This is a genomic window from Paracoccus panacisoli, from assembly GCF_042435015.1.
Lineage (GTDB): Bacteria > Pseudomonadota > Alphaproteobacteria > Rhodobacterales > Rhodobacteraceae > Paracoccus > Paracoccus panacisoli.
Genome location: NZ_JBHMQU010000047.1, coordinates 34387 through 90409, shown reverse-complemented (window position 1 = coordinate 90409; position 56023 = coordinate 34387). Strand labels below are relative to the sequence as shown.

Genomic DNA, 56023 nt, shown 5'->3' with positions numbered 1-56023 from the left:
GCGGCTGGGCGACGTGGTGGCGCGGCTGCGCGAGGGGGTGGGGCGGCTGCCGCTGCCGGGCGGGCTGCCCGGGGGCGCGATGGCCGACCCCGAGCACCCCGAAGGCGGGCGCTGGCAGCGGCTGCACTGGGCCTCGGCCGAGGGGGCGCGGGACTATCGGCTGTATCTGCCGGCGAACCCCGCCCCGCCTTCCGGGCTGGTCCTGCTGCTGCACGGCTGCACCCAGAACCCCGAGGATTTCGTCACCGGCACGCGGATGATCGCCGAGGCCGAGCGCGCCGGGCTGATCCTTCTCGTCCCCGAGCAGGGGCGCGGCGATAATCCGCAGCTCTGCTGGAACTGGTTCCGCCCGGGCGACCAGCAGGGGGGCGAGGCGGCGCTGCTGGCGGCGCTGGCGTCCCGCGTGGCGCGCGAGCACGGCGTGCCCGAGGGCCGGGTGTTCGCCGCGGGGCTCTCGGCCGGGGGCGCGATGGCGGCGATCCTGGGGGCGGCGCATCCCGAGGTCTTTGCGGCGGTCGGCGTCCACTCGGGCCTGCCCGCCGGGGCGGCGCAGGACATGGCCGGGGCGTTCGCCGCGATGAAGGGGGCGCGCGGGGCGGCCCGGCCGATCCGGGCGCGGACCATCGCCTTTCACGGCAGCGCCGACGCGACCGTGGCGCCGGCGAACGGCGAGGCGGTGCTCGCCGCTGCCCGCGCCGGGCTGCGCGGCGCGACCGAGACGGCCGCGCACGGGCTGACCGGGCGGCCCTGGCGGGTCACGCGGCTCGGCGATGCCGGGGGGCGGGTGCTGGCCGAGCACTGGGTCGTCGACGGCCTCGGCCACGCCTGGTCGGGCGGCGATCCGCGCGGCAGCTATGCCGACCCCAGGGGGCCGGACGCCAGCGCCGAGATGGTGCGGTTCTTCCTGTCCTGACGCCGGCGTGCGGCGGGCTGTCGGGCGGGCCTCAGATGGTCCGCCCGCCGTCCACCTCGAGCACGACGCCGGTGATGAAATCCGCCTCGTCGGACGCGAGATAGAGCGCCGCGTTGGCGATGTCGCGGGGCGTGGACATCCTCCCCAGCGGGATCGTGGCCACGAACTTCGCCCGGTTCTCGGGCGTGTCGGGCACCCCCATGAACTGTTCGAGCAGTGCGGTCGCGCCCATCACCGGGGCGATGCAGTTGACCCGGATGTTGTCGGGCGCAAGCTCGGCGGCGAGGCTGCGGCTCATCAGGTTCACCGCGCCCTTGGACGAGTTGTACCACGTCAGCCCCGGCCGCGGCCGGATGCCGGCGGTCGAGCCGATGTTGATCATCACGCCCCCGCCCGTCGCCCGCCAGTGCGGTACCATCGCCTTCACCATGTGGAAGATCGACAGCACGTTGATGTCGTAGATCTTGCGGAAGGTGGCCTCGTCCGTCTCCATCAGCGGACGGTTGGGGTTGGTCCAGCCGGCGTTGTTCACCACGATGTCGAGCCCGCCGAAGGCCGCCCGGGTGTCCTCGACCGCGCGGTTCACGTCCTCGGCCTTCGAGACGTCGCAGGTCAGCGCGATGGCGGCGCCGCCGATGGCACCCGCGACCTCGCGCGCGCCCTCGGCGTTCAGGTCCACGATGGCGACGCGGGCGCCCTCGCGCGCGAAGGTCTCGGCGATGCCGCGGCCGAAGCCGGATGCCGCGCCGGTCACCAGCGCTGTCTTGCCCTGCAGTCTCATGGCGTCTCCCCCTTCAGCCGTGATGGTTCACGATCGTCTTGATCGTGGAAAACTCGTAGAGCGCCTCGAACCCCTTTTCGCGGCCGTGGCCGGACTTGCGGATGCCGCCGAAGGGCAGTTCCACCCCGCCGCCGGCCCCGTAGCCGTTGATGAACACCTGCCCGCAGCGCATCGCGTTGGCGACGCGCGCCTGGCGGGCGCCGTCCCGGGTCCAGATCCCGGCGACGAGGCCGTAGTCGGTGCCGTTGGCGATGGCGATCGCCTCGGCCTCGGTGTCGAAGGGGATGGCGCAGAGCACCGGGCCGAAGATTTCCTCTTGCGCGAGGGGGCTATCGGGGTCGACCGGGCCGAAGAGGACGGGGGGGACGTAGAACCCCTCGGACGGCGCGTTGCCGGCGACCCGGCCGCGGGCGAGTTCCGGCGCGCCGGCCTCGGCGATGTAGCGTTCCACCCGCGCCTTCTGGCGGGCCGAGATCAGCGGGCCGAGGATCGCGTCGGGGGCGTCGGACGCCTCGACGCTGCGGAACCGCTCGGCGAGGCGGGCGGTGAGATCGTCCCAGATCGGGCGCTCGATCAGCACCCGCGAGCCGGCCGAGCAGGTCTGCCCGCCGTTCTGGATGATGGCGTTGGCGAGCACCGGCAGGGCGGCGTCCAGATCGGCGTCGGCAAAGACGATCTGCGGCGACTTGCCACCCAGTTCCAGCGTGCAGCCGATGAAGTTCCTGGCCGCGGCGATCTGGATCATCTGGCCCACCTCGGGCGAGCCGGTGAAGCTGAGGAAATCGACGCCGGGATGTTCGGAGAGCGCGCGGCCCGCCACCTCGCCGCGCCCGGTGACGACGTTGAGCGCGCCGGGGGGCAGGATGCCCTGCGCGATCTCGGTCAGCCGCAGGATCGAGAGGCAGGCATCCTCGGCCGGTTTCAGGACGCAGGCGTTGCCCATCGCCAGCGCCGCCCCGACCGAGCGGCCATAGATCTGCGCGGGGTAGTTCCAGGGCACGATATGGCCGGTGACGCCATGCGGGCCGCGGGTGACGGCGACCGAGGTGCCGGGCTGGAACGGGATCACCTCGCCGTGCACCTTGTCGGCGGCGCCGCCGTAATATTCGAAATACCGCGCCGTCAGCACCATGTCGGCGCGCGCCTGCGCCAGCGGCTTGCCGTTGTCGCGCGTCTCGATCGCGGCGAGCGCGTCGGCGTCGGCCAGGATCGCGGCGGCGTATCGCATGAGCAGCCGGCCCCGCTCGGCCGCGCTGAGGCGGCCCCATTCGCCGGTGTCGAGCGCCGCGCGGGCCGCGGCCACGGCGGCGTCGATGTCGGCCGCGTCCGAGTCCGCGATCTCGGCGAAGCCCTGCCCGTCGCGGGGTGAGACGACCGCCATGCGCGCCCCCGACCGCGCCGGAACCCATTCGCCCGCGATGAGGTTCAGCGGCCGGGGCAGGGTCGGGGTCGGGGCGGTCATGGCACGGGCCTCTCGGGGGAAACGGCGGGTCGCGGCCAGATTGGCCAAACCGGCGACCGGGCGCAAGGGCTGGTATACCACGCCCGACAACCGCCCGACCTGCCGCCGCCGCACCGCCCGCCCGGGCGGTTGCAACCCCGGCCGGGCTTGCGTAGCAGATGCACTGGCCCGCACGTCGCGCCTGCGTCAGGAGCATTGCATGACCCCCGCCGACCAGCAGACCGCCCGCCAGTCCCCCCTGCTCGCCCGGCTCGGTCCGCCGGTGCAGGACAAGCTTCTGGACGGCGCGGTGGTGCTGGCCGCCGAGACGGGGCAGACGCTGTTCCTGCAGGACGATCCGGCAGCGGCGGTGTTCATCCTGCTCGAGGGCTGGGTGAAGCTCTACCGCGTGGCGCCCTCGGGGGCCGAGGCGGTGGTGAGCGTGATGACCCGCGGCCGCAGCTTCGGCGAGGCGGTGGCGCTCAAGGGCGGCATCTACCCGGTCTCGGCCGAGGCGATCACCCCGGTGCGGCTCTTGCGGCTGGACGGGGTACGGCTGCGCCACCTGCTCGAGAGCGATGCGACGCTGGCGACCTCGATGCTGGCGGCGACCTATGTCCACCTGCAGCAGCTCGTCGAGCAGGTCGAGCACCTGAAGGCGCGCTCGGGCGTGCAGCGGGTGGCCGAGTTCCTGCTGGACCTCGCCGCGGGCGACGGGGCCTGCACCGTGGCGCTGCCCTACAACAAGACGCTGATCGCCGGGCGCCTGGGGATGAAGCCCGAAAGCCTGTCGCGCGCCTTTGCCCGGCTGCGCCAGCACGGCGTGCGGATCGAGGCCGCCGTCGCCCATATCGACGACATCGAGGCGCTGCGCGAGCTGGCGGCCGAGGACCCGGCGAAGCCGTGGCTGCGCTAGGTCCCTGGCCTTTGCTCGCCTGAGGCTCAGCGCACCGACAGCCCGCCTGCGGCGATGGCCGCCATGTGCAGGATGTCGTTGACCGTCGAGCTGGTGGACAGGATCTGGATCGGCTTCGGCACGCCGGTCAGGATCGGCCCGATCACCATCGCGCCCGCCATTTCCTGCAAGAGCTTGACCGAGATCGACGCCGAGTGCCGCGCCGGCACCACCAGCACGTTGGCCGGGCCGGTCAGCCGCGAGAACGGGTATTTCGCCGCCTGCTCGGGGTTGAGCGCGACGTCCACCGTCATCTCGCCCTCATACTCGAAGTCCACGCCCATGCGGTCGAGCACCTTGGGCGCCTCGGCCATCTTGATGGCGCGTTCCGACAGCGGATAGCCGAAGTTCGAGAACGAGAGGAACGCGACCCGCGGCTCCATCCCCAGGCCGCGGGCGACCTGGGCGCCGCGGGTAGCGATCAGGGCGAGGTCCTCGGCCTCGGGCCATTCGTGGACCAGCGTGTCCCCGATCAGCACGATCCGGCCCTTGTGCAGCACCGCGGTGATGCCCACCGCCCCGTCCTGCGGGCGGACGTCGAAGACATGGCCGATCTGCGCCAGAACATGGGCGTTCTTGCGCGTGGCCCCGGTCACCAGCCCGTCGCCGTGCCCGTGCGCCAGCATCAGCGCGGCGAAGATGTGGCGGTCGCGGTTGGCGAGCTTGAAGGCGTCCTCGCGGTCCACCCCCTTGCGCTGCAGGCGGGCATAGAGCGTCTCGTGATAGGCGCGCAGATGCGGGGTCTTGGCAGCGCTCACCACCTCGATCTCGGCCACCGCGTCGGCGAGGCCGGCGGCGGTCAGCTTCTCGGCCACGTCGCCGTCGCGGCCGACGACCAGCGCCCGGCCGAAGCCGCCGCGCTGCCAGGCCACGGCGGCGCGCAGGACGCGCGGGTCGTCGCCCTCGGCGAAGATCATCCGCGACTGGCTGCGCCGGGCGCGGGCGTGGATCGACTGCACCATCGCCGCCGTGGGGTCCATGCGCTGGCGCAGCGTCTGCTCATAGGCCTCCATGTCGATGATCGGGCGGCGGGCGACGCCGGTGTCCATCCCGGCCTTGGCGACGGCGGGCGGGATGACGTGGATCAGCCGCGGGTCGAAGGGCGTCGGGATGATGTAGTCGCGCCCGAAGGTCAGCTTGCGGCCATAGGCCATCGCCACCTCGTCGGGCACGTCCTCGCGCGCGAGCCGGGCCAGCGCCTCGGCGCAGGCGATCTTCATCTCGTCGTTGATCGCGCGGGCGTGGATGTCCAGCGCCCCGCGGAAGAGATAGGGGAACCCCAGCACGTTGTTGACCTGGTTGGGGTAATCCGACCGCCCGGTGGCCACGATGGCGTCCTGGCGGACGGCGTGCGCCTCTTCGGGGGTGATCTCGGGGTCGGGGTTGGCCATGGCGAAGATGACCGGGTTCGGGGCCATCGAGCGCACCATCTCGGGCGTCACCGCCCCCTTGGCCGAGACGCCCAGGAACACGTCGCAGCCGACCATCGCATCGGCCAGCGTCCGCGCCTCGGTCACCGCGGCGTGGGCGGATTTCCACTGGTTCATGCCCTCGGTGCGGCCCTGGTAGACCACGCCCTTGGTGTCGGCCATGATGCAGTTCTCGGGCCGCGCGCCCATCGCCTTGATCAGCTCGAGGCAGGCGATCCCGGCCGCGCCCGCGCCGTTGAGCACGATCTTGCAGTCCTCGATCCGCTTGCCCGAGATTTCCAGCGCGTTGATCAGCCCCGCCGCACAGATCACCGCCGTCCCGTGCTGGTCGTCATGGAAGACGGGGATGTCCATCAGCTCCTTGAGGCGGCTTTCGATGATGAAGCACTCGGGCGCCTTGATGTCCTCGAGGTTGATGCCGCCGAAGGTGGGGCCCATCAGCCGCACCGCCTGGATGATCTCGTCGGGGTCCTCGGTGTCCAGTTCGATGTCGATGGCGTTCACGTCGGCGAAGCGCTTGAAGAGCACCGCCTTGCCCTCCATCACCGGTTTCGAGGCGAGCGCGCCGAGGTTGCCGAGGCCGAGGATCGCCGTGCCGTTCGAGACGACGGCCACGAGGTTGCCCTTGGTGGTGTAGTCATAGGCGGTCTCGGGGCGCGCCGCGATCGCCTCGACCGGGACGGCGACGCCGGGGGAATAGGCCAGCGACAGGTCGCGCTGGGTCGCCATGGGCGTCGAGGGCACCACGTCGAACTTTCCCGGCCGCGGCTCGAGGTGATAGGCGAGCGCCTCCTCGGGCGTGATGCGGGCGCGCGTGCTGCCGTGGCTTTCGGTCATGGTGGTCCCCCCTGATGCTGGCTTCCGCTTACTGCGGCGGCGGGGGCGTCGGCAAATGCTATCCGGTCCTCTCGAACGCCGACGGCGCGGAAGGCCTGTCGCTGCCTGACAGTTTGCGGTAACAGACAGGCAACGCAAGAGACTGCGCGGCCGGCCGCGCGAGACAGAGGACCACAGCATGATCAAATCCCTGAAAGCGGCCACGGCGATCCTGGTGCTGCTGGCTGGCACGGCCTCGGCCGAGACGATCCGCGTGGGGATGTCGGGCCAGTATTTCCCCTTCACCTTCACCCGCAACAACCAGCTTCAGGGGTTCGAGGTGGACGTGCTGAACGCCGTCGGCGCGCGCACCGGCGACACGGTCGAGTTCGTGACGATGGGGTTCTCGGGGCTGGTCGGGGCGCTCGATTCGGGGCGGATCGACACGATCGCCAACCAGATCACCATCACCCCCGAGCGCGAGGCGCGGTTCACCTTCACCCGGCCCTATGTCTATGACGGCGCGCAGGTCGTGACCCGCAAGGGCAACGACGCGGTCACCGGGGTCGAGAGTCTTTCGGGCAAGACCGTCGCGGTCGACCTCGGCTCGAACTACGAGCAGCTGATGCGCGAGCGGCCCGACGCGGCCGACATCCAAATCAAGACCTACGAGGGCAACATCGCGCAGGAAACCGCGCTGGGCCGGGTCGATGCGTTCGTGATGGACCGGGTCAGCTCGGTCCAGCTGATCCGCGAAAGCGGGCTGCCGCTGCAGCTCGCCGGCGCCCCCTTCAGCGAGATCCGCAACGCCCTGCCGTTCCGCAGCGACGAGGCCGGGCGGGCGATGCGCGACAAGGTGGACGGCGCGCTCGAGGCGCTGGCGGCGGACGGGACGCTGACCGAAATCAGCGAAAAATGGTTCGGCACCGACATCACCCGCCCCGCGACCGGCGCCGACAACGCCGTGGTCCCGGCCGAGGGCGACGCGGTGGCGCCCGCCGCCGAGGCCGCCCCGGCTGCCGCGCCCGCTGCCAACCCGGCCCCGGCCCCGGCGGCGGGCACCGCTCCGGCGGCGACCAACTGACGGACCGGACCGGGTGATCGACCTCGGCTACATGGCAGGGCTGTTCCCGGTCATCCTCGGCTATGTGCCGCTGACCGTGGCGATGGCGGCGGGATCGATGGCGGGGGCGCTGGTCCTGTCGTCGATCCTCGCGGTGATCCGGGTGCTGCGCGTCCCCGTGGCGCATCAGCTCGCGGGGGTGTTCATCAGCTTCTTCCGCGGCACCCCGCTGCTCGTGCAGCTGTTCCTGTTCTACTATGGGCTGCCGCAGGCGGTGGCGTTCTTCACCCGCATCGACGGAATCACCGCGGCGATGCTGGGCCTGACGCTGCATTTCTCGGCCTACATGGCCGAGAGCCTGCGCGGCGCGATCCTCGGCGTCGCCCGCGACCAGTGGGAGGCCGCGCGCTCGGTGGGCATGACCGAGGTGCAGACCATGCGCCGGATCATCCTGCCGCAGGCGGCCCGGGTCGCGGCCCCGACGCTGATCAACTATTTCGTGGACATCCTGAAATCGACCTCGCTCGCCTTCACTCTCGGCGTGACCGAGATGATGGGCGCGGCGCAGAAAGAGGCCGCGGGCAGCTTTCGCTATCTCGAGGCGTTCCTGACCGTCGCGGTGATCTATTGGGTCATCGTCGAGGCGCTGAGCCGGGTGCAGAAGGCGCTCGAGGTGCGGCTGGGCCGCGGGGTCCGGGCATGAGCGGGGCGCCGCAGCCCGCCGCCGCCGTCACCGGGCTGGTCAAGCATTTCGGCGCAGGCCCGGTGCTCAATGGCATCACGCTGAGCGTGGCGCCCGGCGAATGCGTGGCGGTGATCGGGCCGTCGGGCACCGGCAAGTCCACGCTCTTGCGCTGCTGGAACTTTCTCGAGCGCGCGACCGCCGGGCAGGTGTCGGTCGGCGGGCTGACCCTCGACGCGGCCACCGCGCGCCGTCCCGAGATCCTCGCCCTGCGCCGCCGCACCTCGTTCGTGTTCCAGAGCTATGCGCTGTTTGCCAACCGCACCGCGCGCCAGAACATCGCCGAGGGGCTGGTCGTGGTCCGTGGCGTCCCGCGCGACGAGGCCGAGGCGCGCGCCGACGCGATCCTGCGCGACATCGGCCTGGGCGACCGCGGCGACGCCTATCCCTCGGCGCTGTCGGGCGGCCAGCAGCAGCGCGTGGGCATCGCCCGTGCCATGGCGCTGGAAGCCGACCTGATGCTCTTGGACGAGCCGACCTCGGCGCTCGATCCCGAGTGGGTGGGCGAGGTGCTGGCCCTGATGCGGCGCGTGGCCGAGGGCGGGCAGACGATGGTGGTCGTCACCCACGAGATGCAGTTCGCGCGCGAGATCGCCGACCGGGTGGTGTTCATGGACGGCGGCCGCATCGTCGAGGAAGGGCCGCCGGAGCTGATCTTTTCCGCGCCGCGCGATCCGCGCACGCAGGCGTTCCTGCAGCGGGTGCTCTAGTCCGCCGCCGTCAGTCCGCCACCGTCACTCCGTCAGCGTCGCCGCGACGTGCATGGTCTTGCCGCCGACGCTGTAATCGGCGCTGAGCGACTGCCCCGGCTTCGCCGGCGTCAGCGCCGAAAGCGACCCGAGCGAGATCGCGTCGCCGGGCGCCAGCGTCACCCCCTGGCCGACCAGCCACAGCACCACGTCGAGCGGGTGGCCGAGCAGCATCTCGCCCTTGCCCTGGGCCACGGTATTGCCGCCTTCCTTGAGGTCGACGGTCAGCGCCGCGAGGTCGGCGACCGGGTCCGCGAGATCGGCGATCTTGACGCCCGTCCCCTCGACCCCGCGCCACGGCATCACCCCATAGGCCGCCATCAGCAGGCCGGTGGGCGCGAGCCCCTTGGTCAGCGCCATGTCGGGGATCTCGATGAACGGCACCACCTCGTCCAGCGCGGCCGCGGCCTCCTCGCGCGTCTTGGCGCTGTTGATCGCGGCGTCCTTGACGGTCACGATCAGGTCGGCCTCGAAGAACGGCGCGCGCGAGCCCTTCATCGAGACCGCGGCGCCGTCCGTCTTGATCATGTCGGCGAACAGCTGGCCCGCGACCGGGGCGGTGACGCCGAACTTCTCTTGCGCGGGTTTCGAGGTGAAGCCGACCTTCCAGCCGACCGGCTTGCCCATCGCGCCCGCCAGCGTGGCGCGGTAGGTGGCATAGGCGCAGGCGGCGTCGGCCATGCTGTTCAGATGCAGGTCGCCCACCCGCTGGCCGTTCAGCCAGCCGTGCGCCGCGTCCGCGACCACGGGGGGCGGCGGGCAGACGGCGAGGGCGGGGCCGGCGGCGAGCACGGCCGCCAGCGTCAGGGCGAGTTTCGTCGGGGTCATCGGGAAGCCTCCTCACTTCGCGGATGGTGGGTGAGTGGTGGCAGGGCGGGGCGCCTCTGTCTACAGCGCCGCGCGGCGGGCGGGTGCTGCCGGGTATTTGGGCCGGAACGACGCCACTCGGTTTCCCTTGCCCCGGCGCGGCACTAGAAGCGGTGAAAGCCCCTCCCAGCCGCCCCGGACCCTGCGATGACCGACCAGCCGACCCCGATGATGGCGCAGTATCTGGCGATCCGCGCCCAGCATCCGGGCGCGCTCTTGTTCTATCGCATGGGCGATTTCTACGAGATGTTCTTCGACGACGCGGTGGCGGCGGCGGCGGCGCTGGACATCGCGCTGACCGCGCGGGGCACGCATGAGGGCAAGCCCATCCCGATGTGCGGGGTGCCGGTCCACGCCGCCGAAAGCTATCTGCTGACGCTGATCCGCAAGGGCTTCCGCGTCGCCATCGCCGAGCAGATGGAGGACCCGGCCGAGGCGAAGAAGCGCGGCTCGAAGTCGGTGGTGGCGCGCGACGTGGTGCGGCTGGTCACGCCCGGCACGCTGACCGAGGATTCCCTGCTCGAGGCGCGGCGGCACAACTTCCTCGCCGCCTTTGCCGTGGTCCGCGACGAGGCGGCGCTGGCCTGGGCCGACATCTCGACCGGCGCGCTGCGGGTGGCGCCCTGCGCGCCCGCGCGGCTGGGGCCGGAGCTTGCCCGCCATGCCCCGCGCGAGCTGCTGGCGGTCGAGGGCTCGGGGCTGGACGAGATCGCCCGCGAGGCCGGGGCGGCGCTGACCGAGCTTTCCCCCGGCAGCTTCGATTCGACCGCCGCCGTGCGGCGGCTGACGGCGCTGTACGGGGTCGAGACGCTGGACGGCTTCGGCCAGTTCACCCGGGCCGAGCTGGCGGCGCTGGGGGCGATCGCGGATTACCTTGACCTCACGCAGCGCGGGCGGATGCCGCGGCTGGCCCCGCCGGTGCGCGAAAGCGGCGCCGGGACGATGGCCATCGACGCCGCCACCCGCCGCAACCTCGAGCTGACGCAGGCGCTGTCGGGCGGGCGCGAGGGCTCGCTTCTGGCCGCGGTGGACCGGACCGTGACGGCCGCCGGTGCGCGGCTGCTCGAGCGGCGGCTGTCCGCGCCCTCGCGCGATCTGGCCGAGATCCGGCGCCGCCACGCGGCCGTGGCGACGCTGGCCGACGATCCCGCCCGCGCCGAGGCGTTGCGGGCGGCGCTGGCTTCGGTGCCCGACCTCGACCGGGCGCTCTCGCGGCTGGCGCTGGACCGCGGCGGGCCGCGCGATCTCGGCGCGATCCGGGCCGGGCTGGCGGCGGCGGCGCGGATCGCCGACATCCCCGGCGCGGCGGACCCCGCGCTCGACGCCGCGGCGGGCGATCTGGGCGGACACGAGGCGCTGGTGGCGCTGCTCGACGCGGCGCTGGTGGCCGAGCCGCCGCTGCTCGCCCGCGACGGCGGCTTCGTGGCGGCGGGGTTCGACGCCGATCTGGACGAGACGCGCGCCCTGCGCGACGAGGGCCGCGGTGTGATCGGCCGGATGCAGGCCGACTATGCCGCCGACACCGGCATCGCCAGCCTGAAGATCAAGCACAACAACGTGCTGGGCTATTTCATCGAGACCACCACCACCCATGCCGAGCGGATGCTGGCCCCGCCGCTCAACGCCCGCTTCATTCACCGCCAGACCACCGCGAACCAGATCCGGTTCACCACGGTCGAACTGTCCGAGTTGGAAACCCGCATCCTCAACGCCCGCGACCGGGCGCTCGAGATCGAGCGCGGCATCTTCGCCCGGCTGGTCGGCGCGGTGCTGGGCGAGGCGGGGCGGATCGGGGTGACGGCGCGGGCGCTGGCCGAGATCGACGTGACCGCCGCCTGGGCCGATCTGGCGACGGGCGAGGGCTGGACCCGGCCGGTGGTCGAGGACAGCCGCGCCTTCGAGGTCGAGGCGGGGCGGCATCCGGTGGTCGAACGCGCGCTCCGCCGCAAGGGCGAGCCCTTCGTGGCCAACGACTGCGCGCTGACCGCGGGCGAGACCCCGGCGATCTGGCTGCTGACCGGGCCGAACATGGCGGGGAAATCGACCTTCCTGCGGCAGAACGCGCTGATCGCGGTGCTGGCGCAGGCGGGCGCCTTCGTCCCCGCGGCGCGGGCGCGGATCGGGCTGGTGACGCAGCTTTTTAGCCGCGTGGGGGCGGCGGATGACCTCGCGCGCGGACGCTCGACCTTCATGGTCGAGATGGTCGAGACGGCGGCGATCCTCAATCAGGCCGACGCCGGCGCGCTGGTGATCCTGGACGAGATCGGCCGCGGCACGGCGACGTGGGACGGGCTCTCGATCGCCTGGGCGGTGCTCGAGCATCTGCACGCCCAGAACCGCTGCCGGGCGCTGTTCGCCACCCACTACCACGAGCTGACGCAGGCGGCGGCGCGGCTGCCCGGCGTCGAGAACGCTACCGTGGCGGTGCGCGAGTGGGACGGCGAGGTGGTGTTCCTGCACGAGGTCGTGCGCGGGGCCGCCGACCGCAGCTACGGGGTGCAGGTGGCGCGGCTGGCGGGGCTGCCCGCCTCGGTGGTGGAGCGGGCGCGGGCGATCCTCGCGGCGCTCGAATCAGGCGCGCGTGAGGGGAAGGGACGGCCCGCCGCGCTGATCGACGACCTGCCGCTGTTCGCCGCGGCCCCGCCGCCGGTCGCCGCGCCGGTGCGGGCGGCGCCCTCGGCGGTCGAGGCGCGGCTACGCGAAGTCAGCCCCGACGCGCTCTCGCCGCGCGAGGCGCTGGACCTCGTCTATGCGCTGGTGGCCGAGCTGCCGCCGGAGGGGTGAGCCCCGCGCGGCCGCGACCTCAGCGGCGGGTGTCCTCGTCCTCGTCGTCCTCGCCCGCGTCGTCACCCTCGGGCAGGTTGAAGAAGCTGTCGGCATCGACCGACGGCTCGGGCTTGTCGTCGCGGGTGAGGGTGAAGTTCTCGAGCCCGGCGATGGACGAGGGCAGGCGCGGCTCTTCGGTCATCCCGAGGCTCGATTCGGTCGAGACGAGCTTGCGCCGCTCGTCGTCGGACATGACCTCGGGCTTGGACTTCGCGGCCTTCTGCACCGCCGCGTCGAGTTCCGACTGCCGGCAGAGGCCGAGCGCGACCGGGTCGATCGGCTGGATGTTCTGGATGTTCCAGTGGCTGCGGTCGCGGATCGCGGCGATGGTCGGCTTGGTGGTGCCGACGAGGCGGCTGATCTGCGCGTCGGTCAGTTCCGGGTGGAACTTGACCAGCCACAGGATCGCGGCCGGGCGGTCCTGACGCTTCGAGAGCGGCGTGTAGCGCGGGCCGCGGCGCTTTTCCTCGCCTTCGGCGGCGGGGTTGTGCTTGAGCTTGAGCTTGTAGGCCGGGTCCTTCTGGCCCTTCTCGATCTCGCCCTCGTCAAGCTGGTTCGAGGCGACCGGGTCGAAGCCCTTGACGCCCGCCGCCACGTCGCCGTCGGCGATGCCCTGGACCTCGAGCTCGTGCATCCCGCAGAAATCCGCGATCTGCTTGAAGCTGAGGGTGGTGTTGTCGACCAGCCAGACGGCGGTGGCCTTGGCCATCAGCGGCTTGTTCATCGGTTGCTCCTTCGCAATAACCATCGACCGGGAAACCGGGGCGGCCCGCCCGGGTGCCGGGGTCGCGGCCATTCCTCAATCTCGGGGGAATTGCCGTCCCATATAGGATTTCGCGGCGGCGGATTGAACCCCCTTTTTCAACGCCCCCGCCCCGCCTAGGCTGACGGGATGAATGCCCGTTTCCCCCTCGCCGCAGCAGCCTTTGCCGCTGTTGCCGCCCTGACCGCGCCCTTTCTGACCGCGCCCGCCGCGCACGCGGGCGATGTGGCAGGGCAGTTCGACTATTATGTCCTTGCGCTCAGCTGGTCGCCCTCGTGGTGCGCGACCGAAGGCCAGGGCCGGAACGAGCCGCAATGCGACCCGCGCCGCCGGACCGGCTTCGTCGTCCACGGGCTCTGGCCGCAATACGAGCGCGGCTGGCCCGCCAACTGCGCCACGCCCGAGCGCGACCCCTCGCGCCGCGAAAGCCAGGCGATGGCGGATGTGATGGGGTCGGGCGGGCTCGCCTGGTACCAGTGGCAGAAGCACGGGCGCTGCTCGGGCCTGTCGGCGCAGGGCTATTATCAGGCGGTGCGGGATGCGGCGGCGGCGGTGGCGATCCCGCCGGTGTTCCGGATGCTGCCCCGCGACGTGCGCCTGCCCGCGCCGGTGGTCGAGGATGCGTTCATCGCCGTGAACCCCGCGATGGGGCGCGACGGGATCACCGTGACCTGCGACGGCGGGCGGGTGGGCGAGGTCCGCATCTGCCTGACCCGCGACCTTCAACCCCGCGCCTGCGCCCCCGATTCGCGGCGCGACTGCCGCGCCCCGATGCTGATGGAGGCGCCCGGCTGAGCGGGCGGGAGCCTCCGGCGGGGATATTTAAGTCCAGCCCGAGGGGGGCACGGCAGCGCCTGAGGACGGCCGCCGTGCCGCAGGCTTATCCGGCCACCTTGAGCACGATCTTGCCGATGTGGTCGCCGCCCTCCATCCGGCGGTGGGCGGCCTCGGCATCGGCGAGCGGGAACTCGCGGTCCATCACCGGGCGGAGTTGCCCTGCGGCAACCATCGGCCAGACGTGGCTGGCCAGCTCGGCCGCGATCCCCGCCTTGGCGAGGTCGGACTGGGGCCTGAGCGTCGAGCCGGTGATGGTCAGCCGCCGGGTCATCAGCGGGGCGAAGTTGATCTCGGCCTTGGGGCCGCCGAGGAAGGCGATGAACACCAGCCGCCCGTCGTCGGCCAGCGCCTTGAGGTCGCGGGCGATGTAGTCGCCGCCCACCATGTCGAGGATCAGGTCGGCGCCGCCCTCGGCCGCGAGGACCTGGACGAAATCCGCCTCGCGGTAGTTGATGGCCGTGGCGCCGAGCGCTGCGCAGGCGGCGCATTTCTCGGCCGATCCGGCGGTGGCCCAGACGCGGGCGCCTAGCGCGCGGGCGATCTGGATCGCGGTGGTGCCGATCCCCGATGAGCCGCCGTGGACGAGGAACCGCTCGCCCGCCCGCAGCCCGCCGCGCATGACGACGTTGGACCAGACGGTGAAGCAGGTCTCGGGCAGGCAGGCGGCCTCGGCCAGGCCCAGCCCCTCGGGCACCGGCAGGGCGTGGTCGGCGGCGGTCAGCGCGTATTCGGCGTAGCCGCCCCCCGGCAGCAGCGCGCAGACGGCGTCCCCCACCGCCCAGCGGGTCACGCCGGGACCGATCGCCGCGACATGGCCCGAACATTCGAGCCCCGGCAGGTCCGAGGCGCCGGGCGGCGGGGCATAGGCGCCCATGCGCTGCAGCACGTCGGGCCGGTTCACCCCGGCATAGGCCACGCGGATCAGGATCTGGCCCTGCCCCGGCGCCGGCACCGGCCGGCGGCGCAGGTCCAGCACCCCCGGCCCGCCCGGCTGGGCGATGGCCACCACGTCCATCTCGTGCGGGAGGCTCATGCGTCACCCCGCGGGCTCTCGGGGCGGTAGCCGGGCGCGGGTTGCGGTGCGGGTTTCCTGATCCAGCCGGTGGCGAGGTCGGTCATCGCCCCCACCCCCGGCAGCTTGCGGACCCCGGCCTTGAGCTTCTCGAACCGCATCACCCCGTCGATGCGGCGGTCGATGAAGGCTGCGGTGTCGAGGTTTCCCTCGGAGCTGTCGCCCAGCCAGTAGAGCACCACCGCCCCCCAGACCGAGGCGAGCGTGGCGCGCTTGGTCCACCAGTTCACGTCCTCGGACGGATCGCCGAGCCCGGTCCAGATCGTGTCCGCCGTCTCCCACACCAGCCGGGCGCCGAGCGGCGCGTTCGGCGGCAGCGACAGGACCGCGGCCCCGGCGCGCACCAGCTCGGGGTCGGCAAGCTCGAGGCGCTGGCGCATCGCCGCCGTGATCCGGTCGCGGATGCGCCCCTGCGGCGGGTGCGCGGCCAGCGCTGCGGCCAGTGCCGCGTCCGCGCGGCGGTGATAGGCCGCGGCCAGCGCCGCCCCGCCGCCGGGGAAATGCACGCGGGCGAGTTCCGGCGCCATGCCGATGTCGCGGGCGCCGGCGATCAGCGCGCGGTCGTTCATCCCCTCGAACGGGACATGGGTCAGCGCCGCGTCGAGCAGCCGGTCGCGGTCGTCTTGCATGGGCAAGGCTCCTCAGGGTGGACAAGGGCGACCGGCTGCGCTAAGGCGCCCCGGTCCTGCAATTCGATCAACTCTAACCTAGGAAGGTGGTGACAACCACATGCAGGTGAGCGTTCGCGACAACAACGTCGAACAGGCGCTTCGTGCCCTGAAGAAGAAACTTCAGCGCGAAGGGGTCTTCCGCGAAATGAAGCTGAAGCAGCATTTCGAGAAGCCGTCGGTCAAGAAGGCCCGTGAAAAGGCCGAGGCCGTGCGCCGTGCCCGCAAGCTGGCCCGTAAAAAGGCCCAGCGCGAAGGCGCGCTGTAAGGGCGCGTCCGGCGGGCCGCGAGGTCTCCCGACCATTCGGGGACACGCCGGTCCGGCGACAGCGAAAGCCGAAGGATCAGAAAGACCCCCGTGGCCCCGCCGCGGGGGTCTTTCATCACGCGAAATCACGCAGTTGCGTCGTGACAGCGCGGCCCGGCCGGGGCACCGTGGCGGCAGTCAGCGGAGCCTGCCCCATGCGTCTCACCCAACAACTCGTCTCCCACCCGGTCGTGCTGGCGCCCCTGGCTCTCGCCGTGCTCGCCGCCTGTGCGGGTGGCGGGGTCGCGGGAGGCGGCGGGGCGGGCACCGGGTTCGACGGCACCTATACGCTGAGGGAAATCGTGGGGGTGCCGATCCAGGGCACCGCCGATCTGACCATCGCCGGGCAGGCGGTCTCGGGGCAGGGGCCCTGCAACCTCTATCACACCACCAACCGCGCCGACTGGCCTGCGGTCGATCTCGCCCCCATCGCCACCACCCGCCGCGCCTGCCTGATCGAGGGGGGCGAGGCGGCGTTCTTGGCCGCGCTGGCGCAGGTCACCCGCGCCGATCCGGTCAAGGGCGGGCTGGAGCTTGCAGGCCCCGCCCGCCGGATGATCTTCGACGCGGCGCGCTAGCTCTCGTCGCGCCAGCGGTTGACCAGCGGATAGCGCCGGTCGAGCCAGAAGGCGCGCGGCGAGACGCGCGGCCCGGGCGCGGCCTGATAGCGTTTCCACTCGCTGATGTAGATCAGCCGCTCGACCTTCTTCACCGTGTCGCGGTCGTGGCCCTCGGCCACGAGGTCGGCCACCGAACGGTCGCGCTCGATCAGCCCGGTCAGGATCGAATCGAGCACCGGATAGGGGGGCAGCGAATCCTCGTCCTTCTGGTCGGGGCGCAGCTCGGCCGAGGGCGGCTTGGTGATGACGCCGGGCGGGATGACCTCGCCCGCAGGCGCCGCCATCCACGGGCGGTGGTTGGCGTTGCGCCAGCGGCAGGTCTCGAACACGCGGGTCTTGTAGAGGTCTTTCAAGGGGTTATAGCCCCCCGCCATGTCGCCGTAGATGGTGGCATAGCCGACCGCGACCTCGGACTTGTTGCCGGTGGTCAGCAGAAGCTCGCCGAACTTGTTCGAGATCGCCATGAGCAGCAGCCCGCGCAGCCGGGACTGGACGTTCTCCTCGGTCACGTCGGGGCGGGTGCCGGCCATCACCCCGGCGAGCGCGTCCGAGACGGCGGCGCGCGGCCCGTCGATGGGGATCGTGTCTATGCGGATGCCGAGCCGGCGGGCCAGATCCTCGGCATCGTCCAGCGAATGCTGGCTCGAGTATTCCGAGGGCATCCGCACCCCGCGCACGTTCTCGGGCCCCAGCGTGTCGGCGGCGATGGTGGCGACCAGCGCCGAATCGATCCCGCCCGACAAGCCCAGCAGCACCTTGGAGAAGCCCGACTTCCGCAGGTAATCCCCGAGGCCCACGCAGATCGCGCGGTAGTCCTGTTCCCACGCATCGGGCTGCGGGATCATCTCGCCCCGTTCGGCCCGCCAGCCTTCGGCGGTGCGGGTGAAATCGACATGGACCAGCCCCTCGTCGAAGGGGGCCATCTGCACGACCTTGTGCCCGCCGGGGTTCAGCACGAAGGACGCGCCGTCATAGACCTGATCGTCTTGGCCGCCGACCATGTTGACATAGGCGAGCGGCAGCCCGCTTTCGTGCACCCGCGCCACCATGTGGCCCATCCGCAGGTCCAGCTTGTCGCGGTGATAGGGGCTGCCGTTCGGCACGATCAGGATCTCGGCCCCGGTCTCGGCCAGCGTCTCGGTCACCGGCTGCCACCACGCATCCTCGCAGATGGGCGAGCCGATGCGGACCCCGTTCACCACATAGGGCCCGCTGATCGGCCCGGGATCGAAGAGCCGCAGCTCGTCGAAGAGCTGCTTGTGCGGCAGCTCGTGCTTGGTGATCCGCGCGGTGATCCGGCCGCCCTGCAGGATCAGGTAGCAGTTGTAGAGCTTCTCGCCCTCGACCCACGGGCCGCCGATGCCGAGGGCCGGGCCGTCGGCGCAGTCGGCGGCGAGGCGCTCGACCGCCGCCATGGCGTCGCGCAGGAAGGCGGGCTTCAGCACCAGGTCCTGGGTCTGGTAGCCGGTGATGAACATCTCGGGCAGCGCCACCATGTCGGCGCCCGCCGCGCGCGCGGCGGCAAAGGCCGCGCGCGCCTTGGCGGCGTTGCCCGCCAGGTCGCCCACGGTGGCGTTGAGCTGGCCCATGGTCAGGCGGAAACGGTCGGTCATCGGCGGGTCCCTCAATTCTCGGCGCGAGACTAGGTCGGGCGTCGGCCGAGCGAAAGCCCGCCCGGCGCGTCCCGCATCCCTGCATCTTTTCCGGCACCAATACCCCCGCCAGAGGCGTCCGGCGGCGCCGTCCGCACCGCGCCCGGGCTTTGCGTCCAGCCGCCCTTTCGGTTACATCCCGCAGGGACGGCGGGCGCCAGACCCGCGAGCAGCAAGGGCAAAGGGCGATGAAACCTGCACTGATCGCCGCGGCGCTGGCCGCCGGGCTGTCGCTGGGCCAGGCCCCGGCCCCCGCCACCGCGCAGGACGCCGCGGTCGTCACCAAGACCTACGATGACGGCGGCGTGTACGAGGGCACCTTCCGCAACGGCCGCCAGCACGGGCGCGGCAGCTACACGCTGCCCTCCGGCTACCGCTACGAGGGCGACTGGGTGGACGGCGAGATCCTGGGCCAGGGCCGCGCGGTCTATTCCAACGGCTCGGTCTACGAGGGCGCCTTTGCCAAGGGCAAGCCGAACGGGCGCGGCAAGATCACCTATGCCGACGGCGGCACCTACGAGGGCGACTGGCTGGACGGCGAGATCACCGGGCAGGGCAAGGCCGTCTATGCCAACGGCTCGACCTACGAGGGCGGGTTCCGCAAGGCGCTGCACCACGGCAAGGGGCTGCTCGTGCAGTCCACCGGCTACCGCTACGACGGCGACTGGGTGGACGGCGCCAAGGAGGGGACGGGCAAGATCACCTATCCCGACGGCTCGGTCTACGAGGGCGGGATGCTGGGCGACCTGCGCGCCGGGCAGGGCAAGCTCACCATGCCCGACGGGCTGGTCTATGAAGGCGGCTGGGCGGCCGGGCAGATGTCGGGCCGCGGCCGGCTGGTGCAGGCCAACGGCGACATCTACGACGGCACCATGGTCGCCAACCGCCGCGAGGGGCAGGGCCGGGCGGAATACGCCGACGGCGACCTCTACGAGGGCGGCTTCCGCGCCGACAAGCGGCACGGCGAGGGCGTGTTCAGCGGCCGCGACGGCTATGTCTACCAGGGCGGCTGGGTCGACGGCCGGATGGAGGGGCAGGGCCGCATCCAGTACCCCGACGGCTCGGTCTACGAGGGCACGCTCAAGGCCGACCAGCCGGACGGCAAGGGCAAGATCACCTACCCCGACGGGGCCAGCTACGAGGGCGACTGGGTCGCCGGCGCGATCGAGGGGCAGGGCAAGGCGCTTTACGCCAACGGGCTGGTCTACGAGGGCGGCTTCCGCGCCGGGCGCAACGAGGGCCAGGGCCGGATGAGCAACCCGGACGGCTATCTCTACAACGGCGCCTGGAAGGACGGGAAACGCCACGGCGAGGGCCAGGCCAGCTACGTGGACGGGACCGCCTACACCGGCAGCTTCGTCGACGGCCAGCGCGAGGGGCAGGGCGTGCTGATCACCAAGGACGGGTTCCGCTACGAGGGCGGCTGGAAGGACGGCGAGATCGACGGCGAGGGCACCGCGACCTACACCAACGGCGACGTCTACACCGGGCATTTCGTGGGCGGAAAGCGGCAGGGCCAGGGGACGATGCGCTACGCCTCGGGTCGGGTGGCCGAGGGCGCCTGGCAGGACGACAAGCTGACGCCCCCCGAGGGCAGCGTGCCCGCCGCGGGCGCGGCCACGGACGAGGCGACGCAGGCGACGCCGGACTCGAGCGCCGAGCCGGAGGCGCCTGCGCCGGGTCCGGGCGCGGCCGCGACGGAGGAGAGCGGCGAGGGGGCGGCCGGCCCCGCCGCGTCGCCCTCGCCCGGCAGCGACGCGGGACCGGCCGCGACCGAGCCCGTCGATCCGAACGCGGACCCGCGGGGGTGATTGCGCCGGCGTTGGCCGCGGGGGTTTGTGACCGGGTAGGGGTAGGTGTGCCGGTGGCAAGGGCTACCGCCGGGCGCTAGTCAGCGCCGGCCCAACTCCTTTTTCCTTACGCGGCGTGGGGTGCGGGCCAGCGGGTGCGCTGCGCTGCACAAGCGAGCGCAGGAGCGCAGCCCAACCATCGCGGCCCTAACACGGCGATGCTCACCAGTCATGCGGCCAACAGCCAGCCGTTCGTGGCCGCCAACGCTTTCATCGGCAGATCGAGCCGGACGCCTCCATCCATGCCCACGTCGTGAACCCGCGACCGTGATGCTGAGGACCGCGCTGCGGGGCCGCACCGGCGCGGCCCGCGAGTCCCACCTGACCACCCCTTGAATGGCAGAGCTGCCGGCGCAGCTGGCGCCCTCGGGGCAACCGAGGCCGAAGCCGCACCCCCGGTCCAACCTCCGTGTGCGGCGTAGAATCGGCCGAGCGGCAATGCCATTCGTCGCTGGACAGAACAGAAACCCGCTCCAACCGCGGCCCAACCGCCCCGCCCTGACCCCGCCACGCCGGCCCGGCCGCGCGCGCGTTACACAGCGTCCCAAATCCCACACCTGCGGCCAAATGCGTCAGCAAACAGCCCGCAGGCCGCTGGACTGACACAATCTTGATCGCTAGAACCGCGGCTGCGAAGGCTGCCTGTGGGCGGCCCGACTGTCGATTGAGGCAGGGCCCACCGCCCCGGCCCCGAATTGGAGAATGACCGTGTCCCACGCAGACCATCCCGCAGGAGACCACGGCGCCACCCGGAGGGACTTCCTCTATTACGCGACCGCCGGCGCTGGCGTGGTTGCGGCGGGCGCGGCCGGCTGGACCCTGATCAACCAGATGAACCCCTCGGCCGACGTGCAGGCGCTGTCCTCGATCCAGGTGGACATCAGCGCCGTCGCCGAGGGCACGCAGCTGACCGTGAAATGGCTGGGCAAGCCGGTCTTCATCCGCCACCGCACCGCCGACGAGATCGAGCGCGCCCGCGCCGACGACGGCGCCGCGCTGATCGACCCCCTGGCCGAGAACGCCAACAAGCCGGGCGAGCCCGCCACCGACGCCAACCGCGCCCTCGACGAGGAAGGCAAGTGGCTGGTGATGATCGGCGTCTGCACCCACCTCGGCTGCGTGCCGATCGGGGACGGGGCCGGCGACTTCGGCGGCTGGTTCTGCCCCTGCCACGGGTCGCATTATGACGCCTCGGGCCGCATCCGCCGCGGTCCGGCGCCCCAGAACCTGCATATCCCCGTCGCGTCCTTCGTGAACGACACCACCATCAAGCTGGGCTGAGGAGCGACAATGTCCGCCGGTATTCCCTCCGATCACTACGAGCCCAAGTCCGGGTTCGAGCGCTGGCTGCACCGCCGCCTGCCCGTCGTCGGCCTGATCGTCGATTTCGTCACCCTCCCCACCCCCAAGAACCTCAACTGGTGGTGGATCTGGGGGATCGTGCTGACCTTCTGCCTCGTGCTGCAGATCGTCACCGGCATCGTCCTGGCGATGCACTACACCCCGCACGTCAGCCTCGCCTTCCGCTCGGTCGAGCACATCATGCGCGACGTGAACGGCGGCCACATGCTGCGCTACCTGCACGCGAACGGCGCCTCGCTGTTCTTCCTCGCCGTCTACATCCACATCTTCCGCAACCTCTACTACGGCAGCTACAAGGCGCCGCGCGAGGTGACGTGGATCGTGGGGATGCTGATCTACCTCGCCATGATGGCGACGGCGTTCATGGGCTACGTGCTGCCCTGGGGGCAGATGTCGTTCTGGGGCGCCACGGTGATCACCGGCCTCTTCGGCGCCATCCCCGGCATCGGGCCGTCGATCCAGGAATGGCTGCTCGGCGGGCCGGCGGTGGACAACGCCACGCTCAACCGCTTCTTCTCGCTGCACTACCTGCTGCCCTTCGTGATCGCGGCGCTGGTCGTCGTCCACTTCTGGGCCTTCCACACCACCGGCAACAACAACCCCACCGGGGTCGAGGTGCGCCGCACCTCGCGTGAAGAGGCCGACCGCGACACCGTCCCGTTCTGGCCCTACTTCGTGATCAAGGACCTGCTGGCGCTGGTCGTGATCCTGGTGGTGTTCTTCGCCGTCGTGGGCTTCATGCCGAACTACCTCGGCCACCCCGACAACTACATCGAGGCGAACCCGCTGGCGACGCCCGCGCACATCGTGCCGGAATGGTACTTCCTGCCGTTCTACGCGATCCTGCGCGCCTTCACCGCCGACGTGTGGGTGGTGCAGGCGGTCAACTTCCTCTCGTTCGGGATCATCGACGCCAAGTTCTTCGGCGTGCTGGCGATGTTCGGCGCGATCATCGTGCTGGCGCTGGTGCCGTGGCTCGACACCAGCCGGGTCCGCTCGGGCCGCTACCGGCCGCAGTTCAAGTGGTGGTTCTGGCTGCTGGCGATCGACTTCGTCATCCTGACCTGGGTGGGGGCGCAGCCGGCCGAGGGGATCTATCCCTACATCGCGCTGGCCGGGGCGGCCTACTGGTTCGCCTACTTCCTCGTGATCCTGCCGATCCTCGGCGTGGTCGAGCGGCCCGAGCCGATGCCGGCCTCGATCGAGGAAGACTTCGACGCCCACTACGGGCCTGCCGCTCACCCCGCCGAATAAGGAGAAGGCGCGAGATGTCCCTGAGAAACGTTACGCTCACGGCGGTCGCGGCCCTGTCCTTCGGGATGGCGGCGCACGCCCAGACGACCACGATCACGGTCCCCCTGACCGAGCCCGGCGCCGCGGCGCCGGCGCCCGCGGGCCCCGGCACCACGGTCACGGTGACCGACGGCGCCCAGACCGTCACCACCACCCCGTCGGCGCCTGCGCCGGCAGCGGTTGAGCCGGCAACCCCGCCGGCCGTGACCACCACCGCCCCGGCGGCCGAGGCTGCCCCGGCGGCGACCCCGCCCGGCGTCGTGGTCGAACGCGGCGCCTCGGCGCCCGTCACCCCGGTCGCGCCGACCACCGCCGAGCCGGTCCCGGCCGGCGGCGTGACCCCGGCCAGCCCGGGCGCCACCGCCGACGCCGCCACCAGCGCGACGGCCGAGGTGCCCGCCAAGGCCGCCGACCCGGCCGAGGCTGCGGCGACCACCGAGACCGGCACCGCCGCGACCGAGATGTCGCCGGCGACCCCCACCGCCACCCCCACCGCGGGTGAGCCCCCGGCCGCGCCGGGCGAGGGCCTGCCCTCGGACGCCACGGCCGCGCAGGTCGATGCGCCGGTTCCGGTCACCCCGCCGGTCACGGGCGACGCCGCCCCGGCCACGGCCACCCCGGCCGAACCCGCGGCACCCGCGCCCACCGCGGACGCGCCGGCGGCCCCCGCGACCGAAACGGCCGTGGTTCCCGCCGAAGAGGCGCCGGCCGCGATCCAGTCGGGCGAGACCGCGCAGGTCGAGCCCGCCGCGACCGACACCGGCGCCGCGACCGAGGCTGCCGCCCCCGCCGACGGCCACGCCGCCCCGGCCGAGGACGCCGCCGCGGCCCATGCGCCCCACCAGGTCATCCACGACGTCGCCTTCAGCTTCGAGGGGCCGTTCGGGAAGTACGACCAGTTCCAGCTTCAGCGCGGCCTGCAGGTCTACACCGAGGTCTGCGCCGGCTGTCACGGCATGAAGCAGGTGCCGCTGCGCACCCTGCATGACGCGGGCGGCCCCGGCCTGCCCGAGGATCAGGTCCGCGCCTATGCCGCCGCGATGAGCGTCATGGATCCTGAGACCGGCGAAGAGCGTCCGCGCCTGCCCACCGACTTCTTCCCGACCGTCTCGGGCGACGGGATGGGGCCGGACCTGTCGCTGATGGCCAAGGCGCGCGCGGGCTTCCACGGCCCCTACGGCACCGGCATCAGCCAGTTCGTCCGCGGCATCGGCGGGCCCGAGTACATCTACTCGATCCTGACCGGCTACACCGGCGAGACGAAAGAGCAGGCGGGCACCACCTTCTACGAGAACCACGCCTTCCCGGGCGGCTGGATCTCGATGCCCCCGCCGCTGGCCGACGACCAGGTGACGTTCGAGGACGGCTCGCCCGCCGACCTGCACAGCGCCGCCAAGGACATCTCGGCGTTCCTGATGTGGACGGCCGAACCGAAGATGATGGCGCGCAAGCAGGCGGGTCTGGTCTCGGTGCTGTTCCTGATCGTGCTGTCGGCCTTGCTGTACCTGACCAACAAGCGAATCTGGTGGCCGATCAAGCACCGCGACGACGTGCCCGGCGACGGGCGCTGAGCGGGCGGCACCCTCGCCAACGGCCGACACGATGTGCGGACACGCCCCCTCGCGGGGCGTGTTTGCGTTTGGGGCGGCCCGCGATCTGCGCGCGCGCGGGTTGCCGCGCGGCCTGCCCGCGCCTATCTGCGAGCCATGCGCGTCCCCCTTCTCTCGCGGCTCTGGCCGTCCCGTCCCGTGGTTTCGGTGATCCGCCTGCAGGGCGCGATCGGCATTCCCGCGCGCCACGGCGCGGCCGGGCTGTCGGATGCCGGCCTCGCCCTGCTGCTCGAGCGCGCGTTCCGGCGCGGCAAGCCGGTCGCCGTCGCCATCGCGCTCAACTCGCCCGGTGGCTCGCCGGTGCAGTCGGCGCTGATCGCCGCCCGCATCCGGCGTCTGGCCGAAGAGACGAATGTCCCCGTCCATGCCTTCGTTGAGGATGTCGCGGCCTCGGGCGGCTACTGGCTCGCCACCGCGGCCGACACGATCTGGGCGGACGACTCGTCGGTGCTGGGCTCGATCGGGGTGATCTCGGCCGGGTTCGGCTTCGCCGACCTGATCCAGCGGCACGGGATCGAGCGCCGCGTCCACACCGCCGGGCGCTCGAAATCGTGGCTCGACCCGTTCCGCCCCGAGACGCCCGAGGACGTGGCGCGGCTGAACCGGCTGCTCGAGCCGATCCACGAGAGCTTCAAGGCCCAGGTCCGCGCCCGCCGCGGCGACCGGCTGGCCGCCGACCGCGACCTCTTCAACGGCGAGGTCTGGGTCGGGTCCGAGGCCGTGGCGCTGGGGCTTGCCGACGGGATCGGGCATCTCGAACCCACCATGCGCGGGCTGTTCGGCGACCGAGTGCGGTTCCGCAACTACAGCCAGCGGGTGCCGTTCCTGCGCCGCTTCGGCATCTCGGCCGAGGATTTCATCGACGCCGCCGGCGCGCGCGCGTCCTATGCGCGGCTGACGCCGGGGGGATGAGTCGATGCTCAAGGCGGTGATCCTGTTCCTGCTGATCATGGCGGCGATGGCGCTGGCCTTCGGGCCGGGCTTCCGCCGGCTGATGGCGCGTCTGCTGGGGTTGCCCCGTGGCCGTTGAGGGCGCGGCGCTGGTCACCGGCGGCGCCCGGCGGCTCGGCCGGGCGATGGCGCTGGCGCTGGCCGGTCGCGGCCACGACGTGGCGATCCACTACGACCGCTCGGCCGCCGAGGCCGAGGCCACCGCCGCCGAGGCCCGCGCCCTCGGTGTCCGGGCGGCGGTGTTTCAGGCCGACCTGCTGGACGAGGCGGCGACCGCCGCGCTGGTGCCTCGCGTCACGGCAGAACTGGGCCCGCTCGGGGTGCTGGTCAACAACGCTTCGATCTTCGAATACGACACGCTGGCAAGCGCCACCCGCGAAAGCTGGGACCGCCACGTTGGCTCGAACCTGCGGGCGCCCTTCGTGCTGACCCAGGCCTTCGCCGCCCAGCTGCCCGAGCCGCCGCCGGTGACGGGCGAGCCCGAGGCGCACGGGCTGGTGGTCAACATGGTGGACCAGCGGGTGCTTAAGCCCACGCCCGAGTTCATGACCTATTCGCTGGCCAAGGCCGGGCTCTGGGCGCTGACCCGGACCGCGGCGCAGGCGCTCGCGCCGCGCATCCGGGTCAACGCCATCGGTCCGGGGCCGACGATGCAGGGCGCGCGGCAGAGTGCCTCGCACTTCGCCCGCCAGCGCGCCGCGACCATCCTCGAGCGCGGGGCGGATGCCGACGACATCGTCGCCGCGCTGCTCTATCTGCTCGACGCGCGGGCGGTCACGGGGCAGCTGATCTGCGTCGACGGCGGCCAGCATCTGGGCTGGCAGACGCCCGATATCCTCGGCGAGCCGGTGCCATGAGGGCCGCCGCCGAGTCGCAGCGCGACGTTTTGTCCACCCCTCACGGGGTCGTCACCGGGCCGTCATGAATCTTGTCGCGGAATCAGGGGTTTGTCGCAGCCTGATAAAATAATCAACCAAAACAAAGACCTGCAAACGTGCCTAAATATTAGTCAAACCGTTTGCCGCCTTGGATTCGCTGGCCGGGGCATCATCGCTCCGCAGCCGCTCCACAGGGTTATCCACAGAAACCGTGGAACACTCCGGGGTTGCAATTACCCTCCGATTGCCGGGGGATCAGGGAATCACTCGAGCCGCCGCCATGACCGCCAGACCGCCCGCCCACGACCCCGAAACCGGGCCCGCCGAGGCCGATCCGACGTCTCCGCCGGGCGATGGCGCGGGTGAGGTCGGCTGGATGTCCCCGGCCCCTGACAGCCCGGCCGAGATCCCGGCAGCCCCCGCCACCGATCAGGCCCCGGCGCGTCCGGCGCTCACCGGCCATCGGCTGATCCAGGACTACTGCCGCCGGCTCGACTCGAGCCCCGGCGTCTACCGGATGCTCGATGCGCAGGGCGCGGTGCTCTATGTCGGCAAGGCGCGCAACCTGAAGGCGCGGGTGTCGAACTATGCCCGGCCGTCCGGCCACTCGGGACGCATCGCCCGGATGATCCGCGACACCGCGTCGATGATGTTCCTGACCACGCGGACCGAGACCGAGGCGCTGCTGCTCGAGCAGAACCTCATCAAGCAGCTCAAGCCGCGCTACAACGTGCTGCTGCGCGACGACAAGTCGTTCCCGAACATCCTCGTCGCCAAGGACCACCCCTTTCCGCAGATCAAGAAGCACCGCGGCGCGCGGTCGGAAAAGGGCGACTACTACGGCCCCTTCGCCAGCGCGGGGGCGGTGAACCGGACGCTGAACCAGTTGCAGCGGGTGTTCCTGCTCAGGTCCTGCACGGATGCGACGTTCTCGGCCCGGACCCGTCCCTGCCTGCTCTACCAGATCAAGCGCTGCAGCGCGCCCTGCGTCGGGCGGATCGGCGAGGTCGAATATGTGGGCCTCGTCGCCGATGCGGAGCGCTTCCTGCAGGGCCGCTCGACCGCCGTGCAGGCGCGGCTGGCCGGCGAGATGGCGCAGGCGGCGGCGGACATGGAGTATGAGCGCGCCGCCGCGCTGCGCGACCGGATCAAGGCGCTGACCGCCGTGCAGTCGGTGCAGGCCATCAACCCCAAGCGGGTGGCCGAGGCCGACGTGATCGCGCTTTACCTCGACGGCGGGCAGGCCTGCGTGCAGGTCTTCTTCATCCGCGGCAACCAGAGCTGGGGGAACCGCGACTTCTACCCCCGCACCGGCGGGTCGGAATCGCCGGCCGAGATCATGCAGGCCTTCGTCGCCCAGTTCTACGACGACAAGGTGCCGCCGCGGCTGGTGCTCTTGAGCCACCCGGTCGAGGACATGGACCTGCTGGCCGCGCTGCTGTCCGAGCGGGCCGGGCGGCGGGTAGCGATGGGCGTTCCGCAGCGCGGCGAAAAGGCCGAGCTGGTCGAGAACGCGCTGCGCAACGCCCGCGAAAGCCTCGCCCGCCGGCTGGCCGAGAGCGCGACCCAGCGGCGGCTGCTCGAGGGGCTGGCCGAGGCGTTCGACCTGCCCGCCCCGCCGCGGCGGATCGAGATCTACGACAACAGCCATATCCAGGGCACGGCAGCGGTCGGCGGGATGGTGGTCAGCGGGCCCGACGGCTGGGTAAAGAACCAGTACCGCAAGTTCAACATCAAGGGCACCGAGATCACCCCCGGCGACGACTTCGGGATGATGCGCGAGATGCTGACCCGGCGCTTTGCGCGGCTGCTCAAGGACGACCCGGACCGGCAGACCGAGGCGTGGCCGGACCTGCTGCTCATCGACGGGGGCGCGGGGCAGGTCTCGGCGGTGGCGGGGATCCTGGCCGAGATGGGGGTCGAGGACATCCCGCTGGTGGGCGTCGCCAAGGGCCAGGACCGCGACCACGGCAAGGAGGAGTTCCACCGCCCCGGCCGCCGCCCCTTCGCCTTGGCGATGAACGACCCTGTGCTGTATTTCGTCCAGCGCCTGCGCGACGAGGCCCACCGCTGGGCGATCGGCACCCACCGGGCGCGGCGGACCAAGCAGGCGCTGGCCAATCCGCTGGACGAGATCGCCGGCGTGGGCGCGGCCCGCAAGCGGGCCCTGCTGGCCCATTTCGGCAGCGCAAAGGCGGTCGCCCGGGCGGGGCTCGCCGACCTGATGGCGGCGCCGGGGATCTCGGCCACGATGGCGAAGAGCATCCACGATCATTTTCATCCCGAGGGGGGGTGAGGCTGGCGCGTCCGGGACGGTGCTCGGGGTGGGGGTGGTGCGCCTGGTTGTGGGCGCACCCTACGCTTCGGCGGCCGGCTGACGTGGGGCGCTGCTACTGACGGCGCAGCTACGGGCGCTGGGTTAGCCGCCCGGTGATCCAACCCCAGGTGCCGGCGGCCGGCTTGGGTGGGTTGCGGCGACTGACGAATAACCTGCGGACGCTGGCCCAGCCGCCAAGAGACGCCTAGGTGAGGCGAGTGATCGGTTGGCGCCGGTTATTGGGCCTGATTGGTTTGATCTGCGGGGCATGGCTCTGCGCCTGCGCCTCGCCAGGGTGGGCCTGTGCGGCGCCCAGAGCTTCCCGTGAGCGGCTCCCTCTCCCGCGAAACGGGGTCGTCAGGTGGTTTCCCCGTTCGACAAGAGGAGTTGTGCGTGAAGGGACGGCCCGCGCCGCGTGGCCAAGCCCGCAGGCCGTTCTGACCCGGGACAACGAGGCGATCTGTGCCGCATGGTTATCCCCACGCGACGAGGTGGTCCGCGCCACGTGACCATCCCCGCGCAACGAGGCGACCCGCGGCACGTTGCCTCGCCCGCGACCTCGCCCCGCGTAAGCATCCCCGCACAACGAGGCGGCTCACACCGTTCGGCCATCCCCACGCGCCGAGGCGACCATCTCCCGCCCGCGTACCGGCCCGCCCGTCACGCCGCGCCGGCGGCGGGGGGGCCGGGGGGGCGGGTGGCGCGCGGGGGCTCTCGGTCGCGCGCGCGACGGGCGCCGCGGCGGGGGATGTTGAAGCAGAGCACGTTGCGGGATTCCTCGCGGAAATAGAACAGCGAGCGCGTCAGGTCGCGGATGATGAACCAGCCGAAGCCGCCCGCGCGCAACGCCGACAACTCGGGCGCCGGGCGCGCCTCGGGGAAGACGAGGCACGAGTCGGGCAGCGGCGGCCCGTCGTCGATCACCGCGCAGGCGAGGCCGCCCGTGTGCTGGGTGACCGTCAGGTGGACGAGCACCGGTTGGGCGGCGGTTGCGTCTCTGGCCTCGCGCTCGGTTAATCCTGCGTCGGCGGTGCCCGATGCGTTTGAGGCGTGTGTGCTCCCGTCCTGTCCGGCCACGTTCGTCCCCGGATCACCCTGCTCCGTTGCCGTCGCTTGCGTCACGCCCGAAGCCGTCTCCGGCGTTTCAAGACGACCGGCTCTGACGACCTCCGCCCCATCCCTGCCCGTCTCGCCCATCACGTGGATCGAACCCGTCTCGCCGCGCCCCTCGCCAGCCGGCGCGGCACCGTGGGCCGCCCGGCGTAGCTTGGCGCCCCATGGCAGCTCGGTCGCGCCCGGACCGTCGGCGCTGGCCACATCCTTCGGACCGTGGCCGCCCGACCCCTCGGGGCCGTGGAGGGTGATGTTGTTCAGCACCTCGGCCAGCACCAGCTCAAGCCGCGACAGCGCGTCGGGGTCGGTGCGGCCGTCGAACCGCCGCCGCAGGTCGATCAGCGCCTCGCGGACATTGGCGAGCGTCGCCTCCATCACCCGGTGGAACATCGGCGCGCCGGGGTTGCCGGCGGCCGGGGCGCCCTGGGGCGTCCGCTGCCGGCTCATGCCGCACCCCCTTGCGCTGCCGCGGCGGCGCCTGCCTCGGCCGGCGCGGGCCGCGAGGGGGCCGGGCGCGGGGTCGCGGGCGGGGCCGCCTTGTGGATGGTGAACACCGTGTCCATCCGCGTGAGCTGGAACACCCGGTCCACGTTCGGCCCCAGCGCCGCCACCTCGAGCCGGTGGGTCTCGGGCAGGCCGCGCCGGATCGCCAGGATCGCGCCGAGCCCCGAGCTGTCCATGAATTCGACACGGCTCAGGTCCAGCACGATCCGCGGCCCGTCGCGCGCCACGACCTCGCGCAGCCGGTCCTTGAACCGGATCGCCTGCGCGGCGTCGAGCCGGGCGTCGAGCACCCGGACCAGCACGCCGTCGGCCAAATCCTCGATCGTGAAACCCATACTTGCCCCCCGTGCCGAATCCGTGCCTTGATCCTTACCTGCCAAACCTTGCCAAACCGTAAGCGCCGTTCAGAAAAACCGGAGAGTTCCGATGACCGAAGTCTATGTCCGCTCTGCCGTCCGCACGCCGATGGGGGGGATGCAGGGGGCGCTTTCGCCGCTCAGCGCGCCCGAGCTGGGGGCGGCGGCCATCGCCGCGGCGCTCGACCGGGCCGGGGCCGGGGCCGAGGCCGTCGACGAGGTGCTGATGGGCTGCGTGCTGCCCGCGGGCCAGGGCCAGGCGCCCGCGCGGCAGGCGGCGCTGGGCGCCGGGCTGCCCGAGTCGGTGCCGGCGGTGACGCTGAACAAGATGTGCGGCTCGGGGATGCAGGCGCTGATGTCGGCCTCGGATTCGATCCGCGCCGGCTCGGCCCGCACCATCGTCGCGGGCGGGATGGAGAGCATGACCAACGCCCCCTATCTGCTGCCGAAGATGCGCGGCGGGGCGCGGCTCGGCCACGCCGAGGTCAAGGATTCGATGTTCCTCGACGGGCTCGAGGACGCCTATGACAAGGGCCGGCTGATGGGCACCTTCGCCGAGGATTGCGCGAGCGCCTTCCAGTTCACCCGGGCGGCGCAGGACGAATACGCGCTGCGCTCGCTCACCCGCGCGCGCGAGGCGATCGAGACCGGGCGCTTCGATGACGAGGTGGTGGCGGTGACGGTCAAGGGCCGCGGCGGCGACACCGAGGTCGGCACCGACGAGCAGCCCGGCAACGCGCGGCCCGACAAGATCCCGACGCTCAAGCCCGCCTTCCGCAAGGACGGGACGGTGACGGCGGCGAACTCGTCGTCGATCTCGGACGGGGCGGCGGCGCTGGTGCTGTCGGACGCGGCCGAGGGCGCCATCGCCCGGATCGTCGGCTATGCCGGCCACGCCCAGGCGCCGGCCGAGTTTCCGACCGCGCCGGTACCGGCCGCCGAGAAGCTGCTGGCGCGGATCGGCTGGGACAAGGACGACGTGGACCTGTGGGAGGTGAACGAGGCCTTCGCGGTCGTGCCCATGGCCTTCATGCAGAAGATGGGCCTGTCGCCCGAGCGGGTGAACGTGAACGGCGGCGCCTGCGCGCTGGGCCACCCGATCGGCGCCTCGGGGGCGCGGATCGTGGTGACGCTGATCCACGAGCTGCGCCGTCGCGGCCTCAAGCGGGGCGTGGCCGCAATCTGCATCGGCGGCGGCGAGGGCACGGCGATCGCGGTCGAGACGGTGTGAGCACAACGAAAGGTTGTGTCTTGGCGGTAACATTGCTCCCTGTTTGTCTGGATGATTAATTGTCCGACACGCATTAGGGGTCATAGTGCAATCCTAGCTCTCCCTGGGGTTGCAGATGTCCGCTCGCACTCGTTCCGCCGTACGTCTCGAGCATCTGGATGCGCCGTCGGGAACGGGCACGCCCATCGTGCTCGCCCCGTCGGGGCGCTTTACAGGCAACGTCGGCACGCCCTATGACACCGACTGGGTGCGGGTCGACCTCACCGCCGGGCGCAGTTACCGGTTCGAGATGGACGGCCTCAGCCTGGCCGACAGCTACCTCGAACTTCGCGACCGGCGAGGGAACATCGTTGCCTTCAATGACGATGCCGGGCGGCTCAACCACTCGGCGTTCACCTATACCCCTGCGACGTCCGAGAGCTTCTATCTCGTGGCCCGCGCCTATGGGGTCGGCACCGGGAGCTACACCCTGACCTACGACACCACCCGTCCGTGGACGATGGAGCAGATCGGCAACTACCTCGCCAAGGGTTTCTGGGCCGACATGAGCGAGACGCCCCGCACCTATGAGACTGGAAACGGCCGCCCGATCACCTGCGACCTGACCGATCTCGGCGCCGATGAGCGTGCGGTGGCCAAGATGGCGCTGAACGCCTGGGCGCAGGTCTCGGGGCTTCGGTTCGACACTACCTCTACCGCCGGGTCGGCGGCGCAGATCCGCTTTACCAATGACGACCAGGCGGGGGCCTATTGCGTTGCGGATGCACTCGTCGGCAACACCGTTGCCCGCTCGACCGTGAACATTCCGTTGTATTGGCGCGACCAGCCCGGCGAGGGGTTCGCCAGCTACTTCTACCACACCTACATCCACGAGATCGGCCACGCGCTGGGCCTTGGCCATGCCGGCGGCTACAACGGCTCGGCGACGTATGGGCGCGACAACCACTATGCCAACGACAGCTGGCAGGCGACGATCATGTCGTATTTCAGCCAGACCGCCAATTCGTCCATCACGGCCAGCTACGGCTTCTGCGTCACCCCGATGATCGCCGACATCATCGCCATCCAGAGCATCTACGACCTGCCGCGCAACCTGTTCGCCGGAAACACCATGTGGGGCGAGGGTTGCACAGCCGGTGGCGCCATGGGACTTGCGAACAGCCTGATGACCTCACGCCAGGCCGTGACCCTGACCATCGTCGACCAGGGAGGCAACGACTGGCTGAGGCTGGCTGGCGACACGTCCGCGCAGATGGTGAACCTTCAGGCCGGCACGGTGTCGAACGTCTATGGGCGTATCGGCAATCTTTCGATCGCGCAGGGAACGGTCATCGAGAGCGTCATCGCCGGTCGGGCCAGCGATGTCGTGCGGGGAAATGCCGCTGACAACTGGCTGTGCGGGATGTCGGGCAATGACACGCTGTATGGCGCGTCTGGCCACGACACGCTCGACGGCGGGGCGGGGGCTGACCGGCTCTCGGGGGGGCGAGGCAATGATCTGTATGTCGTGGATGGCGCCGATACGCTCATCGAATTGGCGGGCGAGGGGGTCGACCGCGTCCGGGCGACGGTCAACTATACGCTCGGCGCGCATTTCGAGGCGCTTCTGCTGATCCAGTCGTTCGCCACCTACGGCGTCGGGAATGATCAGGCCAACACCATCGTGGGCAACAGCCAAGTCAATCACCTGTCCGGGCTGGGCGGCAACGACACGCTGTTCGGCATGGACGGCAACGACACGCTGAACGGAAACCTGGGCGCCGACCGTCTGGTCGGCGGGGCAGGCGACGACGTCTACATCGCCGACTGGCAGGACACGATCGTCGAGGCGGTCAACGGCGGCACCGACACGGTGCGCACGTCAATCGACCTCGTGCTCGGTGCCAACCTCGAACGGGCAATCGCGACGGGCAACGCCGCCGTGAGGATCGTCGGCAACGGGCAGGCCAACGAACTGATCGGGAACGGCGCCGCCAACCGCATCGTCGGAGGTGGCGGCAATGACCGCATGATTGGGGGCGGCGGGGCTGATTGCTTCGTCTTCAGTCCCGGACACTCGGGGCGGATCACGGATTTCGCGGACGATATCGACCTGATCGAGATCAGGACCGGCGGCTCGAGGTCCGTGACCGTCGATACCGTGCTGGACACCGCGCGCGATGTCTCCGGTGGGGTCGAGCTGACCATTGCCGGGGGCGTAATCCGCATCGACGGCATGACAGCCGACGCGCTGCGCGACGATCTGATCCTCGTGTGACCGCTGGCTGTTTTGGGTCGACTGAGAAGCCGCGCGGCCTCAGGGGATTGTCCGCGTCAACTGCCGCGGCCAAGGCTCTTGGCCGGCGCGAGGATACCGGGGGCGCCGAAGCCTCCAGGTAAAATCACCCTCGCGCCGAGCCTCCCTCACACCGACAGGCAGACGTATTTCAGCTCGAGATAATCGTCGATCCCGTGCCGCGAGCCCTCGCGGCCCAGCCCCGACTGCTTGACCCCGCCGAACGGCGCGACCTCGGTCGAGATGATGCCGGTGTTCACGCCGACGATGCCGTAGTCCAGCCCCTCCTGCACCCGGGTGATGCGCCCGATGTCGCGGGCGTAGAAATAGGATGCGAGGCCGAAGATCGTGGCGTTGGCCTTGTCGATCGCCTCCTCTTCGGTCTCGAAGCGGAAGAGCGGGGCGAGGGGGCCGAAGGTCTCTTCGGTCGCCACCTTGGCGTCGTCGCGCACGCCGGTCATCACCGTCGGCTCGAAGAACAGCCCGTCCTTGCGCTTGCCGCCGGTCACCACCGCGCCGCCGTGGTCGAGCACGTCGGCGATATGCTCCTCGACCTTCTCGATCGCGCCCTCGTTGATCAGCGGGCCGGTCGTCACGCCCTCCTCGAGCCCGTCGCCCACGCGCAGCTTCTCGACCGCGGCGGCGAGCTTGTCGGCGAAGGCGTCATAGACCCCGGCCTGCACATAGATGCGGTTGGCGCAAACGCAGGTCTGGCCGTTGTTGCGGAACTTGGACGCCATCGCGCCCTCGACCGCGGCATCCAGATCGGCGTCGTCGAAGACGATGAAGGGGGCGTTGCCGCCCAGCTCCATCGAGCATTTCAGCACCTGGTCGGCGGCCTGCCGCAGCAGGATGCGGCCGACCTCGGTCGAGCCGGTGAAGGTCAGCTTGCGGACCAGCGGGTTCTCGCAGAACTCCTTGCCGATGTCCGAGGACCGGCTGGAGGTCACGACCGAGAGGATGCCCTTGGGCAGCCCCGCCCGCTCACCCAGCACGGCAAGCGCGAGCGCCGAGAGCGGCGTCTCGGCCGCCGGGCGGGCGACGAAGCCGCAACCCACCGCCAGCGCCGGGCCGCATTTGCGGGTGATCATCGCGTTGGGGAAGTTCCAGGGCGTGATCGAGCCGACCACGCCGATCGGCTGGCGCAGCACGGTCAGGCGCTTGTCGGGCTGGTGGCCGGGGATCGTCTCGCCATAGACGCGCTTGGCTTCCTCGCCGAACCACTCGATGAAGGACGCGCCATAGGCGATCTCGCCCTTGGCCTCGGCCAGCGGCTTGCCCTGCTCGGCGGTCAGGATCTTGCCCAGATCCTCCTGGTTTTCCATCATCAGGTCGAACCACTTGCGCATGACCTGCGCGCGCTCCTTGGCGGTTTTCGCCTGCCAGCCATTCATCGCGGCGTGGGCGGCCTCGATGGCGCGCCTGACCTCGGCGCGGGAGAGGTCGGCCACCTCGGCGATGACGTCGCCGCGGGCGGGGTTGCGCACGGGGAAGGTCTTGCCGTCGTCCGCATCGACCCATTCCCCGGCCACGAAGGCGCGGGTTTCCATCAGCGACGGGTCGCGCAGCAGCATCTTGAGGTCGGTGGGGCGGGCGGTCATGGCGGGGCTCCTTGTCGGCGGCGGGGGGCTGCGGCGTCGCACGGGCTGCGGGCGCCGGTTTCGGCCAATGCTCACCACGCCACCCGGCGCTTGTCAAAGCGGCGGCGGCGCGGCGCGTGGGCTCGCCTGACAAAACTAGTTGTGATCCGCCGTGTTGAAACACGCGGGGCGGTCCCGCCGTTCATGCCGCGACGGACCCGAACCGGGCCCGACCAAAAACCAGAGGACTGACCGACATGAAGAAGCTGCTTGCCACGACCACCGTCGCCGCGCTCGCCTTTGCCGGCGCCGCCTCGGCCGAAACCATGGCCACCGCGGCCACCGACCTGAACCTGCGGTCGGCCCCGCAATCGACCGCGTCGGTCGTGACCGTCATCGCCAACGGCGACGAAGTTTCGGTCGCCGGCTGCATCGAGAGCGCCAACTGGTGTGAGGTCACCTACAAGGACCAGAAGGGCTGGGCCTACGGCGACTACCTGACCACCAAGGTCGGCGACAAGGTCGAGGCGCTCTACCCGAACCGCCAGGCGGTGGGCGTGACCGTGATCGAGGCGCCCAAGGTCGATGAGCAGAAGCAGGCCATGGACACCGCCGTAGGCGGCACCACCGGTGCTGCGGTCGGCGCGGTTGTCGGCGGCCCGGTCGGCGCGCTTGTTGGCGCGGCCATCGGCGGCTCGGCCGGCGCGGCAGCCAGCCTGACGCCTGCCCCCGAGGTGCGCACCTACATCGACGCCAACCCGCATGACGCGGTCGTGCTGGACGGCGAAGTGGTCGTCGGCGCCGGCATCCCGGACAGCGTGACGCTGTACGAGATCCCCGACCAGAAGGATTTCAAGTACGTCATCGTGAACGGCCAGCCGGTGCTCGTGAACCCGGCCGACCGGCGCATCGTCTACGTCTATCGGTAACAATGACTTCTGTTGACGAGTAAGGGTCGCGGCCCGGCGGAATCCCTCACCGCCAGCCGCGACATCGGGGGCGGGGCCGCACGGCCTCGCCCCTTCTTCATGGCCGGCGCGCCGACCGGCAGGGCTGCAGGTCACCCGGCGCCGGGGTCGCCGCATGGACGGCCCGCGCCACGGCCCGGGCGAGCACGGCGGCCGCGGCATGGCCCAGCCGGAACGGATCGGGCGCCGGGCGCGCCCCGGTCGAGACGGCGAACACCAGGTCGCCGTCATAGGGCGTGTGCGATGGCAGGATCGCGCGGGCGAGCCCGTCATGCGCCGCCACCGCCATCCGGGTCAGCCCCGGCTTGGTCAGCGCCGCATCGGTGGCGACGATGGCGATGGTCGTCGCCTCGCCGAGCCGCTTCTCGGGCCCCGGCTCATCCTCGGGCGCGAACGGCCCGCCGAGGCCGAGGCCGCCGAACTCGGCCCCCATCTCATGGGGTGCCGCCCAGAACTGCCCCGAGGGCGCCGTCACCGACCCAAGCGCATTGACCGCCACCAGCGCCCCCACCGTCGTCCCGTCCGAGAGCACCGCCGAGGCCGAGCCGAGCCCGCCCTTCCACTGCGCCGTGAGCGCCCCGGTCCCCGCCCCGTGCGAGCCGAGCGCGAACGCCGGCCCCGCGGCCTCGTATGCCTGCCGCCCAAGGGCGGGATAGGGGCTCTCGTCCCAGTCCTTGTCACCGCCGTTCAGCAGATCGAAGAGGATCGCCCCCGGCACGATCGGCACCCGCACCGGCCCCACCGCAAAGCCGCGACCTGCGGCGCGCAACCCCGCCATCACCCCGTCGCAGGCCCCGAGCCCGAAGGCCGACCCGCCCGCCAGCACCAGCGCATCCACCTGCTCGACCAGCCGGTCGGGGGCCAGCAGGTCGGTCTCGCGCGTGCCGGGCGCGCCGCCCATGACGTGCACCCCGCAGGCGAAGGGCGCGTCCGCGGTCAGAACCGTGACCCCGGACTTCAAGGCCGCGTCGGCGGCGTTGCCGACCCTCAGCCCGGCGACATCGGTGATGAGATTGCGTGGTCCCGGCCGCATCGTCGTTCTGTCCTGTCCCAATATCCCGGGGTCCGGGCAGCGCCCCGGTCCGGCACCCGCCGCCCCGCGCCAGTCAGCCCGCAGCGCGCCCGCCGCGCAACCCCCTGCGGGTGCGGGGCGTTGCGCTGCACCCCCGCCGCGCCTACATCCCTCGCACCGCGCCCCCACGCCAAGGAGTTTCGCCATGACCGAGCCCGTCCACGCCATCTTCGGCCGCCCGCTCGGGGCGCCCGTGCCGCGGGGGTACGAGGAAATCGTGCTCGGCATGGGCTGCTACTGGGGCGTCGAACGCCTGTTCTGGCAGCAGGACGGCGTCTGGCTGACCGAGGTCGGCTTTGCCGGCGGCACCGCCCCCGACCCGACCTACAAGCAGGTCTGCGCCGGCGGCACCGGCCATGCCGAGGTCGTGCGCGTGGTCTATGACCCGAGCCGGCTCAGCATCGAGCAGATCCTCAAGATCTTCTGGGAAAACCACGACCCCACCCAGGGCAACCGCCAGGGCAACGACGTCGGCGACCAGTACCGCTCGGTGATCTTCACCACCACCGACAGCCAGCGCATCGCGGCCGAGACGAGCCGCACCGACTACGACAACCGCCTCGCCGTCGAGGGGTTCGGCGGCATCACCACCGAGATCGCCCCGCTCACCCGGTTCTATCGGGCGCCTGAGGAGGATCACCAGCAGTACCTCCACAAGGTGCCGAACGGCTACTGCGGCCTGCGCGGGACCGGTGTGCAGGCGTCGAGCGCCGCCGCCGTGCATGAGGCCGTGACGGGTGAGGGCGACGGCAACCCCGAGCCGTCGCCGTCCTCGTCGGGCGGAAGCTCGGTCGTCGCTGGCGCTGGCGGGGCGGCGTGATGGTCGAGGCCGCGGACAGCGCCGACGACGCGCGCGACGACGACGCCGCGACCTGGGCCGCGCTGACCCAGACCCAGGGCCGCGCCGCCGCCGAGGCGCTGGCCGAGGCCTGCGAGGACCTCGACCCCGAGCCCGTCGGCACCGGGGTCTTCGAGATCGAGGACGGCAGCGACCGCTGGGAAGTCGGCGCCTGGTTCACCGAGGCCCCCGACGAGATCGCGCTGGCGCTGCTGGCGGCCGCCGCGGGCGCGCAGCCCTTCGTCGTCTCGGAAGTCCCCGAGACCGACTGGGTGGCCCATGTCCGCCGCGAACTCGCCCCGGTCGAGGCCGGGCGCTTCTTCGTCCACGGCAGCCACGACGCCGACAAGGTGCCCGAGGGCGCCGAGGCGCTGTGCATCGAGGCCGCGATGGCCTTCGGCACCGGCCACCACAACACCACCCGCGGCTGCCTGCTGGCCTTCGACCGGCTGCTCACGGCGGGCGAGGCGCCGGGACGGGTGGCCGACATCGGCTGCGGCACCGCGGTGCTGGCAATGGCGGCGGCGCGGGTGCTGCCGGGCGTGGTGCTCGCCTCCGACATCGACCCGGTGGCGGTCGAGACGGCCGAGGCGAACGTCCTCGCCAACGGCCTGGCCGGGCGGGTCGAGTGCGTGATGGCCGAGGGGTTCGGCCACCCGCTGCTGCACGACGCGGGACCCTATGACCTGGTGTTCGCCAACATCCTCAAGCAGCCGCTGATCGACCTCGCCCCCGACATGGCGCGCCAGCTGGCGCCGGGCGGGCGTGCGATCCTGTCGGGCATCCTGACCACCCAGGCCGACGAGGTCGCCGCCGCCTATGCCGAGGCCGGGATGCCGCTCTCGGCGCGCGACGATCTGGGCGACTGGACTACGCTGGTCGTGCAGCGCGCCTAACCCTCGCGGGCGCGGCGGCGCTCGATGTAGTCGCGCAGCTCCTCGATCTCGATCCGGGCCTCGTGCAACTCGGCCTCGAGCGCCGCGGCGTGCGCGCGGGCCTGCGCGGCCTCGGCGGTGTCGCTGGGGGTCGGCCCGGCGGCCACGGGCGCGGGGGCCGCGGCGCGCAGCACCAGCCAGCCGGCGAGGCCGCCGAGCAGGAAGGCCACGAACAGGGCGCCGGCCGCCACGAGGATGAGCGTGTCGTGGGTCATGCCGCGCAGGATAATCTGCCCGGCGGCATCAGGCGAGAGGCCATGCGCTGGTCAGCTTCACCGACGGCGCAGCGCCGTTCCGGCGGCAGGCGCCGCTCAACGCTCCGGTCGAGGCGTCGGCCGGGCGCTACCGTCGGGGGGCGGCGGGGCGGTCGGGGCGCCCTGCGGCAGCGGTGGCGGCACGGGCGTGGAGATCCGCGATCCCTGCACGGTGATGCGGTCGGGCCGCAGCGCGATCCCCTCTTCGGCGAGCAGCTCGTCGGCCGTCTCGGCATCCGAGGTCAGCGCCGGCAGCGGCGGCAGCGTCAGGTCGCCGCCGCTGAGCGCCGGAGGCGGCCCGGTCAAGCGGCCGGTCAGCGGGAGTGCGGGGGCTGCGTCTCGCGCTTGGCCGGGCTGGGCCGATCCGGGGGCTGCGGGTGCGGCGTCGGTGGTGACGACGGCGGTGGCATCGGGGGCTGTGGGTGCAGCGTCGGAGGCAATCGCGTCGGTCCCTGCCGCGGTGGTCGTTGAGGCTTTCGCCTCCGAGTCGGCTGAGTCGACGTCCGTTGAGCGCGTGGCGCTGGCGTCAGGGCCGGGCTCGCCCGTGCCCGGAGCGGCTGTCTCCGAAGCACCTGTCTCCGAGGCGTCTCTCCCCTCCGGCTCGATGGCGTCGGTGCCCGCGGTGTCTGTTCCTGAAGCGCTCTCGTTGGCGACGGGTGGTGCCGCGTTCGGTTCAGTCCCCTGACCCACGGTCGCCGCGCTATCGTCGCCATCCGGCTGCGCGGCATCGGTCGTGCCGGCGTCGGCGGGCGCTGCATTGGGTCCGCCGGTCCCGGCCCCGTCCGTTGCGGTGGAGCCCAGACTGGCCGCATCCGACGCCGGGTCGGCGCTGCCCACGGCTGCTCCCGTCTCAATCCCATTGGCGGCAGGTGCTGCAGCAGCGTCTCCCGCCCCCACCCCCTGCGTCTCGGATGAGGCAACCGCCCCCGCCGGCGCAGACGTCTCGCCCGCCGCAGGCGCGCCACTCACCCCCGAAGCCGCGCTGACAGCCCCTTCCCCATCACCACCCGCCACCTCAGGCGGCTGCGCCTCTGTCACCCCCCGCGTCACCTCCGCGGCGGCGGCCTCGCCGGCGACGGGGAAGGGGGAGAGCAGCCGGAACTCGATCCGGCGGTTGGCCTCGCGCCCGGCGTCGGTGGCGTTGTCGGCGACCGGGCGGGTCTCGCCATAGCCGCGCGCCGCCAGCAGCGCCGTGTCGATCCCCGCCCCCGCCATCGCCGTGCGGACGGTGTCGGCCCGGTCCTGCGACAGCTCCATGTTGAAGGCGTCCGAGCCCTGCGAGTCGGTGTGCGCCCCCAGCTCGATCCGGAAGTCGCCGCAGTCGCCCATCACCTCGGCCAGCTTCGCGAGCGTCGGGCCCGGGTCGCCGGCGATGGCGGCGCGGGCGGTCTCGAACCCGATCTCGGACTGCGCCATCACGTCGTTCAGCCGCGCCACGCAGGTCTCGCCCGTGGGCAGGTCGAGCGCCGGGTCGAGCCGCGGGTCATAGGTCAGCGCCAGCTCGTAAGGCACGCCCGCACCGAGCCTGCGCCCGAGCTGCGCGGCCAGCGCCGCGCCCACCGCCTTGTCGCCCGAGGCCCCGGCGATGCGCAGCCCCTCGGGCGTCACCGTGGCCGAGCCGCGGCGCAGCCCGGCCATCGCCTCGAGCGTGGCGAGCACCCGCGGCGTCCAGCCCGAGGGCGCGGCCGGATCGACGCTCAGCACGCTGTCCACGGTGCCGAAGCGGGCGCGGGCAAAGCTCTCGACCGCGGCGCGCATCCGCTCGTCGCTGACCGCGCCGCGCAGGCGGATGCCGTCGCCCACCGCGCTCGCCACGAAGCTGACCGGCCCGGCAGGGGCGGGGGTGTCGGGCGGCGCCTGCGTGGCGGTGAGGGTGAAGACCCGCGGCAGCGCCCGGGTCAGGGTCGCGGCGGCGGCGTCGAAGGCCGGGGGCGGCACCTCGGCCGGCGCGTCGAGCGTCACGGTGGTGTCGGTGATCGCCACGCTGCCCGCGGGGAGGGCGGCGAGCGCGGTGATCGCCGCGACCGCGGCATCGCCCCATTGCGGGGTGGGCGCACCGAGCCCGACCGGGCAAACCTCGTCCCCGACCGGGGCACCGGCGGCTGCGGCGGCGGCGAGGATGCGCTCGCGCGCGGCGGCGCTGTCGGCGGCGCAGGTCTCGATCCGGGCCGGCTGGCCGGGCGCGCGGGTGAGGCGCAGGGCGAAGGGCGAGATGACCGGACGCGGGGCCGAGACGGTGGCGGCGAGCGTGATCCCGGGCGGGGTGATGTCGCGCAGCGCCTGCTCGAGCCGCGCCTTGTCGGCGGCGCCATCGGCCAGCGCGGTGACCTCGACCCGCCCCGGCGCGGCCGAGATGCGGGCGCGCGGCGCCAGCTCGGCGGCGCGCAGGGCGACGGCCACGGCCGCATCCCACGCGGCGGGGGCGGGGTAGTCGGCGGTCTCGATCAGGTCGGTGGGGCGACCGGCAGCGGCCGTGCCCCCCATCCGCGCCAGCCGGGCCACGAGCGCCGCCCGGTCGAGCGTCACGGGGGCGAGGCCGATGACAGAGCTGCCCTCGTCATTGCGCAGGATCTCGAGCCGGAAGGACGGTGGCACGGCCTCGGGCGGGGGCGGGACCACGATGGCATCGGCGATGCGGTCGGGCCCGACCACCGCCGCGGCCGCGTTCAGGGCCCGGAAATGGGTCAGCTCGTCGGGCGCCTCGCCCGTCAGCCGCAGCATGAGCCCGTCGGCCGAGGCCCGCGCCCAGCCGAACCCGCCCTCGGCCAGTGCCCCGGCCACGGCGGCCTCGGTCCGCTGTTCCAGTTGCCCGATGCCCCAGTCGGCCGCGACCCACGCCCCGGCCCCGCCGGCGGCCAGCAGCGCCAGCGCGCTGAGACCGGCGCGCAGGCGGCGGGGGCGGGGGCTGTTGGGGTCGCGGGGCGGGGTCATGCGGAGGGCTCTCGGATGGCAACGGCTGGCGGAGATGTAGTCACCCCGCGCCGAGGGTCCAATCACACCAGCGCGGCAACGGCGAGAAACAGCGCAACGATCAGCCCCGCGTCGCGGTTGCTGCGGAAGAGCCGCAGGCAGACGTCGGGGCTCGCGGTGTCGAGGCTGCGCAGCTGCCACCACAGATGCGCGGCAAAGCCCGCCACCCCGAGCATCGCCACCAGCGCCGCCCCGGTGCCGGGCCGCGTCGCCGCGACCGCCATCGCCAGCAGCAGCACCGCGCCGGCGGCAAACCCGAGCAGCCAGCGCGGCGTGTCGGCGCCTAAGAGCCGGGCGGTGGACTTGACCCCGATCAGGGCGTCATCCTCGGTGTCCTGATGGGCGTAGATCGTGTCGTAGAACAGCGTCCACGAAATCCCCGCCGCATAGGCGAGCATCGCCGCCGGGTGCAGCGTGCCGCCATGCGCGGCAAAGGCCACCAGCACCCCCCAGTTGAAGGCGAGGCCCAGGAACACCTGCGGCCACCAGGTGAAGCGCTTGGCGAAGGGATAGACCGCGACCAGCGCGAGCGACGCGATCCCCAGCGCGATGGCGGTGCCGTTCAGCGTGAACAGCAGCACCGCCGCCAGCCCGGCCTGCGCGGCCATCCAGATCCACGCCCCCCGCACCGTGACCTGCCCCGAGGGCAGCGGGCGCGAGCGGGTGCGCGCGACCATCGCGTCGAACTCGCGGTCGGTGAGGTCGTTCCAGGTGCAGCCCGCCCCGCGCATCAGCGCGGCGCCCAGCGTGCAGACCACCACCACCCACAGGTCCACCCAGCGCGGCCGGTCCACCAGCATCGCAAGCCCGGTCCCCCAGTAGCACGGCAACAGCAGAAGCCACGTCCCGATCGGCCGGTCGGCCCGGCTCAGCCGCAGAAGCGGGCGCCACGCGGGCGGGGCCAGCCGGTCCACCCAGTTGCCCCGGGGGGCGTCGGAAACCGATGGCGCTAGGGGCCGGGACTGCATAGGGTCGCGCCGATATGGGACAGGTCAGGCTTTACATAGAGCACCCGCTCGCCCCCGGACAACCCGTGCCGCTGGGGCCGGCGCAGGCGCATTACCTCGCCGCGGTGATGCGGCTGGGGCCCGGCGCGCGGATCGAGGTCTTCAACGGCCGCGACGGCGCCTGGACGGCCGAGATCGAGGCGGTGGGCAAGCGCGGCGGCTCGCTGGCGCTGGTCGCGCAGGCCGCGCCGCAGCGCGACCCGCCCGACGTCTGGCTGATGTTCGCGCCGATCAAGAAGGCGCGCACCGACTTCATCGTCGAAAAGGCGACCGAACTGGGGGCTGCGCGCATCCTGCCGGTCCAGACCGACCACACCAACGCCGAACGCATCGCCCGCGACCGGCTGCAGGCCCACGCGGTCGAGGCGGCCGAGCAATGCGGCGGGACTTTCGTCCCCGAGGTGGCGGCGCTCGCGCCGCTGTCGGGGCTGCTCGACCGCTGGGACAAGGGCCGGCGCATCCTCTGGGCGGACGAGGCGCTGGCGGGACCGGCCGCGACGCTGGCGGCGCTGCCGCGCGGGCCGTGGGCGATCCTCATCGGCCCCGAAGGCGGGTGGAGCGCCGCCGAGCGCGCCCGTCTCGGGGCGCTCGAGGGGGTGACGCGGGTCAGCCTCGGGCCGCGAATCCTGCGCGCCGACACGGCCGCGGTCGCGGCGCTGGCGCTGTGGCAGGCGGCGCTGGGCGACTGGTGATTCGGGTGGCAGGCTGCCTGCGGGGCGGACTGTCACAGGATTGAGGCAATTTTCACGATCTTGCGGCTTGACGCGTCTCGGTGAAGGAATCTGCGCGAACGTCCGGGAAGAACGCACGGAACTTCGACCGAAACAGTCTTATCCACCGGAATATTAGCCGTCCCACGGAAACGTCAGCCATGACGTCAGGTGATGGCCGGCCTGACGTCTGCGCCGCAAGCATGGCGGCAATTCGGTTCCGTCCGTGGCTGAAAAACCGGCAATCGACTATGTAATTGGGCATCGAATTGACCCCCCTCCTGTCCCCGCCGGACAGGGCCGCAAGAACAAAGGTGATATCATGTCCGCAGTCGAAACCCTCCGCCTTCCCGCCGCGTCGCGTCCCGGCCTGCTGTCGCGTCTTGGCGCCGCCTTCGCCCACTGGGCCGAAGTCCGCGAGACCCGCAGCCAGCTGAACCGCCTGACCGACCGCGAGCTGACCGACATCGGCCTGTCGCGCGCCGACATCGAGCACGTCGCCCGCGGCCTCTGAGGCCCCGCACGCACGGTCGCAGCGCCGCAGACGGCGGCGCCCGACAACCGCCAGAACGACTTCGGGCCGGGGTTTCCCCCGGCCCTTTTTGCTGCCCTGTCGGCGTCCCTGTCGGCGGTCAGCGGGGGATCAGACCCCCGCCTCGACGATGGCGCGGGCGAGGATCGGCACCGAGTCCCGGTTCAGCCCAGCGATGTTCAGCCGCGAATCGCCGACCATGTAGATCGCGTTGTCGTCCTTGATCTTCTTCACCTGCTCAGGGCTCGCCCCCAGCCGCGAGAACATCCCGCGGTGCGCCGCGATGAAGTCGAAGCGGTCGGTGCCGGTCAGGCTGCGCAGCTCACCCGCAAGCTGTTCGCGCAGGGCCAGCATCCCCAGCCGCACCTCCTCCAGCTCGGCCTTCCAGTCGGCCGAGAGTTCCGCATCGTCGAGAATCGTCTGCACGATCCGCGCCCCGTGGTCGGGCGGGAAGGAGTAGGTCTGCCGGTTGAGGTAGGCCATCGTCCCCTGCGCCAGATCGCGCGCGGCGGGCGTCTCGACCTTGGCCAGCAGCACGCCGGTCCGCTCACGGTAGATGCCGAAGTTCTTCGAGCAGGACGCCGCCACCAGTGCCTCGGGCGCCGCGCCGACGATGAGCCGGGTGCCGGCCGCATCCTCGTCCAGACCGTCGCCGAAGCCCTGATAGGCGAGGTCCACGAACGGCACGGCGCCGGTCTTGTCGAGGATCGCGGACACCTCGCGCCACTGGTCCAGCGTCAGGTTGGCGCCGGTCGGGTTGTGGCAGCAGCCGTGCAGCAGCACGAGGTCGCCCTTCTTTGCCCGGGCGAGGTCGGCCTTCATCCCCTCGAAATCCACCCCGCGGGTGGCGTCGTCGAAATAGCGGTATTCGACATGGGGCAGGCCCATGAACTGCAGGATCGAGACGTGGTTCGGCCAGGTCGGGTTCGAGACGTGGACGGTCAGATCGGGGTTGCCGATCCGCGCCAGCTCGAGCGCCTGCCGGATCGCGCCGGTCCCGCCCACGGTGGACAGCGCCGCGGTGCGCCCTTCGTCCAGCGTGTCGGCCAGCACCATCCGGCTCATCGCCGCGAGATAGGCGGGCTCACCGGCGAGCGCGGTGTAGCTTTTGGTCGTCTCGGCCTCCCAGATGCGCTGCTCGGCGGCCTTGACGGCACGCATCACCGGGGTCAGCCCGGTCGGGTCCTTGTACACCCCGACCCCGAGGTCGATCTTGCCCTGCCGGGTGTCGGCACGGAATTCGCCCATCAGGGCAAGGATCTTGTCGGGGGCTTGGGCTTTGAGCTGGCCGAACATCAGGCGTCTCCGGTTGCGATCTTGAGGTCGGGGTAGCTGCCCCATTCGGTCCAGCTGCCGTCGTAGAGCGACCAGTCCCGCTTGCCGATCCGCTCGAGCGCGAGGGCGAGCGTGGCCGCGGTGATCCCCGAGCCGCAGGTGGTGATGGCGGGTCGGTCGAGGTCCACGCCCGCGGCCTCGAAGGCGGCGCGCAGCGCGTCCGGCTCTTTCATCGTGCCGTCGGGGTTGTAGAGGGTGGCGAAGGGGACGTTGCGGGCGCCGGGGATGTGGCCAGCGCGCAGCCCGGGCCGCGGCTCAGGCTCGTCGCCGCGGAAGCGCGAGGGGCTGCGGGCGTCGATGATCTGGTGATCGCCGAGCTTCGAGGCCGCCGCCACCTGGGTCACGTCGCGCACGAGGCCCGCCTGCCGCTGCACCGTCATGTGCCGGTCGCGGGTGATCGGGGCCATGTCCTCGACCTCGCGCCCCTCGGCCTGCCACTTGGCGAACCCGCCGTCCAGCACCGCCACGTCGGTCTTGCCCATCAGCCGGAAGAGCCACCAGACCCGCGCCGCCGAGTGGATGTCGGCGTTGTCGTAGACCACGACCTGATGCCCGTCGCCGATCCCCATCGCCCGCAGGCGGCTGACGAAAAGCTCGGGCGGCGGCGCCATGTGCGGCAGCTCGCTGCGGCTGTCCGAGATCGCGTCGATGTCGAAGAACCGGGCGCCGGGGATATGCGCGGCCTCGTATTCGGCGCGTGCATCGCGCCCGGTGGCCGCCATGTGCAGGCTGGCGTCGAGGATGCGCAGGTCGGGATCGTTCAGATGCGCGGCCAGCCACTCGGTGGACACCAGTGTCTTCGGATCGTCGCGCATGGCCTTCCCCCCAAACGGATGCGGTCCTGACGGCTTTACCGGACCCCCGCAGGGCCTGCAATCGCTGCCCCGCGCGCGGGACGGGCGATCCCGGCCGAACCCGTGGGCGCGGCACCTCAGCCCTGCTTGAGCAGGCGCTGCTTTTCGCGGCCCCAGTCGCGCTTGGCCTCGGTCGCGCGCTTGTCGTGGTTCTTCTTGCCCTTGGCGATGCCGATCTTCAGCTTCACGATGCCGCGGTGGTTGAAATACATCACCAGCGGAATGAGCGTCATGCCCTCGCGCCCGATCGCCTGCCACAGCCGCGCGAGTTCCTTGCGGCTGACCAGCAGCTTGCGGTGGCGCCGTTCCTCGTGCCCGAAGACGCCGGCCTGCTTGTAGGACGAGATGTAGCCGTTGATCAGCCACAGCTCGCCGTTCTCAACGCTGGCGTAGGATTCGGCGATGTTGGACTGGCCGGTGCGCAGCGCCTTGACCTCGGACCCGGTGAGGATGATCCCGACCTCGAGGTCGCTTTCGATGAAGTAATCGAAACGCGCCCGCCGGTTCTCGGCGATCACCTTGTAGTTTGGATCGGATTTTGCCTGCGCCATGATCGGGTCGAGATAGGGTCCGCGGCGGCGCAAGTAAAGCCGGCGGCTTTCGCGCCGGCGGGCGGCGGGCTAAGGGACGGGTGTCCCCCCGCCAACGCGGTGCCACATGCTGGTCCAGATCACCGTCGGAACCCTGCTGATGCTGCTGACGCTCGCCAGCAGCGGCGCCTCGCTCTACGTGATCGAGGTGATGCTGCAGGCCGCCCGCCCCTGGGTGCTGGGCGGGCGCGTCTGGGCCAAGCTGGTCGCGGTCATCATGATGGTCAGCGTCTGGGCGCTGGTGGACCTGACGCTCGGCGTCTGGATCTGGGCGATGGCCTATTGGCGGCTCGGCGCCTTTCCCGACCTCGAGCACGCGGTCTATTTCTCGCTCGTCAGCTTCACCACCCTCGGCTATGGCGACCTGCTGCTGCCGCAGGAATGGCGGATCATGGGCGGGCTGACGGCGGCGAGCGGGCTGCTGAACTTCGGCCTCATCACCGCGATCCTGGTCGAGACGGTGCGCGACGTCCGCGTGGCCCAGATGCGCCACCAGACCCGCCAGGATGCCCGGCACGAGGGGCGCCGCGCCCGTCGCTGACGGGTTGAAGCCCCCCGGCCGTTGCCGCAGTCTGCCCCGGCAATCAGGGCAAGGGGGAGTGAGACGATGCGGCATGGCGGACGGATTCTGGCGGATGCACTGGCGCTGCACGGGGTCGAGCGGGTGTTCTCGGTCCCCGGCGAAAGCTTCCTCGCGGCGCTCGACGGGCTCTACGACGTGGGCATCCCCAACACCGTCTGCCGGCAGGAGGGTGGGGCCGCGATGATGGCCGAGGCCTGGGCCAAGACCACCGGCCGGCCCGGCGTCTGCTTCGTCACCCGCGGCCCCGGCGCCACCAACGCCAGCGCCGGCATCCACGTCGCCAAGCAGGATTCGACGCCGATGATCCTGTTTGTCGGCCAGATCGCCCGGTCCGACCGCGACCGCGAGGCGTTCCAGGAGGTCGACTACCGCCAGATGTTCGGCGGGCTGGCCAAGTGGGTGGCCGAGATCGACCAGACCGAGCGGATCCCCGAATACGTCGCGCGTGCCTTCGACCTCGCCCGCGCCGGCCGGCCCGGCCCGGTGGTGCTGGCGCTGCCCGAGGACATGCTGTCGGCCAAGGCCGACGTCCCCGACCTCGCGCCTGCCCCCCGCCCGGTGCCGGGCGTCTCCGAGGCGCAGGTCGCGGCGATCCGCGACGCGCTCGCCGCCGCCGAGCGGCCGCTGGTCGTGCCGGGCGGCTCGCTCTGGTCGCAGGACGACGCCGACGCGCTGACCCGGCTGGCCGAGGGGTGGGGGCTGCCGGTCGCGGTACCCTTCCGCCGGCAGGACTACATGGACAACCGGCATCCTAACTACGCGGGCGACCTGGGCGTGGGGATGAACCTGCGGCTGGGCGAGGCGCTGCGCGAGGCCGACTGCATCCTGTCGCTCGGCGCCCGGCTGGGCGATTCGCTGACCGCCGGCTATGAGCTGATGAACCCGCGCGAGCAGGGGCGCCGGATCATCCACGTCTATCCCGACCCCGACGAGATCGGGCACCTGTGGCGCGCCGATCCTGGCATCGCCGCCTGCCCCAAGGCGGCACTCGCGGCGCTGGCCGAGACGCCCGCGCCGCGCCGCTGGGACGACTGGACCGCCCGCCTGCGCGCCCATTACGAGACGTGGCAGACGCCCAAGCCCACCCCCGGCGCGGTGCGGATGGAGGAGGTGGTCTGCTGGCTCTCGGCCAACCTGCCCGAGGACGCCATCGTCACCAACGGCGCCGGCAACTATGCCGCCTTCCTGCACCGCTACTTCCGCTTCAAGCGGGCGCGGACGCAGATCGCGCCGACCTCGGGGTCGATGGGCTACGGCCTGCCGGCCGCCATCGCGGCGAAGATCGCCCACCCCGGCCGCACCGTCGTGTGCATGGCCGGCGACGGCTGCCTGCAGATGACCGTCAACGAGCTCAGCACCGCCGCGCAGGAGGGCGCCGCGGTGATCGTGATCGTCGCCAACAACGGCCGCTACGGCACGATCCGCATGCACCAGGAGAAGCACTATCCCGGCCGGGTGTCGGGCACCGACCTCTTCAACCCCGACTTCCCGGCGCTGGTGCGCGCCTACGGCGGCCACGGCGAGCTGGTGACCGAGGGCGCCGAGTTCGCCGCCGCCTTCACCCGGGCACGTGACAGCGGCAAGCTGGCGCTGATCGAGCTGCGCCTCGACCCCGAGGCCCTGACCACCGGCGCGACGCTGAGCGAAACCCGCGCGGCGGCCGAGGCGGCGAAAGGGTAGCGGGAGGGTTGGCTGGGGGGGGGGGCGCTGAGGCTTGGTCTAATGGGTTGCTGACGACCGGCAAGATGCAGAGCGGGACTCGCGTGGTCGCTCAGGCGGCACTGGAGACCGGGGCCATCTGGTGCTGCCGCGCTCACGCATGCTGCCGCTGATCGAGCTGCGCCTCGACCCCGAAGCGTTAACAACCGGCGGTGCACCGGGCAAAATCCGGGCGAGGCAGAACACCGCCCCGGCGCCTGCCCCAGCCACCACCACCACGACCGTCGCCGACCCGGTGGCCGCCGCGGGCGACAAGGCCGAGGACGCCGAGGGCCGAGGCAGCAAAGCGTCTAGCGGGCCGGGTTGGCGCGGGTGTTGCTACGCCTCAAGCCGAACCCTGACGAACGGCGAGACGCGGCGCGATCCACGCACGGTCGCTGTGACGGCTAAAGAGGTGAGCTGGGGGCCGAGGCACCAAACGACCAGGCGGGCAGGCTGGCGCGGATCGAGTGAGACCTCCACCCGGTGACAGGGACGAGCGGCGTAGCACCGGGCAAAATCCGGGCGAGGGCAAATGCGGCAAAGCGTCAAAGCGGGCCGGGTTGGCGCGGATGCCGCTCAAGCTGCCTCATCCCGAACCACTGACGACTGGCGAGACGCTGAGCGGTCCATGCACGGTCGCTGTGACGGCTGAAGAAGTGAGCTGAGGAACGAGGCACCAAACGACCAGGCGGGCAGGCTGGCGCGGATCGAGAGACCGCCACCCGAGACAGGGACGAGCGGCATGACCCGCTCCCCCTTCGGACAGGCGGTAACCCGCGCCTCATAAGGGCGTCACCACGGCACCGCCCGCCCAAGCCGCACCCGTCCGCCCGTCCCAACTCTCTCCCCCAGATCATCACCAGCAGGGTACAGGAACCCGTCCACCTCCCGTCAGCCCACGTTCCCCGTCACCCACCCCGCAGCGCCGCCACGATCCGCCGGGCCTTCTCCAACCGCTCTGGCTGCCGCGTCATCACGCTGACCGAGAGCGCCTCGACCAGTTGCCCGGCGATGGCGCGAGCCAGGGCGAGGCTCTGCCCACGGCGGGGTTCGGCGCCCGCCGGGGGCCGGTCGTCGTGGCCGTGTCAGCAAACCGGTCGCGCACGGCCAGCAGCTCGCGCGCGAGGTCGCGGTCCAGCATGCCGGCCACCACCTCGAGCTCGGCCAGCACGCTGAGGCTGAGCTGCGGGGTGATGCGGACGCCGTTGCGGCGCAGCACCTGCTCTTCGGCGATGCAGTCGCCCAGCACCAGCATCAGGTTCGCCACGGCGCGCAGCTGGTCCAGCGGCGACAGGCGGCAGGCGGGGAAGCGGTCAAGGATCATGGCGAGTCCCTTCTGGTCCGTTCCCGCAACGTTCGCAGCAAATCCTTGACGAAGCGTTGCCAGCCCGGGCGCACGGCCCGCGCAACGGCAAAAATTCTTGCGGCCGCGCAGGGTTCTGGCTCATCTGCGGGCATGGAACACCGCCCCTCTGCCCGCCCCGCCCCGCATCTCGCCCCGCTGCCCGCCGGCCTGCCCGACTCGGTCCCCTTCGTCGGCCCCGAGACGCTCGAACGCCAGCGCGGCGCGCCCTTCGCCGCGCGGCTGGGCGCCAACGAGAACGGCTTCGGCCCCTCGCCCCGCGCGGTCGCGGCGATGCGGGACGCGGCCGCCGAGGTCTGGAAATACGGCGACCCCACCAACCACGACCTCAAGGCCGCGCTCGCTGCCCACTGCGGGGTCGGCCCCGAGAACGTCGTGGTGGGCGAGGGGATCGACGCGCTGCTCGGCCTCGCCGTGCGGCTGATGGTGGCCGAGGGCGACCGTGTGGTGACCTCGGCCGGCGGCTATCCGACCTTCGACTTCCACGTCACCGGCTTCGGCGGAACGCTGGACCGCGTGCCCTATGCCGGCGACCGGCAGGACCCGGCGGCGCTGGTGGCGCGGGCGGCCGAGACGGGGGCGCGGATGGTCTATCTCTGCAATCCCGACAACCCGATGGGCGGCTGGCACGCGCCCGAGGTGATCGAGGCCGCCGTCGCAGCCCTGCCCGACGACATCCTGCTGATCCTCGACGAGGCCTATGCCGAGTTCGCCCCCGCCCTGCCGCGGATCGACCCCGCGGACCCGCGGGTGCTGCGGATGCGGACCTTCTCCAAGGCCTACGGGATGGCCGGGGCGCGGATCGGCTGGGCGGTGGGCGCGCCCGAGATGGTGCGGGCCTTCGACCGGGTGCGCAACCATTTCGGCGTGAACCAGATCGCGCAGGCCGGGGCGCTGGCGGCGCTGTCCGACGGGGCGCATCTGGCGCAGGTGGTGGGCCAGGTCGCCGCTGCCCGCGACCGGATCGCCGCGATAGCGCGCGCGAACGGGCTGACCCCGCTGCCCTCGGCCACCAACTTCGTCAGCCTCGACTGCGGCGGCGACGGGGCGCTGGCGCGCCGGGTGCTCGAGGCCTTGGGCGCGCGCGGGGTGTTCGTGCGGATGCCGTGGGTGGCGCCGCAGAACCGCTGCATCCGCGTCAGCTGCGGACCCGAGGCCGAACTCGACGCCTTTGCCGCCGCGCTGCCCGAGGCACTCGCCGCCGCACGCGGCTGACAGCCTCAGGCGCTCTCAGCGGCGCGGCCCGTCGTTCAGAGCAGCCCGGCGTGGGCCATCGCCGCGTCGATCCGCGCCCGGGTGGGGGCGGTCAGCGGCACCAGCGGCAGCCGCACCGCGTCGGTGCAGCGGCCGAGGCGGGAGAGCGCGTATTTCGCCCCGACCAGCCCCGGCTCGATGAAGATGGCGATGTGCAGCGGCATCAGCCGGTCCTGCAGCCGCAGCGCCTCGGCATAGTCGCCCGCCGCGCAGGCGGCCTGCATCTGCGCGCAGAGCCCCGGGGCCACGTTCGCCGTGACCGAGATGCAGCCGACCCCGCCCTGGGCGTTGAAGCCGTGGGCGGTCGCGTCCTCGCCCGAGATCTGCAGGAAGTCGGGACCGCAGGTGATCCGCTGGCAGCACACCCGCTCGAGCTTGCCGGTCGCGTCCTTGACGCCGACGATGCGGGGCAGCTTCGCCAGCTCGCCCATCGTCTCGGGCGTCATGTCCACGACCGAGCGGCCGGGGATGTTGTAGATGATGATCGGCTTGTCGGTCGCGTCGTGGACGGCGGTGAAGTGCGCGATCATCCCCTCTTGCGTGGGCTTGTTGTAATAGGGCGTCACGACCAAGAGCCCGTCGGCCCCGACCCGGCAGGCGTGCTGCGCGAGCCCGATCGCCTCGCGGGTGTTGTTCGACCCCGCGCCCGCGATCACCGGCACCCGGCCGGCGGCGAGCCGCACCACGGCCTCGACCACCGCCTCGTGCTCGGCATGGCTGAGCGTCGGGCTTTCGCCGGTGGTGCCGACGGGGACGAGCGCGCTGCTCCCCTCCTCGATCTGCCATTCGACCAGCCGCTCGAGCGCCGGCCAGTCGATTTCGCCATCCGCGCGAAGGGGGGTGACGAGGGCGGGCATCGAGCTTTTGAACATGACGCGCGGGTCCATCTGCGGGGGCGGTTTGGCCGGCTATACGACCGGCGCGGGGCGATGCCAACCCGGACGAGCGGCGGCCTGCCGCCGATGTGAATTGCCCCGCGCCGGTCGAGCCCCCAGATTGCCCCAATGACCCATGCCCGCCTTTCCCTCGCCGCGCTGATGGCGGTGCTGCCCCTCGGCCTCGCCCTGACGCTGAACCCGGCGCGGGGCGAGGATGCGACGCTGATCGCCCGCGCGCTGGCGGCGGCGGGGGCGCGCGACTGGGCGGCGGCGGATGCGGCGGCGGCGCGCTCGGGGCCGCTGGCCGTCGATCTGGTGCTGTGGCAGCGGCTGCGGGCGGGGCAGGGCAGCTGGCCGGAATACCGCGACTTCGCCCGCCGCAACCCCGACTGGCCGGGGATGGAGCTGTTCTGGCGCCGGGGCGAGGCGGTGCTGCGCCCCGACCTGCCGGCGGCCGAGGTGCTGGCCTGGTTCGGCGACCGCCTGCCGCAGTCGCTGCCCGGCGCGCAGGCGTGGATCGCGGCCCAGCCCGCGGCCGACCGCCCGGCGGCGCTGGAACAGCTCTGGACCGGGATCACCGCGCTCGACGCGGCGGGCGAGGCGGCGCTGATCGCCGCCTACGGCCCGGCGCTGGCGCCCCATCACCCGGCGCGGCTGAGGATGCTGCTCGACGCAGGCGAGTGGCAGGCGGCCGAGCGGCTGCTGCCGCTGGTGCCCGCGGGGCCCGAGGCCGACCTCGCCCGCGCCCGGATCGCCGTGCAGGCGCGCCGGACCGGCGTCGATGCGCTGATCCTCGCCCTGCCGCAGGCGCAGCGCGACGACGCCGGGTTGGCGCTCGACCGGTTCCGCTGGCGGGTGGCCGCGAAGCAGGGCGATCTGGCGCGGACGCTGATGCTCGAGCGCTCGACCTCGGCCGAGGCGCTGCGCGATCCCGCAGGCTGGGCCGCGCGGCGCAAGGATTACGCCCGCGCGGCGCTCAGGGCCGGGGACTGGGCGCTGGCCGAGCGGCTGGCCGCGAACCATTTCCTGCCCGCGGGCGTCGATGCCTATGAGCTCGACTGGATCGCGGGCTATGCGGCCTTGCGGGCCGGGGCGGCGGACCGCGCCAAGGCGCTGTTCGCGCTGCTGCCCGACATCGACAGCGGCCCGATCACCCTCTCGCGCACCCACTATTGGCGCGGCCGCGCCGCCGAGGCGCTCGGCGACGCCGTTACCGCCCGGACCGAATACGCCGAGGCCGCGCGCCACCAGACAGCCTGGTACGGCCAGCTCGCCGCCGAGAAGATCGGCGCCCCGATGCGCCCCGATCTGGCGCTGCCGGGGCCGGCGATCGACAGCCTGCCCGACTGGCGCGGCGCCAGCGTGGGCGAGGCGCGGGTGTTCCAGGCCGCGCTCTGGCTGATCGCGGCGGGCGACCCGGCGCAGGCGCAGCGGTTCCTGCTGCACCTCGCCGAGACGGCTCCGGCCGAGGACATCGCCCGCATGGCGCGGCTGATGCTCGAACTGCACCGGCCGTGGGACGCGCTGCGGCTGGGCAAGGCGGCGGCGGGCAAGGGCGAGGTCTGGCCCGCGATCTACTATCCCCTGACCGGGCTCGAGGGGGCCGATCTGGGCCTGCCGCCCGAGCTGGTGCTGTCGATCGCGCGGCGCGAGTCCGAGTTCAACCACACGGTCCGCTCGCCCGCCGGGGCGCTGGGGCTGATGCAGGTCATGCCCGACACCGGCCGCCAGATGGCCCGCGTGATCGGCGAGCCGTTCGACCAGCCCCGCATGACTCAGGACGCCGAATACAACGCCCGGCTGGGGGCGGCCTATCTGCACGGGCTGCGCGACCGCTTCGGGCCGTCCATCGCGCTGGTCGCGGCGGGCTATAACGCCGGGCCGGGGCGCTCGGCCCGCTGGCTCAGGGATTTCGGCGACCTGCGGATCGCGGGGCGGGCCGGGGCCGACCCGGTCGACTGGGTCGAGATGATCCCCTTCGACGAGACGCGGACCTATGTGATGCGGGTTGCGGAATCGCTGCCGATGTACCGGGCGCGGATCGCCGGGCATCCGGTGCCGCTGGTCCCGACCTGGGACCTGCGCGGCGGCGTCTCGCTGCCGCCGCCCGCGATCTCGCCGCTGGTGCTGGCGCTGTCGGACCGCCCGCGCGGAACGGCGCCGTGGGTGCGCGAGGCCGCGGGTGCGGCCCGCCGGCTGGCCGCTGTGCCGGTGGATGCCGCCCTGCCCGGGGCGGCCGCACCGGCGACTCCGGCCAGCGGCGTGCCCGCTGAGGCGACGGCGCCGCCGTCAGCCCCCGCGGCTGCCCCGGCGGACGGACCCGAGGTCGCCCTGCCGCCCCAGCCCGAGGCGCAGAT

At 72.0% G+C, this 56023-nt stretch carries 46 protein-coding genes and 1 pseudogene (1 of these 47 cut by a window edge); 27 read left to right on the top strand and 20 right to left on the bottom strand.

Translation table 11 applies throughout. The features are described from left to right. Window positions 1–913 carry the 3' portion of an extracellular catalytic domain type 1 short-chain-length polyhydroxyalkanoate depolymerase gene (locus ACFHYO_RS10920; RefSeq protein WP_394320400.1) on the top strand. It extends 305 nt beyond the left edge of the window, so the window shows 913 of its 1218 coding nt (coding positions 306–1218); its start codon lies beyond the left edge, outside the window; the stop codon is at window positions 911–913. 31 nt (window positions 914–944) lie between these two features. On the opposite strand, the gene ACFHYO_RS10915 is transcribed toward ACFHYO_RS10920, so the two are convergent. Together ACFHYO_RS10915 and ACFHYO_RS10910 are read right to left on the bottom strand one after the other, a co-directional pair. Then, complete coding sequence (locus tag ACFHYO_RS10915; RefSeq protein ID WP_394320398.1) at window positions 945–1694, bottom strand: SDR family oxidoreductase; 750 nt, start codon at window positions 1692–1694, stop codon at window positions 945–947. 13 nt (window positions 1695–1707) lie between these two features. Then, on the bottom strand, window positions 1708–3156 hold the full coding sequence (locus ACFHYO_RS10910; RefSeq protein ID WP_394320397.1) for an aldehyde dehydrogenase family protein: 1449 nt from the start codon (window positions 3154–3156) through the stop codon (window positions 1708–1710). Window positions 3157–3355: 199 nt separating this feature from the next. On the opposite strand from ACFHYO_RS10910, the gene ACFHYO_RS10905 reads away from it, so the two are divergent. Then, entirely contained in the window at window positions 3356–4051 is a 696-nt protein-coding gene (locus tag ACFHYO_RS10905) for a Crp/Fnr family transcriptional regulator (RefSeq protein ID WP_394320395.1), read from the top strand. Between the two features lie 26 nt (window positions 4052–4077). Here the strand turns inward: ACFHYO_RS10905 and ACFHYO_RS10900 are convergent, their stop codons facing one another. Continuing rightward, window positions 4078–6357, bottom strand: a complete 2280-nt coding sequence (locus ACFHYO_RS10900; protein WP_036710357.1) for an NADP-dependent malic enzyme — start codon at window positions 6355–6357, stop codon at window positions 4078–4080. A gap of 178 nt (window positions 6358–6535) precedes the next feature. On the opposite strand from ACFHYO_RS10900, the pseudogene ACFHYO_RS10895 reads away from it, so the two are divergent. From ACFHYO_RS10895 to ACFHYO_RS10885, 3 genes and pseudogenes are all read left to right on the top strand, one after another. After that, window positions 6536–7273 (top strand): annotated as a pseudogene (locus tag ACFHYO_RS10895) (amino acid ABC transporter substrate-binding protein); the annotation flags it as partial. A gap of 178 nt (window positions 7274–7451) precedes the next feature. Beyond that, a complete protein-coding gene (locus ACFHYO_RS10890; protein ID WP_036703018.1) occupies window positions 7452–8102 on the top strand; it encodes an amino acid ABC transporter permease in 651 nt (216 codons plus the stop codon). Then, on the top strand, window positions 8099–8851 hold the full coding sequence (locus tag ACFHYO_RS10885; protein WP_168782949.1) for an amino acid ABC transporter ATP-binding protein: 753 nt from the start codon (window positions 8099–8101) through the stop codon (window positions 8849–8851). Before ACFHYO_RS10890 ends, ACFHYO_RS10885 begins: the two co-directional genes overlap by 4 nt. Before the next feature lie 24 nt (window positions 8852–8875). Here ACFHYO_RS10885 and ACFHYO_RS10880 read toward each other — a convergent pair whose 3' ends face one another. Continuing rightward, window positions 8876–9718: a 2-keto-4-pentenoate hydratase gene (locus tag ACFHYO_RS10880; protein ID WP_394320392.1), complete on the bottom strand. Its 843-nt coding sequence runs from the start codon at window positions 9716–9718 to the stop codon at window positions 8876–8878. Between the two features lie 186 nt (window positions 9719–9904). Here ACFHYO_RS10880 and mutS point away from each other — a divergent pair, with 186 nt between their 5' ends. Continuing rightward, window positions 9905–12541: a DNA mismatch repair protein MutS gene (gene mutS, locus ACFHYO_RS10875; protein WP_394320390.1), complete on the top strand. Its 2637-nt coding sequence runs from the start codon at window positions 9905–9907 to the stop codon at window positions 12539–12541. A gap of 19 nt (window positions 12542–12560) precedes the next feature. Here the strand turns inward: mutS and ACFHYO_RS10870 are convergent, their stop codons facing one another. Continuing rightward, window positions 12561–13307 (bottom strand): DUF1013 domain-containing protein, encoded by a 747-nt coding sequence (locus ACFHYO_RS10870; protein WP_394320388.1) that lies wholly within the window; start codon window positions 13305–13307, stop codon window positions 12561–12563. Window positions 13308–13475: 168 nt separating this feature from the next. Between ACFHYO_RS10870 and ACFHYO_RS10865 the strand changes: the two genes are divergently transcribed. After that, the gene (locus ACFHYO_RS10865; RefSeq protein ID WP_394320387.1) at window positions 13476–14141 is read left to right on the top strand and encodes a ribonuclease T2 family protein; all 666 of its coding nucleotides are present in this window, start codon (window positions 13476–13478) and stop codon (window positions 14139–14141) included. Window positions 14142–14226: 85 nt separating this feature from the next. Here ACFHYO_RS10865 and ACFHYO_RS10860 read toward each other — a convergent pair whose 3' ends face one another. Beyond that, window positions 14227–15216 (bottom strand): NAD(P)H-quinone oxidoreductase, encoded by a 990-nt coding sequence (locus ACFHYO_RS10860; RefSeq protein ID WP_394320386.1) that lies wholly within the window; start codon window positions 15214–15216, stop codon window positions 14227–14229. After that, complete coding sequence (locus ACFHYO_RS10855; protein WP_394320384.1) at window positions 15213–15884, bottom strand: COQ9 family protein; 672 nt, start codon at window positions 15882–15884, stop codon at window positions 15213–15215. Before ACFHYO_RS10855 ends, ACFHYO_RS10860 begins: the two co-directional genes overlap by 4 nt. Before the next feature lie 100 nt (window positions 15885–15984). Here ACFHYO_RS10855 and rpsU point away from each other — a divergent pair, with 100 nt between their 5' ends. Next, window positions 15985–16191, top strand: coding sequence for a 30S ribosomal protein S21 (gene rpsU, locus ACFHYO_RS10850; protein ID WP_011748553.1), 207 nt, complete (start codon window positions 15985–15987; stop codon window positions 16189–16191). A 194-nt stretch (window positions 16192–16385) separates the two neighbouring features. Next, complete coding sequence (locus ACFHYO_RS10845; protein WP_052175018.1) at window positions 16386–16808, top strand: META domain-containing protein; 423 nt, start codon at window positions 16386–16388, stop codon at window positions 16806–16808. Here ACFHYO_RS10845 and ACFHYO_RS10840 read toward each other — a convergent pair. Further along, complete coding sequence (locus ACFHYO_RS10840) at window positions 16805–18463, bottom strand: NAD+ synthase (RefSeq protein WP_394320382.1); 1659 nt, start codon at window positions 18461–18463, stop codon at window positions 16805–16807. The genes ACFHYO_RS10845 and ACFHYO_RS10840 overlap by 4 nt on opposite strands. Window positions 18464–18690: 227 nt before the next feature. On the opposite strand from ACFHYO_RS10840, the gene ACFHYO_RS10835 reads away from it, so the two are divergent. From ACFHYO_RS10835 to uvrC, 7 genes are all read left to right on the top strand, one after another. Beyond that, window positions 18691–20313 carry an MORN repeat-containing protein gene (locus ACFHYO_RS10835; RefSeq protein WP_394320380.1) on the top strand — a complete coding sequence of 541 codons (1623 nt, stop codon included), beginning with the start codon at window positions 18691–18693 and terminating at the stop codon, window positions 20311–20313. 747 nt (window positions 20314–21060) lie between these two features. Further along, window positions 21061–21633: a ubiquinol-cytochrome c reductase iron-sulfur subunit gene (gene petA, locus ACFHYO_RS10830; protein ID WP_036705789.1), complete on the top strand. Its 573-nt coding sequence runs from the start codon at window positions 21061–21063 to the stop codon at window positions 21631–21633. A 9-nt stretch (window positions 21634–21642) separates the two neighbouring features. Continuing rightward, window positions 21643–22968 carry a cytochrome b gene (gene petB / locus ACFHYO_RS10825; protein WP_394320378.1) on the top strand — a complete coding sequence of 442 codons (1326 nt, stop codon included), beginning with the start codon at window positions 21643–21645 and terminating at the stop codon, window positions 22966–22968. A gap of 752 nt (window positions 22969–23720) precedes the next feature. Beyond that, complete coding sequence (locus tag ACFHYO_RS10820; protein ID WP_269429107.1) at window positions 23721–24578, top strand: cytochrome c1; 858 nt, start codon at window positions 23721–23723, stop codon at window positions 24576–24578. 135 nt (window positions 24579–24713) lie between these two features. Further along, window positions 24714–25529, top strand: a complete 816-nt coding sequence (locus tag ACFHYO_RS10815; RefSeq protein WP_394320376.1) for a S49 family peptidase — start codon at window positions 24714–24716, stop codon at window positions 25527–25529. Window positions 25530–25636: 107 nt separating this feature from the next. After that, entirely contained in the window at window positions 25637–26425 is a 789-nt protein-coding gene (locus ACFHYO_RS10810) for an SDR family oxidoreductase (protein ID WP_394320374.1), read from the top strand. A 397-nt stretch (window positions 26426–26822) separates the two neighbouring features. Further along, the gene (uvrC, locus tag ACFHYO_RS10805; protein ID WP_394320433.1) at window positions 26823–28742 is read left to right on the top strand and encodes an excinuclease ABC subunit UvrC; all 1920 of its coding nucleotides are present in this window, start codon (window positions 26823–26825) and stop codon (window positions 28740–28742) included. Window positions 28743–29423: 681 nt separating this feature from the next. Here the strand turns inward: uvrC and ACFHYO_RS10800 are convergent. Then, window positions 29424–30323: an ATP-binding protein gene (locus tag ACFHYO_RS10800; protein ID WP_394320372.1), complete on the bottom strand. Its 900-nt coding sequence runs from the start codon at window positions 30321–30323 to the stop codon at window positions 29424–29426. Next, window positions 30320–30715 (bottom strand): STAS domain-containing protein, encoded by a 396-nt coding sequence (locus ACFHYO_RS10795; RefSeq protein ID WP_074826209.1) that lies wholly within the window; start codon window positions 30713–30715, stop codon window positions 30320–30322. Before ACFHYO_RS10795 ends, ACFHYO_RS10800 begins: the two co-directional genes overlap by 4 nt. A 91-nt stretch (window positions 30716–30806) precedes the next feature. Between ACFHYO_RS10795 and ACFHYO_RS10790 the strand changes: the two genes are divergently transcribed. Both ACFHYO_RS10790 and ACFHYO_RS10785 read left to right on the top strand, forming a co-directional pair. Further along, complete coding sequence (locus ACFHYO_RS10790) at window positions 30807–31967, top strand: thiolase family protein (protein ID WP_394320370.1); 1161 nt, start codon at window positions 30807–30809, stop codon at window positions 31965–31967. A gap of 115 nt (window positions 31968–32082) precedes the next feature. Continuing rightward, the gene (locus ACFHYO_RS10785; protein ID WP_394320368.1) at window positions 32083–34224 is read left to right on the top strand and encodes a M10 family metallopeptidase; all 2142 of its coding nucleotides are present in this window, start codon (window positions 32083–32085) and stop codon (window positions 34222–34224) included. Window positions 34225–34370: 146 nt separating this feature from the next. Here the strand turns inward: ACFHYO_RS10785 and ACFHYO_RS10780 are convergent, their stop codons facing one another. Beyond that, window positions 34371–35843 (bottom strand): NAD-dependent succinate-semialdehyde dehydrogenase, encoded by a 1473-nt coding sequence (locus ACFHYO_RS10780; protein ID WP_394320366.1) that lies wholly within the window; start codon window positions 35841–35843, stop codon window positions 34371–34373. A 236-nt stretch (window positions 35844–36079) separates the two neighbouring features. On the opposite strand from ACFHYO_RS10780, the gene ACFHYO_RS10775 reads away from it, so the two are divergent. After that, the gene (locus tag ACFHYO_RS10775; protein ID WP_036705561.1) at window positions 36080–36751 is read left to right on the top strand and encodes a DUF1236 domain-containing protein; all 672 of its coding nucleotides are present in this window, start codon (window positions 36080–36082) and stop codon (window positions 36749–36751) included. A gap of 97 nt (window positions 36752–36848) precedes the next feature. Here the strand turns inward: ACFHYO_RS10775 and ACFHYO_RS10770 are convergent, their stop codons facing one another. Further along, window positions 36849–37823, bottom strand: a complete 975-nt coding sequence (locus ACFHYO_RS10770) for a P1 family peptidase (RefSeq protein WP_394320364.1) — start codon at window positions 37821–37823, stop codon at window positions 36849–36851. Window positions 37824–38007: 184 nt separating this feature from the next. Between ACFHYO_RS10770 and msrA the strand changes: the two genes are divergently transcribed. Together msrA and ACFHYO_RS10760 are read left to right on the top strand one after the other, a co-directional pair. Next, the gene (gene msrA / locus ACFHYO_RS10765) at window positions 38008–38682 is read left to right on the top strand and encodes a peptide-methionine (S)-S-oxide reductase MsrA (protein ID WP_081962809.1); all 675 of its coding nucleotides are present in this window, start codon (window positions 38008–38010) and stop codon (window positions 38680–38682) included. Next, window positions 38682–39596, top strand: a complete 915-nt coding sequence (locus ACFHYO_RS10760) for a 50S ribosomal protein L11 methyltransferase (protein WP_394320362.1) — start codon at window positions 38682–38684, stop codon at window positions 39594–39596. The genes msrA and ACFHYO_RS10760 overlap by 1 nt, the downstream gene beginning before the upstream one ends. Here the strand turns inward: ACFHYO_RS10760 and ACFHYO_RS10755 are convergent. The 3 genes from ACFHYO_RS10755 to ubiA all read right to left on the bottom strand — a co-directional run bounded on the left by ACFHYO_RS10755 (window position 39593) and on the right by ubiA (window position 43827). Then, a complete protein-coding gene (locus ACFHYO_RS10755) occupies window positions 39593–39850 on the bottom strand; it encodes a hypothetical protein (protein ID WP_394320360.1) in 258 nt (85 codons plus the stop codon). The genes ACFHYO_RS10760 and ACFHYO_RS10755 overlap by 4 nt on opposite strands. A 96-nt stretch (window positions 39851–39946) precedes the next feature. Continuing rightward, the gene (locus tag ACFHYO_RS10750) at window positions 39947–42820 is read right to left on the bottom strand and encodes an OmpA family protein (RefSeq protein WP_394320359.1); all 2874 of its coding nucleotides are present in this window, start codon (window positions 42818–42820) and stop codon (window positions 39947–39949) included. 62 nt (window positions 42821–42882) lie between these two features. Further along, a complete protein-coding gene (gene ubiA, locus ACFHYO_RS10745) occupies window positions 42883–43827 on the bottom strand; it encodes a 4-hydroxybenzoate octaprenyltransferase (RefSeq protein ID WP_394320357.1) in 945 nt (314 codons plus the stop codon). 14 nt (window positions 43828–43841) lie between these two features. On the opposite strand from ubiA, the gene ACFHYO_RS10740 reads away from it, so the two are divergent. After that, a complete protein-coding gene (locus tag ACFHYO_RS10740) occupies window positions 43842–44558 on the top strand; it encodes a 16S rRNA (uracil(1498)-N(3))-methyltransferase (RefSeq protein ID WP_394320355.1) in 717 nt (238 codons plus the stop codon). 340 nt (window positions 44559–44898) lie between these two features. After that, complete coding sequence (locus ACFHYO_RS10735) at window positions 44899–45090, top strand: DUF1127 domain-containing protein (RefSeq protein ID WP_036703447.1); 192 nt, start codon at window positions 44899–44901, stop codon at window positions 45088–45090. A gap of 129 nt (window positions 45091–45219) precedes the next feature. On the opposite strand, the gene ACFHYO_RS10730 is transcribed toward ACFHYO_RS10735, so the two are convergent. The 3 genes from ACFHYO_RS10730 to smpB all read right to left on the bottom strand — a co-directional run bounded on the left by ACFHYO_RS10730 (window position 45220) and on the right by smpB (window position 47848). Beyond that, a complete protein-coding gene (locus tag ACFHYO_RS10730) occupies window positions 45220–46404 on the bottom strand; it encodes an amino acid aminotransferase (RefSeq protein ID WP_394320353.1) in 1185 nt (394 codons plus the stop codon). Next, on the bottom strand, window positions 46404–47258 hold the full coding sequence (gene sseA, locus ACFHYO_RS10725) for a 3-mercaptopyruvate sulfurtransferase (protein ID WP_036736096.1): 855 nt from the start codon (window positions 47256–47258) through the stop codon (window positions 46404–46406). Before sseA ends, ACFHYO_RS10730 begins: the two co-directional genes overlap by 1 nt. A 116-nt stretch (window positions 47259–47374) precedes the next feature. Next, the gene (smpB, locus tag ACFHYO_RS10720) at window positions 47375–47848 is read right to left on the bottom strand and encodes an SsrA-binding protein SmpB (RefSeq protein ID WP_036703458.1); all 474 of its coding nucleotides are present in this window, start codon (window positions 47846–47848) and stop codon (window positions 47375–47377) included. 106 nt (window positions 47849–47954) lie between these two features. On the opposite strand from smpB, the gene ACFHYO_RS10715 reads away from it, so the two are divergent. Continuing rightward, window positions 47955–48428, top strand: a complete 474-nt coding sequence (locus ACFHYO_RS10715; RefSeq protein ID WP_052171907.1) for a potassium channel family protein — start codon at window positions 47955–47957, stop codon at window positions 48426–48428. A gap of 66 nt (window positions 48429–48494) precedes the next feature. Then, window positions 48495–50150: a thiamine pyrophosphate-binding protein gene (locus ACFHYO_RS10710; RefSeq protein WP_394320351.1), complete on the top strand. Its 1656-nt coding sequence runs from the start codon at window positions 48495–48497 to the stop codon at window positions 50148–50150. Between the two features lie 994 nt (window positions 50151–51144). Here the strand turns inward: ACFHYO_RS10710 and ACFHYO_RS10705 are convergent. Beyond that, the gene (locus ACFHYO_RS10705; protein WP_394320349.1) at window positions 51145–51495 is read right to left on the bottom strand and encodes a hypothetical protein; all 351 of its coding nucleotides are present in this window, start codon (window positions 51493–51495) and stop codon (window positions 51145–51147) included. A gap of 132 nt (window positions 51496–51627) precedes the next feature. Here ACFHYO_RS10705 and ACFHYO_RS10700 point away from each other — a divergent pair, with 132 nt between their 5' ends. Continuing rightward, the gene (locus tag ACFHYO_RS10700) at window positions 51628–52749 is read left to right on the top strand and encodes a pyridoxal phosphate-dependent aminotransferase (RefSeq protein WP_394320347.1); all 1122 of its coding nucleotides are present in this window, start codon (window positions 51628–51630) and stop codon (window positions 52747–52749) included. A gap of 35 nt (window positions 52750–52784) precedes the next feature. On the opposite strand, the gene dapA is transcribed toward ACFHYO_RS10700, so the two are convergent. Then, window positions 52785–53660 carry a 4-hydroxy-tetrahydrodipicolinate synthase gene (gene dapA, locus ACFHYO_RS10695; protein ID WP_394320345.1) on the bottom strand — a complete coding sequence of 292 codons (876 nt, stop codon included), beginning with the start codon at window positions 53658–53660 and terminating at the stop codon, window positions 52785–52787. A 132-nt stretch (window positions 53661–53792) separates the two neighbouring features. On the opposite strand from dapA, the gene ACFHYO_RS10690 reads away from it, so the two are divergent. Further along, window positions 53793–56023 (top strand): lytic transglycosylase domain-containing protein (locus ACFHYO_RS10690; RefSeq protein ID WP_394320343.1); only part of this gene is annotated, 2231 nt, incomplete at its 3' end.

Coding starts and splice junctions, on each gene's coding strand:
- ACFHYO_RS10785 (WP_394320368.1), top strand. CDS start 32,083: ATGTCCGCTCGCACTCGTTCCGCCGTACGTCTCGAGCATCTGGATGCG.
- ACFHYO_RS10880 (WP_394320392.1), bottom strand. CDS start 9,718: ATGACCCCGACGAAACTCGCCCTGACGCTGGCGGCCGTGCTCGCCGCC.
- ACFHYO_RS10890 (WP_036703018.1), top strand. CDS start 7,452: ATGGCAGGGCTGTTCCCGGTCATCCTCGGCTATGTGCCGCTGACCGTG.
- ACFHYO_RS10835 (WP_394320380.1), top strand. CDS start 18,691: ATGAAACCTGCACTGATCGCCGCGGCGCTGGCCGCCGGGCTGTCGCTG.
- dapA (WP_394320345.1), bottom strand. CDS start 53,660: ATGTTCAAAAGCTCGATGCCCGCCCTCGTCACCCCCCTTCGCGCGGAT.
- ACFHYO_RS10780 (WP_394320366.1), bottom strand. CDS start 35,843: ATGACCGCCCGCCCCACCGACCTCAAGATGCTGCTGCGCGACCCGTCG.
- ACFHYO_RS10700 (WP_394320347.1), top strand. CDS start 51,628: ATGGAACACCGCCCCTCTGCCCGCCCCGCCCCGCATCTCGCCCCGCTG.
- uvrC (WP_394320433.1), top strand. CDS start 26,823: ATGTCCCCGGCCCCTGACAGCCCGGCCGAGATCCCGGCAGCCCCCGCC.
- ACFHYO_RS10770 (WP_394320364.1), bottom strand. CDS start 37,823: ATGCGGCCGGGACCACGCAATCTCATCACCGATGTCGCCGGGCTGAGG.
- ACFHYO_RS10915 (WP_394320398.1), bottom strand. CDS start 1,694: ATGAGACTGCAGGGCAAGACAGCGCTGGTGACCGGCGCGGCATCCGGC.
- ACFHYO_RS10845 (WP_052175018.1), top strand. CDS start 16,386: ATGCGTCTCACCCAACAACTCGTCTCCCACCCGGTCGTGCTGGCGCCC.
- rpsU (WP_011748553.1), top strand. CDS start 15,985: ATGCAGGTGAGCGTTCGCGACAACAACGTCGAACAGGCGCTTCGTGCC.
- petB (WP_394320378.1), top strand. CDS start 21,643: ATGTCCGCCGGTATTCCCTCCGATCACTACGAGCCCAAGTCCGGGTTC.
- ACFHYO_RS10860 (WP_394320386.1), bottom strand. CDS start 15,216: ATGAGCCTCCCGCACGAGATGGACGTGGTGGCCATCGCCCAGCCGGGC.
- ACFHYO_RS10775 (WP_036705561.1), top strand. CDS start 36,080: ATGAAGAAGCTGCTTGCCACGACCACCGTCGCCGCGCTCGCCTTTGCC.
- ACFHYO_RS10790 (WP_394320370.1), top strand. CDS start 30,807: ATGACCGAAGTCTATGTCCGCTCTGCCGTCCGCACGCCGATGGGGGGG.
- ACFHYO_RS10730 (WP_394320353.1), bottom strand. CDS start 46,404: ATGTTCGGCCAGCTCAAAGCCCAAGCCCCCGACAAGATCCTTGCCCTG.
- sseA (WP_036736096.1), bottom strand. CDS start 47,258: ATGCGCGACGATCCGAAGACACTGGTGTCCACCGAGTGGCTGGCCGCG.
- mutS (WP_394320390.1), top strand. CDS start 9,905: ATGACCGACCAGCCGACCCCGATGATGGCGCAGTATCTGGCGATCCGC.
- ACFHYO_RS10740 (WP_394320355.1), top strand. CDS start 43,842: ATGGGACAGGTCAGGCTTTACATAGAGCACCCGCTCGCCCCCGGACAA.
- ACFHYO_RS10885 (WP_168782949.1), top strand. CDS start 8,099: ATGAGCGGGGCGCCGCAGCCCGCCGCCGCCGTCACCGGGCTGGTCAAG.
- ACFHYO_RS10760 (WP_394320362.1), top strand. CDS start 38,682: ATGGTCGAGGCCGCGGACAGCGCCGACGACGCGCGCGACGACGACGCC.
- ACFHYO_RS10870 (WP_394320388.1), bottom strand. CDS start 13,307: ATGAACAAGCCGCTGATGGCCAAGGCCACCGCCGTCTGGCTGGTCGAC.
- ACFHYO_RS10755 (WP_394320360.1), bottom strand. CDS start 39,850: ATGACCCACGACACGCTCATCCTCGTGGCGGCCGGCGCCCTGTTCGTG.
- ACFHYO_RS10750 (WP_394320359.1), bottom strand. CDS start 42,820: ATGACCCCGCCCCGCGACCCCAACAGCCCCCGCCCCCGCCGCCTGCGC.
- ACFHYO_RS10815 (WP_394320376.1), top strand. CDS start 24,714: ATGCGCGTCCCCCTTCTCTCGCGGCTCTGGCCGTCCCGTCCCGTGGTT.
- ubiA (WP_394320357.1), bottom strand. CDS start 43,827: ATGCAGTCCCGGCCCCTAGCGCCATCGGTTTCCGACGCCCCCCGGGGC.
- ACFHYO_RS10715 (WP_052171907.1), top strand. CDS start 47,955: ATGCTGGTCCAGATCACCGTCGGAACCCTGCTGATGCTGCTGACGCTC.
- ACFHYO_RS10910 (WP_394320397.1), bottom strand. CDS start 3,156: ATGACCGCCCCGACCCCGACCCTGCCCCGGCCGCTGAACCTCATCGCG.
- ACFHYO_RS10905 (WP_394320395.1), top strand. CDS start 3,356: ATGACCCCCGCCGACCAGCAGACCGCCCGCCAGTCCCCCCTGCTCGCC.
- ACFHYO_RS10855 (WP_394320384.1), bottom strand. CDS start 15,884: ATGCAAGACGACCGCGACCGGCTGCTCGACGCGGCGCTGACCCATGTC.
- ACFHYO_RS10735 (WP_036703447.1), top strand. CDS start 44,899: ATGTCCGCAGTCGAAACCCTCCGCCTTCCCGCCGCGTCGCGTCCCGGC.
- msrA (WP_081962809.1), top strand. CDS start 38,008: ATGACCGAGCCCGTCCACGCCATCTTCGGCCGCCCGCTCGGGGCGCCC.
- ACFHYO_RS10900 (WP_036710357.1), bottom strand. CDS start 6,357: ATGACCGAAAGCCACGGCAGCACGCGCGCCCGCATCACGCCCGAGGAG.
- smpB (WP_036703458.1), bottom strand. CDS start 47,848: ATGGCGCAGGCAAAATCCGATCCAAACTACAAGGTGATCGCCGAGAAC.
- ACFHYO_RS10800 (WP_394320372.1), bottom strand. CDS start 30,323: ATGAGCCGGCAGCGGACGCCCCAGGGCGCCCCGGCCGCCGGCAACCCC.
- ACFHYO_RS10705 (WP_394320349.1), bottom strand. CDS start 51,495: ATGATCCTTGACCGCTTCCCCGCCTGCCGCCTGTCGCCGCTGGACCAG.
- ACFHYO_RS10840 (WP_394320382.1), bottom strand. CDS start 18,463: ATGACCGACCGTTTCCGCCTGACCATGGGCCAGCTCAACGCCACCGTG.
- ACFHYO_RS10795 (WP_074826209.1), bottom strand. CDS start 30,715: ATGGGTTTCACGATCGAGGATTTGGCCGACGGCGTGCTGGTCCGGGTG.
- ACFHYO_RS10710 (WP_394320351.1), top strand. CDS start 48,495: ATGCGGCATGGCGGACGGATTCTGGCGGATGCACTGGCGCTGCACGGG.
- ACFHYO_RS10865 (WP_394320387.1), top strand. CDS start 13,476: ATGAATGCCCGTTTCCCCCTCGCCGCAGCAGCCTTTGCCGCTGTTGCC.